The organism is Haemophilus sp. HMSC066A11 (assembly GCF_001811665.1).
Lineage (GTDB): Bacteria > Pseudomonadota > Gammaproteobacteria > Enterobacterales > Pasteurellaceae > Haemophilus > Haemophilus influenzae.
Window position 1 is genome coordinate 488956 of sequence record NZ_KV805866.1, and the last position, 55260, is coordinate 544215.

Genomic DNA, 55260 nt, shown 5'->3' on the forward strand with positions numbered 1-55260 from the left:
AACATTAAATTCGCTCGTCGGTTTTACAATAACGACCGCAGGCAATGGATTATCATCTAAAATTTCTAATTCTTCACCAAAGCCAGACCAGCTTTTAAATTCCTTTAAACTTTCTTGACGAGAAACATAATTCAGTGATTCTACGCCTTTTTGCTGGCGGATTTTTTCTACCACTAAATTCGCGTTTTCCTCACTTAAATTTTTATGAAGATAAATAGTCAATTCACTTTCAGGATAAAATTGAGTGGTGGCTAAATGCAAATTTTTCCACATTAAATAGCTCACAGTTGGGATCGTAAGCGAAACGGCAATCACTAAAATCGTGAGCAGCGTGCCAAATTTACGTTGCCATAAATCCGCCCATACTGCACGCAAAGTATAGGCTGTTTGAACAAAAACAGATGCATCCGTTGATCGGCTCATGATTATTCCTTAATAACGTAAATAACCTTGTTCAAGCACAAGACAAGGTTTTGGTTTTTGTTGAATTAAATTAATGTCGTGAGTAGCAATTAACACCGTCATTCCTAGACGATTAAATTCTTCAAACAAATTAAAAATCCCCACGGAAAGTTCATCGTCTAAATTACCCGTTGGTTCATCTGCCAATAAGAGTTGAGGTTTATGCACAATCGCACGCGCAATATCCACGCGTTGCTGTTCTCCGCCAGAAATTTGCGGTGGCAAATAGTGGGCTTTATTACGCAATCCTACACGATCTAAAGATGCCATTGCTCGAGTATTCGCATCTTTTGGATGCATACCTGCAATAATCAACGGCAATGCCACATTTTCCACTACAGTACGATCTGTTAATAAACGATAATCTTGATGAACCATACCAATTTGGCGACGCAGAAATGGAATTTCATATTTTGACAAGCGAGTAATATCATGCCCGTTAAACCAAATTTGACCCGCGTTGGCTTTTTCCATCCCCATAATAAGCTTGAGTAATGTACTTTTCCCTGCGCCTGAATGCCCAACCAAGTAAGTCATACTTCCCACCGGAAGATGAAAATTCAAGCCCTGTAACGCTGGCTGTGTTGCGCCATGATAGGCTTTAGAAACATTTGAGAACTTAATCACAATTTTTCCTTATTCTTTTTATTCTTCTTCATGAATGAATAATGCCTCAATAAATTCTTTCGCATTAAACTCACGTAAATCTTCAATTTTCTCGCCTACACCGATATAGCGAATAGGCAACTTAAACTGATCGGCTATGGCAAAAATCACACCACCTTTTGCCGTGCCATCTAATTTTGTTAGAGAGATTCCTGTTAAACCCACAGCTTCATTAAATAATTTCGCTTGGCTAATAGCATTTTGTCCCGTGCCAGCATCCAGCGTAAGCATAATTTCATGTGGTGCAGTTTCGTCATATTTTTTCATAACACGAACAATTTTTTTCAGTTCGTCCATTAAGTTATTTTTATTTTGTAAACGACCCGCCGTATCCGCAATAAGAATATCAATATTGCGTGCAGCCGCTGATTGCATCGCATCAAAAATCACAGACGCAGAATCAGACCCCGTGCTTTGCGCAACAACTGGAATATGATTGCGTTCTCCCCAAACTTGAAGCTGCTCAACAGCCGCTGCGCGGAAAGTATCACCTGCTGCGAGCATCACTGATTTTCCTTCAGCCTGAAATTTACGCGCCAGTTTGCCGATAGTAGTGGTTTTACCCACGCCATTCACACCCACCATCAAAATCACATAAGGTTTTTTCGTATTATCGATCACAAGCGGTTTCGCTACAGGCTCTAAAATATTTGCCATTTCTACTTTTAATTGTTGATATAAAAGCTCAGCATCTTGTAATTCTTTGCGACTTGCGTGTTCAGTCAAATTTTTGATGATTTTACTTGTTGTCGGCACGCCAATATCCGCAATCAACAGTTGTTCTTCTAATTCTTCAAACAACTCATCATCAATTTTCTTTCCTAAGAAAAAACCACGAAAACCCGCACCAATATTTTGTTTAGTTTTCAGTAACCCCTTAACTAAACGACTAAAAAAGCCCCCTTCACTTGGCTTTTCGCGAGTTTCAATTTCAACAACAGGCTGAAGGTCATCTTCTAACTTTTTCGCTTCGATGATTTCTTCGACTGGCTCAAGTGCGGTTGAAATTTCCTGTATTTTTTCTTCTTCGACTAAATCATGAGTTTCAAGTTTTTCAATAGACGACTCGATATCTTTTATCTTTTCTTCTTCAATTATTGGCTCAATTTTAGGTTCATCTTGCTTTTTATTACGCCCAAATAATGATGCCCAAAATCCGCCTTTTTTATTTTCTTCAGCCATAAAATGCTCTCTTAACTGTAATCCGATAAAAATGTTGTTTATTCTAGCAAAAAATCGTCTAAACTAAGCACAATTTTCAATAAAAATCGAATCTTTATGAAAAAAATACAAACGCCAAATGCAAAGGGCGAAGTTCGCATTATTGCTGGACTGTGGCGAGGGCGAAAACTTCCCGTATTAAATTCTGAAGGCTTACGCCCAACTGGCGATAGAGTGAAAGAAACGCTTTTTAATTGGTTAATGCCTTATATTCATCAGTCTGTATGTTTAGATGGCTTTGCGGGGAGTGGTTCATTAGGTTTTGAAGCACTTTCTCGCCAAGCGAAAAAAGTGACTTTTTTAGAACTAGATAAAACTGTCGCCAATCAATTAAAAAAGAATTTACAAACACTCAAATGCTCATCAGAACAGGCTGAAGTAATTAATCAAAGTAGTTTGGATTTTCTAAAACAGCCACAAAATCAACCGCACTTTGATGTGGTGTTTTTAGATCCACCCTTTCATTTTAATTTGGCAGAACAAGCAATTAGTTTGCTTTGTGAAAATAACTGGCTAAAACCCAATGCGTTAATTTACGTAGAAACAGAGAAAGATAAACCGCTTATTACTCCTGAAAACTGGACGTTATTGAAAGAAAAAACGACGGGAATGGTGAGCTATCGTTTATATCAGAATTAGAGAAAAATTATGTTAGATATTGTTTTATATGAACCAGAAATCCCACAAAATACGGGGAACATTATTCGCCTTTGTGCCAACACAGGATTTCGCTTGCACTTAATTGAACCGCTAGGGTTTACTTGGGATGATAAACGCTTACGCCGCTCAGGTTTGGATTATCACGAATTTGCGGAAATCAAACGCCACAAAACCTTTGAAGCCTTTTTAGAAAGCGAAAAACCCAAACGCCTTTTTGCACTTACAACAAAAGGCAGTCCAGCCCATAGCCAAGTGAAATTTGAACTTGGGGATTATTTAATGTTTGGCCCCGAAACTCGCGGCATTCCGATGTCAATTTTAAATGAAATGCCGATGGAACAAAAAATCCGCATTCCAATGACAGCCAATAGCCGCAGTATGAACTTGTCCAATTCTGTCGCAGTAACGGTTTATGAAGCGTGGCGACAATTAGGCTATAAAGGTGCGGTAAATTTACCAGAAGTAGAATAAACAAAAAAGTGCGGTTAAAATTCAATAAGATTTTTAACCGCACTTTTGTTATTTAAATGGAACTTGTTTTCCAAACATTTTTATTTTTACTCGTCCAAATTCATTTTTTATTTTTTCTAAAATAGAAAACTTGCGTTGATTTCCATGTACTCTATCTCTCCCTTCTTTTAAACTGCTTTCAAAAGGATTATCTGGATGTAACACAAAATCTTGAACGCAAATACCAGGAGAAAGTTGTACTATTTTATAATCTTTAAAATGTAAAAAATCCTCAAAAACAAGGGAGTCAACCGCCACATCAAGTGGTTTATTTTTTACTAATTCAAGCAAATATTTAGCCCCTTTTGCTGTAACAGTATATCCAGCAGTTCCAGATTGCTTTACCGTCATGGGATAAACATTTCTATCGCATTTTACAGATTTTGGTTGTTTAAAGAACATCTTGCCATTTGCTTCTAATTTTAAAACATGAATATCATCAGAAATATAATCAATTTCTAATAATTCTTTGGCATTTTCCCCCAAATGAATATCATCTTCAAAGATATTGATATAGTTTAAATTATTTTCTAATGCTAAATCCCATAAAACAATATGGCTTAATGCGCAACCAATTTCCCCATCCGACAACTTGGCTTTAGGAGAGCGATCTAATGTAATATTAAATTTTTTAGCGGTTTCTTCAATAATGTCGGGCGTAATAGCATCAAAAAATTCGAAAGGAATATTCTGCTTACCGAATTCGTCTGTAATATGTTTTCGGCGTTTTTGTTCAGTAGTTAAACTGATAACATAATTGTGCTGAGCTGCATTATGCATAATAAGTAACCCAAATAAATAAAAAGTTGGAACAGTATAATATAAAAAGTGCGGTAAAAAAATCATAGAAATTTTCACCGCACTTCTTCGTTTTAAATATTATGTGCTAAACGATATTCAACTAAATCTTCAATGGTTAGCACCGAATAACCAAATTTTTTCGCAAATTCTACAATCTCGGGGGTGCGCGCCATTGTGCCGTCGTCATTCGTGATTTCACAAATAACGCCTGCTTCTTTAAATCCTGCCAGACGCGCTAAATCAACGGAAGCTTCTGTGTGTCCGCGACGAGTAAGTACGCCACCATTTGCTGCACGAAGTGGGAACAGATGGCCTGGACGATGTAAATCTGTTGGAACTGCATTATCAGCAATAGCCGTTTGAATAGTGGTTACTCGGTCTGCGGCAGATACGCCTGTAGAAACACCTTTTGCGGCTTCAATCGTTACAGTAAAAGCCGTTTTGTTTACGCTATTATTGTGTTCTACCATTGGCGGTAAATTGAGTTGTTGGCAACGTTCATCAGTAATGCATAAACAAACAATGCCACTGCCATAACGAATTAATTTTGCCATTTGTTCTGGCGTGATTGTTTCTGCTGGGAAAATTAAATCGCCTTCATTTTCACGATCTTCATCATCTAAAACTAATACGCCAGTTCCATTTTTAAAGGCATTAATTGCATTAAGTACGCGTTCTTCAGCGGTGTTGCCGAATGGAGATAAAATTGACTGATTCATAGTAATTTCCTAATTTGAGATTTCAATTAAATACCAGAATCAGGGCTGAGAAATGCAAATAAAATAAACGATTTGGGAACCCAACTCGTTTTATTCTCTTTCATCCAGACTTTACTGTCGGCTTTGGAATTTCACCAAATCTGCTGACTTTAAAAGTGAAAATCAGGACAATTTCGCAGGAAAAATTTGCCAAAAATTGACCGCACTTTTAAACGCTCGTGGGCTTTACCACCGGTAGGGAATTTCACCCTGCCCTGAGAATGCGAGCTAAGTATAACGCAAAATACCTAGGCACTAAATCAGAACGTGAAAAATATTTTCATTTAGCCTACAATAAACACACTCAATTCTTACGCTATCAAGAGCAGATTATGTCAAAAACAAAAGAGAAAAAAGTCGGTGTCATTTTCGGGAAATTTTATCCTGTACACACAGGTCATATAAATATGATTTATGAAGCGTTCAGTAAAGTCGATGAACTACACGTTATCGTGTGTAGTGACACTGTGCGCGATTTGAAATTATTTTACGATAGTAAAATGAAACGCATGCCAACCGTGCAAGATCGTTTGCGTTGGATGCAGCAAATTTTCAAATATCAAAAAAATCAGATTTTTATTCATCATTTGATTGAAGACGGTATTCCAAGTTATCCAAACGGCTGGCAATCTTGGAGTGAAGCAGTTAAAACCCTATTTCATGAAAAACATTTTGAACCTTCAATCGTATTTAGTAGCGAGCCTCAAGATAAAGCGCCTTACGAGAAATACTTAGGTTTAGAAGTATCGTTAGTCGATCCTGACCGCACTTTCTTTAATGTGTCCGCAACCAAAATTCGCACCACTCCATTCCAATATTGGAAGTTTATTCCGAAAGAAGCTCGTCCTTTCTTTGCCAAAACGGTGGCGATTTTAGGGGGAGAAAGCAGTGGTAAAAGCGTGCTAGTTAATAAGTTAGCCGCCGTATTTAATACCACTTCTGCGTGGGAATACGGGCGTGAATTTGTATTTGAAAAGCTCGGTGGCGACGAGCAAGCGATGCAATATTCTGACTATCCGCAAATGGCGCTTGGTCATCAACGATACATTGATTATGCCGTGCGCCATTCTCATAAAATTGCATTTATTGATACAGATTTCATTACCACGCAAGCATTCTGCATTCAATATGAAGGAAAAGCCCATCCTTTTTTAGACTCAATGATTAAAGAATATCCCTTCGATGTCACTATTTTACTTAAAAACAATACTGAATGGGTGGATGATGGCTTGCGCAGCTTAGGCTCACAAAAACAACGCCAACAATTTCAACAACTACTCAAAAAACTGTTAGATAAATATAAAGTTCCTTATATAGAGATTGAATCACCAAGTTATCTTGATCGCTATAACCAAGTTAAAGCAGTCATTGAGAAAGTGTTAAATGAAGAGGAAATCAGTGAATTACAAAACACAACCTTTCCTATAAAAGGGACATCTCAATGATTTTATTTGCTGGTGATCCGCACGGAAGCTATGATCACATTTACCCTTTTATAAAAGAACAGGAAAATGTCGCACTGATAATTTTAGGCGATTTACAGCTCACGACAGCAGATGAGTTGGATAAACTCGCACAACATTGTGATATTTGGTTTATTCATGGAAATCATGATAGCAAAACTATTAGTGCTTTTAATGCAATTTGGGGTTCTAAGTGGCAATCACGCAATTTACACAATCGCGTAGTTGATATTCAAGGAACTCGCATTGCGGGATTAGGCGGTGTATTCCGCGGGCAAATTTGGATGCCACCAAATCGCCCCATGTTTTTTGATCCTATTCATTATTGCCAATATAGCCCACAGGAGAAGATTTGGCGAGGCGGTGTGCCTTTGCGTCATCGCACGTCAATTTTTCCATCAGATATTGAAATCTTAGAAAACCAACAAGCAGATGTGTTGATTTGTCACGAAGCCCCTAAACCACATCCGATGGGTTTCCAAGTAATTAATGATTTGGCAATGAAGATGGGGGTTAAGCTAGTATTCCACGGACATCATCACGAAAACTTTACTTATCGAACAAAGTATCCCTACAAAATCACGAATGTAGGTTTCCGCAGTCTTGCTGATGCAGAGGGAAATTATTTGCTACAAACGATCGACGATCGTGAAAAATAAATCTATTCCAAAATAAAAGCCGATTCATTTTTCTTCTTTAAGTTAAACGCAAGCGACTTAGGTCGCTTGCTAACATCAAAAATAAGAAGGCTCTCGCTCATTGATACGCCATTTTGAATTTTGATGCCTAGTTATAGTTACAAGACTAGAGAAGATTATATATTTTATATATAAGAAAGCAAAAAGCCGCTAAATCTCTTTAGCGGCCTTTCTAAATTTGGCTCCTCCTGCGGGACTCGAACCTGCGACATATGGATTAACAGTCCACCGTTCTACCGACTGAACTAAGGAGGAAATGGTGCCTCGAGGCGGAATCGAACCACCGACACGGGGATTTTCAATCCCCTGCTCTACCGACTGAGCTATCGAGGCGTTATCGTTATTGGCTACTGCCTGACAACGGGGCGTATTAAACTATTTTTTCGGTTTTCGGTCAATAACTAAATTCAAAAAAAATGGAAAAAACATTTCATTTGAATAGTTAATCATCAATATGTTTATTAAAACAACGAAATAATAAAAAACTATTTTAAAATTTGCCGCACTTTTTTAATAAAAAATGCTCAATGGTGTTAGCCAGCGAGCATTTTTGATTATCTGAAAAAATTCAATTATCGTCTAACACGGAATTTTTTCTGTGCCTTATCAACTTTCAACAAATAATTGCGTGCTTGTGATGATGGGTGAACTGTCGTTAGAATGCGATAAACTTGTTCTGGATACATTTGATTGATTTTGTAAATCGCCGTATCCTTATCATTATCAAAAACACGTAACACTGCACCTGCACCACTATTATACGCAGAAATCATGGCAAAACGTTTTGAGGTTGGATTCGTAATTCCATCTAAATATTGATTTTGCAAAATCCATAAATAAGACACACCAGCATCAATATTATTCGCAGGATCATATAAATAACGCGTTGATGGCTGTCCACCTTTGCCTTTCATTGCAAATACATCTCGACCTGCTGTATGAGGCACGACTTGCATTAATCCAATAGCATTTGCGTAGCTAATCGCATATGGGTTAAAACTTGATTCTGTTTGCATAATGCCCAAAATCAAACTTTCATCGATGCCATAACGTTGTGCAGCTTTACGAATTAATGGTAAATATTTTCGTGCACGCACTTCTACGTGGTTTGCAATCATAGGAACAGAGACAAATTGCACGGTATGCCCATTCTGTAACCGACGTGTTTGCAATTTATTTTGAATCAAATAAGTGGCGAAATTACTTGCGATAACTTGATTAGCAATTTGTTGCCCTTGATGATCTACAACCTGCCCCAAAAGAAATGGACGAGAGCTAATCGGCACATCACCAGATGCAAATAAATCAATACCTTTTGCATCCGCTCCCATTAACAAGGTATGAACAATAGCATTATGTAATCGATTTAAATCTTGCTGGGTTTCAATAACGATATTACCTTCATCAAAACTCACATGGCTACGCGTATAAAAAGAATCTGTATATTTCACATAATCTTTACGGCTTGCCACTAACAATTCATTTACGCCCCAAATTCGGTCAATATTATGCGAGAATTGCCCTGTGAGAATATCTAACCCTTGCGTGTCTTTAGCAAAGGCTTCATCATAGTTAATACCTTGATTCGATGAATTACTACAAGCATACAAAAAAGGCAATAATGCCAATAATAAATATTTTTTCATTGTAGGATAGATAACTAATTTGATGGTGGAACATAACCTTCAATATGAACATCTTTACCTTCAAACAAAAAATTAACCATTTCTTGTTCTAATAATTTACGGTGCTCTGCATTCATCATATTAAGTTTTTTTTCATTCACAAGCATCGTTTGTTTCTTAATCCATTCGCCCCAAGCCTGTTTACTTACTGAATCAAAAATACGCTTCCCCAACTCTCCTGGATAAAGTTGAAAATCTAAGCCTTCCGCTTCTTTTTTGAGATATTCACAAAATACTGTTCTTGCCATAATGATTCCTTACAAATTGTATTAAAAGATTTTTCACAGGCTGAGCCAGCCCGATCGGTTCAGGATTTTGTGGATCATACCAATATTTGACCGCACTTGATAGGTTTGATTGATATTCTTTTGTGCTTTCCATCACTTTTCGCCAGTCCAAATTAGCCTGCTCTACGCATAAAGTACTCTCCATTTCAGCATAAATTGGATGAATATCTAAATGAAAATGGCTAAATGTATGTCGAAAACTCGGCCATTCTTGATAATGCGTGACTTTTTCTTGGGCTAAAAAATGAAGCAACGAGGATTTATCTTCAAATTGTGGAAAACAAAATAATCCGCCCCATAATCCTGAGTTTTCTCGCTGTTCCAAACATACTTTGCCATTTTTCGACAAAATTAAAAAATAGGTAGTTTTTTCTGGCATCGCTTTTTTAGGTTTTTTAGCTGGAAATTTTTCCCAGTTTGTATTTTTATAAGCCAAACAATCTATATTTAACGGACAAAGATCGCATTTGGGCTTAGTTCGCGTGCAAACCATTGCACCAATGTCCATCATTGCTTGGTTAAAATCTGCCACACGCGTCGTAGGTGTAACTTGCTCCGTTAATGTCCACAAGCGATTTTCTACTTTTTTCTCGCCACTCCATCCCTCAATAGCAAAATAACGCGCCAACACACGTTTAACATTACCATCTAAAATTGGATAAGGCTGATTTAAAACAGAAGATAAAATGGCACCAGCAGTTGAACGTCCCACTCCAGATAACGCCCAAACTTGCTCAAAATTTGTCGGGAAATTTCCATTAAATTCATCCCGCACTTTTTGAGCGGCTTTATGTAAATTACGCGCTCGTGCATAATAGCCTAAGCCCGTCCATAAATGTAACACTTCATCTTGTGAAGCATTGGCAAGTGCGGTGATATTTGGAAATGTTTTGATAAACCGCTCAAAATAAGGAATTACCGTCGCAACTTGCGTTTGTTGCAACATCACTTCAGAAAGCCATACACCATAAAGCGTTTTATTTTGCTGCCAAGGTAAATGCTTGCGTCCAAACTTGTCGTACCAAGCTAAAACAGATTTGGCAAATGGCGCATTGATGGAAGATTTTGCTAACATAAAAAGAAAAGTGCGGTTAAAAATGCTGATGATTTTACACGAAAATAGAGCTTGTTTATCTGCATTTTTTCAGTATAATTCGCAACCTATTTGGTGCCAATTATGGCGTATTATTCACTCACGCGGTGTGGGGAGAAAGTTCCTATAGCGGCGTGGCTTCATTTTGAGGTTTTTCTATGAAACAAGGTATTCATCCAGAATATAAAGAAATTACTGCGACTTGTTCTTGCGGTAATGTGATCAAAACACGTTCAACTTTAGGCAAAGACATCAACCTTGATGTGTGCGGTAACTGCCACCCATTCTATACTGGTAAACAACGTGTTGTTGATACTGGTGGTCGTGTCGAGCGTTTCAACAGCCGTTTCAAAATTCCAAGCACAAAATAATTTGGACTTGTTTAAAAACCCCGCTAATTTGCGGGGTTTTGTTTTATACAGTTAGAACAACAATACGTTGAACTTAATTAAAGATAGTAATGTTCTACATAATTTAATTTATCATCAAGTTTTAAAACTAAAGGCTGACCTGTTGGAATTTCAAAATCCATAATTTCAGCATCAGAAATACCGATAATATGTTTTGCCAACGCACGAAGTGAATTACCGTGAGCAACTACTAAAACACGTTTGCCAGAAAGCATTGCTGGTGCAATTTGATCTTCCCAGAATGGTAATGCGCGTTCTAATGTTAATTTTAAATTTTCTGCGTTTGGCACAACATCAGATGGAATATTTGCGTAGCGACGGTCATTGTGTGCAGAATTTGGATCTTGTGGATCTAAATCTGGTGGAGAAATGTCGTAAGAACGACGCCAAATATGAACTTGTTCGTCACCGTATTGCTCCGCAGTCGCTTTTTTATCTAAACCTTGTAAAGCACCATAATGACGCTCATTTAAACGCCAGTTTTTTACTTGCGGAATCCATAATTGATGGGATTCTTCTAACACGATGTTACAAGTTTTGATTGCTCGAGTTAAAACAGAGGTAAATGCGATATCAAATTCATAACCTTTGTCTAACAGTTTTTTACCCGCAGCTTTTGCTTCTTCCACACCACGTTCAGTTAAATTCACATCACGCCAGCCTGTGAATAAGTTTTTCGCATTCCATTCACTAAAACCGTGACGGATAAATACTAATTCCATAAGAATCTCCTAATGTTTTCAAATAAAAAGAACGCGCATTTTATAGCAAAAAATCCTTAGCTTTAAAAGTTAAAAGGGATGATTTCCTGATCTTTAGCAAAAAATAACCATCAAACTTTTTCGCCTTTTAACAAATATGATAAGATTTGCGAGTTTTACGAATTTAGGATGAATTATGTTGCGTTTTGGCGTTAATCAAAAAACATCATTATTATTAACCGCACTTTTAAGCTGCGGTTTATTAATATTTTCGCCTGTCAGCCAATCTTCCGATCTCAATCAAATTCAAAAACAAATTAAGCAACAAGAATCTAAAATTGAGAAACAAAAGCTTCAGCAAACTAAGTTGCAAGCGAATTTAAAAAAACACGAGAGTAAAATTAACAGTGTTGCGAGTGAACTGCTTGAAACCGAAATAAGTTTAAAGGAAATTCGTAAGCAAATTGCCGATGCAGATAAGCAATTCAAACAATTAGAAAAACAGGAACGTGAGCAAAAAGCACGATTAGCCAAACAAATGGATATAATTTATCGTTCAGGCATTAATCCATCGCTGATTGAACGAATGTTTGCCAAAGATCCGACAAAAGCAGAGCGAATGAAAGTTTATTATCAGCATTTAAATCAAGTTCGGATTGAAATGATTGATAATTTAAAAGCAACGCAAGCACAAATTGCAGTACAAAAAAAGGCGATTCTCTCTCAACAAAAGAATCACCGAAATCAACTTTCCACACAAAAAAAACAACAACAAGCATTGCAAAAAGCACAGCAAGAGCATCAATCTACGCTGAATGAACTCAATAAAAATTTAGCCCTAGATCAAGATAAATTGAATGCACTAAAAGCAAACGAACAAGCACTTCGTCAAGAAATTCAACGAGCTGAACAAGCAGCCCGCGAACAAGAAAAACGTGAAAGAGAGGCACTTGCTCAACGCCAAAAAGCTGAAGAAAAACGAACATCAAAGCCTTATCAACCAACTGTGCAAGAACGCCAATTACTTAATAGTACAAGCGGTTTAGGGGCGGCAAAAAAACAATATTCCTTACCAGTTTCTGGTTCAATTTTGCATACTTTTGGTTCTATCCAAGCAGGCGAAGTACGTTGGAAAGGTATGGTAATTGGCGCATCAGCAGGCACGCCTGTTAAAGCAATTGCAGCTGGACGCGTCATTTTAGCGGGATATTTAAATGGTTATGGTTATATGGTTATTGTTAAACACGGCGAAACTGATTTAAGTTTATATGGCTTCAATCAAGCGGTATCAGTGAAAGTTGGTCAGCTTGTTTCAGCAGGGCAGGTTATTGCTCAAGTAGGAAATACAGGGGAAATATCACGTTCTGCGCTTTATTTTGGTATTAGCCGTAAAGGAACGCCAGTAAATCCTGCAGGGTGGGTTCGTTGATGAATATTCTGATAAAAAGTGCGGTAAAAAATTTCATTGTTTTTTCTACCGCACTTTATACCTCTTTTTCTTTTGCTCAAAGTAAACTTGCTATTGTGATTGATGATGTAGGCTATCATTCCAAAGAAGATGCGGCAATTTTTGCGATGCCGCGTGAAATTTCCGTAGCAATTATTCCTGCTGCGCCCTATGCTCGAGCACGTAATCAAGAAGCAAAATCTCAAGGTAGAGATATTTTAATCCATATGCCGATGCAACCAGTAAGTGCAGTGAAAATAGAAGACGGTGGGCTGCATTTAGGAATGTCTGCAGCACAAGTAAATGATCGCGTTAATACGGCTAAAAATATTGTGCGTGATGCCATCGGTATGAACAATCATATGGGGAGTGCAGCTACGGCAGATCCCCAATTAATGACTTATTTAATGACCGCACTTCAAGAAAAACATTTATTCTTTTTAGATAGTCGAACAATAGGAAAATCTGTAGCTGGGAAAATAGCAAAAGAACAAGGCGTGCGTTCATTAGATCGCCATATATTTTTAGATGATAGTAACGAATTCGCAGACGTTCAACGTCAATTTAAAGCAGCAATTCACTATGCCAGAAAACACGGCTCCGCCATTGCAATAGGTCATCCTCGTGCAAATACAATAGCGGTGTTACAAGCAGGTCTTAACAATTTACCAGAAGATATCCAACTTGTCGGAATGGGCAACTTATGGCGAAATGAAAAAGTTATTCCGCCCAAGCCATTTATTTTATTATTCAGCGAAGTGCCTGCGCCAACTTCTATAGAACCTTTTGAGCCTGTAGGAGTATTGCGTGGAATTCCAAAATAAAACAGTTGCTAATATTTAAAAATAAACATTAACAACTGCTTTGTCTACTATATCAATTTATCAATGGAATAAGTTATAAATACGTCTTTTAAGATTAGTTTTTAGATTAAACAACTCTCTCATAATCACTATTTTTAATGATCTCTGTTTCTTTTGTTTCTCATAAATAGTTGATTCTATCTCGCCATCATCTTCTAAGCAAAATGGTACTATTGCATAAGGTGGTACTTTATTCTCAAAAAAACGATCCATTGTCACATCCACGGTTAAATACCACTCCTTGCTTTGTGTTAAAAATTTCCTTGCTGCTTGGGGAGTTAAATAATAACCTGTAGCACCAGCAAATCCTTTACTAAATTGATATATCGAAAGATTACCGAAATTAGAGATCAATTTTCTTTTATTTTTCAAACGATCAGGTTGTAACCAGAAAAATTCAAACGTATTTTTATCGCTATTAATAAAATCAAGTACTTCTAAGAAATTATTTTTAAATTTAGCATCATCTTCTAATACAATAATAGGGTAATCTAATTCTACACATTTCTCCCACATAGAATAATGGCTCGCATAACAGCCTAATTGACCCAAGGTTAAAGGATACCCCTTTGCATTCAACCGCTTATTTTCATTGTAACGTTGAAACAATGGGTGATTCGGATTTGATTTTCCATAAATAGCATCAAAAAAGTGAATTTCTTGTATTAAATTATTCGAAAATAACTGTTCAAACTGTGCTTGCATATAAGCTTTTCGATCTGTAGATTTTTCTAGATTAATAATGAAGATAGGTGTAATAAACATAATCTCTCCATAGTTATTTAAATGGAACGATAAATTTCTGCTTATTTTGTGTAGCAGTAATTCTTTTATGTTTAGTAAACAATCTTATTATTTTTTCTAATATTGTTCTCTTTTCTTTTACCTTATTTATTTCTTGAAGAATAATTTGTTTGCTTTGTGATGTACTATTTAAGTCACTCTTTGCTTGCTTGCTTGCTTGCTTGCTTGCTTGCCAAGACTATCTAAAATTTCATTTCTTATTATCAAGTTATTATTAATATGTGTTAATGTGATTAACATAATTCCGCCTTCATAAAATATTTATTTATAAAAAGACAAATCGTAAACGATGTGATTTGTTTAGTTATGGTAGATAATTATACCCCTACCTATTCATTTTACAAATACGTAAATTCCGTTTTAAAAGTAACGCACACAGTGAAAATCTGCTAGATTTCCACCGCACTTTTTTAGCGTTCAAGTCCATTTATTTCTTTAAAATACCATTCTTGCATTTCTGAATAATCTCATCCACGCACCGTCTTCTGTCCAGTTTTCTGGGTGCCAAGAGTTACTCACAGCACGGAACACACGTTCAGGGTGTGGCATCATAATAGCAACTCGCCCATCAAGATTTGTAATTGCAGTAATGCCCTCCGCAGAACCATTCGGATTGGCTGGATATAGTTCAGTGGGGCTACCGTTGTTGTCAATATATTGTGCGGCAATGATGCCTTGTGCTTTTAAGCCTGCAAACTGTTCAACTGATTTAAACTTAACTTGTCCTTCCCCGTGAGAAACCGCAATGGGCATATGTGAGCCAGCCATTCCTGCAAACCAAACTGAATCCACTTCATTAATTTTCACTAAACTCACACGCGCTTCAAAGCGTTCAGATTTGTTGCGTACAAAATGCGGCCAGTTTTCTGTACCTGGGATAATTTCCGCCAAGTTAGAGATCATTTGACAACCGTTACATACGCCTAAGGTCAGTGTGTTTGGATTGATAAAAAACTGGCTGAATTGCTCGTGTAATTTCGGGTTAAATAAGATGGATTTTGCCCAACCGCCCCCTGCGCCAAGCACATCGCCGTAAGAGAAACCGCCACAAGCAACCATTGCATTGAATTCGGCTAAATTACGACGACCAATCATTAAATCAGACATATGCACGTCAATTGCATTAAAGCCTGCACGATCAAACGCTGCTGCCATTTCATAATGACTATTTACACCTTGTTCACGTAAAATTGCAATGGTTGGTTTTACACCTTTATTGATAAATGGCGCAGTAATATCTTCATTCACATCGTAAGTCAAAAATGCGGATAAGCCTTTGTCGTCAGGGTTTTTCTTAGCTTCAAACTCTTGCTCAGCACACTCTGGATTATCGCGTAAGCGTTGCATTTGGTAAGTTAATTCTGCCCAAATACTACGTAATTCAGAGCGTTTTTCGCTGAATAATTTATGGCTGCCGCGGCTGATCTCAAAGCGATCATCAGCAGTTACCGTACCTAATTGGTGAGTAATACCAAGCAAATTGTGAGCTTTCAACACCTCACGTACACTTTCTAATTGACTATCGGTAACTTGGATAACCGCTCCCAATTCTTCGTTAAATAATACCGCTAAATCATTGTCGCCTAAGGCTGAAATATCAACTTCTACCCCACAATGCCCTGCAAACGCCATTTCTGCAAGAGTTGTGATTAAACCGCCGTCCGAACGGTCGTGATAAGCCAACAATTTATCTTCTGCCACTAAAGTTTGCATTGCATTGTAAAAATCTTTTAAGCGTTGAACCTTTACCACATCGGCAGGCTTGTCTCCTAACTGTTTGTACACTTGAGCAAGTGCAGTCGCACCTAATCGATTATGCCCTTCGCCTAAATCAATTAGCAATAAACTCGATAAACCTTTGTCGGTACGAAGTTGTGGCGTAAGCGTTTTACGTACATCTTCTACACGAGCAAAAGCGGAAATTACTAATGAAAGTGGGGCGGTCACTGATTTTTGTTCGCCATTATCGATCCAAGTGGTTTTCATCGACATTGAGTCTTTACCCACAGGAATAGTTAAGCCTAACGCAGGACAAAGTTCTTCGCCCACAGCTTTTACTGCTTCATAAAGTCCAGCATCTTCGCCTGTGTGACCTGCTGCACTCATCCAGTTGGCAGAAAGTTTAATACGTTTCATCTCGCCAATGTGGGTGCCAGCAATGTTAGTAATCGCCTCCGCCACAGCTAAGCGTGCCGAAGCCGAGAAATTTAGCAAGGCAACTGGAGAGCGTTCGCCCATTGCCATTGCTTCGCCGTGGTAGCTATCCAGTGAAGCAGTAGTAACAGCCACATCAGACACGGGGATTTGCCAAGGACCCACCATTTGATCTCGTGCCACCATACCTGTTACAGAACGGTCGCCAATAGTAATTAAGAAAGTTTTTTCTGCAACAACGGGTAAACGTAATACACGATGGAATGCTTCTTTTAATTGAATACCTTCTGTTTTAAGTGATTGATTTTCTACTGTTTTTGACAAAACTTCATGCGTCATTTTCGGCGTTTTGCCTAATAACACATTCATTGGTAAATCAATTGGATTATTATCGAAATGACTATCGTGCAAGATTAAATGTTCTGCTTGTGTTGCTTCGCCAATCACTGCAAAAGGGGCACGTTCACGCTCACAAAGTGCGGTAAATAATTCGAGGTTTTCTGGCGCAACGGCTAATACATAACGTTCTTGCGATTCATTACACCAAATTTCCAATGGCGACATACCTTTTTCATCACAAAGAATAGAACGCAGATCGAATTTTCCTCCACGCTTGCCATCGTGTACCAATTCAGGCATTGCATTAGATAAACCACCCGCACCCACATCGTGAATAAACAGGATTGGATTTTCTTCGCCTAATTGCCAACAGCGGTCAATAACTTCTTGGCAGCGGCGTTCCATTTCCGGATTTTCACGTTGAACAGAAGCAAAATCTAAATCTTCTTTTGATTTACCACTGTCCATCGAAGAAGCAGCACCACCACCTAAACCAATGTTCATTGCTGCCCCACCCAAAACGATCAATTTAGCACCGACTGGAATTTCGCCTTTTTGAACCTGTTCGCCACGAATATTACCGATTCCTCCCGCTAACATAATCGGCTTGTGATAACCGCGCACTTCTTTTCCTGCAAAACTATTTACTTTTTCTTCATAAGTACGGAAATAACCTAATAATGCTGGGCGACCAAATTCATTATTAAATGCCGCACTACCTAAAGGCGCATCTATCATAATATCCAAGGCAGAAGCAATGCGATTTGGTTTAGACAATGGATTTTCCCAAGGTTGTTCAAAGTTTGGAATAACGAGGTTAGACACCGAGAAACCTGTTAAACCTGCTTTGGGTTTTGCCCCACGCCCCGTTGCCCCTTCATCACGAATCTCCCCGCCAGAGCCTGTTGCAGCACCAGGAAATGGCGAAATTGCTGTGGGATGGTTATGTGTTTCCACTTTCATTAAAATGTGAGCATCTTCTTGATGAACACGATATTGTCCATCAGGATCAGGAAACCAACGCCCGACTTTCGAACCTTCCATTACTGCAGCATTATCTTTATAAGCAGAAAGCACAAAATCAGGCGTTTTCTCAAAGGTATTTTTGATCATTTTAAACAGCGATTTATCCTGTTTTTTGCCATCAATAATCCAATCGGCATTAAAAATTTTATGGCGACAATGCTCTGAATTCGCTTGTGCAAACATATAAAGCTCCACATCCTGTGGATTACGCTTTAAGGCAGTAAAACTTTCCACTAAATAATCCATCTCATCATCTGCCAACGCTAAACCCAAGGCAATATTCGCCTGTTCTAATGCTTGACGGCCACCATTTAAAATATCAATGGTAGTTAATGCTTTGGGTTCTTGTTGAGTAAAAAGCAAGGCTGCTTCTGTTTCGTGATTTAACACGGTTTCTAACATACGGTCGTGTAATAAATCTTTCAGCGTAGCCAATTCTGCTTCGGTTAAATCACGCTCAATATTGAAGTAATAGGCTATACCACGTTCAATACGATTTACCTTCGACAAACCACAATTGTGAGCGATGTCCGTCGCTTTTGAAGACCAAGAGGAAATTGTCCCCACTCGTGGAGTCACAATTAAACAATATCCTGCAGGCTTGAGTTCAGAAAACATTGATCCATAATGCAATAATGCTTGTAATTTAACGATTTCATCTTCTACAAGCGATGTTTTTTGTTCAACAAAATGCAAATACTCTGCATAAACTGACGTAATAGGCAATTGATATTGCTGGCATTTTTGTTGAAGTTGAGTTAAACGAAATTCAGAAAGAGCAGGCGAGCCACGAAAGGTTTTGACAGTCATATTGCAGTTCCGTATAAAAGAAAAATAAAAAACAGACGTATTATAACGAACAAAGCAAACGTTTGCATTCACAAAATAAAACAATAAGATTTATGTTCAAACATACTCCCTATTTTCAAGTAATACAAAGCTTATACTCGCTCTACAACCGCTAAAAAATCAATCAATTTATCTATTGCTAATAAATTTTAAAACCTTATGAACAGCCAGCCAAAGATAACCCAATTGAAGTATTTTTGTTTGATAATGTGATATAACAGACGTAAAATTACACACTTTCATAAACTCGGAAATTTTTATACTTTTAATTAATTTAAGGACATAACAATGAGCTTATTTTCAGAACCATCTAAACGTCATTATGGCGTTGCAATTTTTTGCAGGTTTTATCTCTGCTTTCGTTAAATGGGGAGCGGAGCATCCTTTTCCACCGCGCAGAGCCCTATTGATTTCTTTGAAGCTGCGTGCAAAGTGGATATTACAGGTTTAACTCAAAATCAAATTTTTGAGGTGTGCTCACGTGCATTTTTAAATCCTCCACATGTTTTTTTACGTGATTATTTAGGAATCGATCCAACTCAAGCAGTATTTACCTTTGCTGTTCACGGATTTAACTGGATCGGGGTAACGCACATACTGTTTTCATTAGTCTTTGCTATTGGTTATTGTGTGGTGGCTGAAATTTTCCCGAAAATCAAATTCTGGATAGCTTTAATTGGTGGAAATAATTAGAAAGCGTGGTATAGTTTAAACACTTTTCACTTAATCTAAATAAAGAGGATTTTATGACAGTTACATTAGCAGGAAACCCTATTGAAGTTGGCGGACATTTCCCTCAAGTAGGCGAAATAGTAGAAAACTTTATTTTAGTCGGTAATGATTTAGCCGATGTTGCATTAAACGATTTTGCAGGTAAACTCAAGGTCCTAAATATTTTTCCAAGCATCGACACAGGTGTGTGTGCGACTTCAGTACGTAAATTTAACCAACAAGCGGCAAAATTAAGTAACACCGTAGTGCTTTGTATTTCAGCAGACTTGCCCTTTGCTCAAGCTCGTTTTTGTGGAGCAGAAGGAATTGAAAATGCCAAAACAGTTTCAACTTTTCGTAACCACGCATTACACTCACAATTAGGCGTAGATATTCAAACTGGCCCGTTGGCAGGTTTAACTTCTCGTGCGGTTATTGTGTTAGATGAACAAAACAATGTTTTACACAGCCAGTTAGTTGAAGAAATTAAAGAAGAGCCAAACTATGAAGCTGCATTGGCAGTGTTAGCGTAGTAGATAAAAGATTTAAAACAAGAACCGCCGAGAGGCGGTTTTTTATTATGCTAATAATCTATTTCTTTAAGTAAAAAATCTAGAGGTTGTATAAAAAATGCTTGTTCTGATTACTTAAAGTTATCAAACAGTTCAATAAAAATATATTTAGATACAAAATGTTTACGCTAATTTAAGAAAAACGCCTCACCTTTTTTAAGATAAATGGGGAAAAAATATTAAAGAGTTATAAACCCATCATAAATATGGGTCGCCTCGCCTGTCATATAAAGTGGATGACCAACACCATTCCATTCGATCATGAGCGAACCGCCCGGTAAATCTACTTGGACATTGTTGTTTAATAAGCCTTGCATAATTCCAACTGCAACAGCTGCACAAGCACCACTTCCACAGGCTTGAGTTTCGCCAGCACCACGTTCATAAACTCTAAGCTTAATATGTTCTTTGTTGATGATTTGCATAAAACCAGCATTGACACGCTCAGGAAAACGTTCGTGGTTTTCTAACAAAGAACCAAGCTGTTCAACATTTGCTGTTTGAATATCATCTACTTGTACAACACAATGAGGATTCCCCATTGAAACTGCACCACATAGTACGGTTTGAATATCTGTACGCAGAATATAATTTTTCTCAAATTTATTTGCGGTAAATGGAATTTTTGCTGGTTCCCAAATTGGTTCGCCCATATTCACACGAATTTGATTATCATCTTTTACCGTCAAAACCATATTACCCTTTTGTGTACTAACTGCAATGTCTTTCTTGTTAGTTAGCCCTTTTAATGTCACAAACCGAGCAAAACAACGAGCACCATTTCCGCATTGTGAAACTTCGCTTCCATCAGCATTAAAAATTCTATAATGAAAGTCGAGTTCGGGATCGTAAGGAGCTTCAACAATTAAAAGTTGATCAAACCCAATTCCACAATGGCGATTGGCTAAACGTCGGATCGTTTCTGGAGTAAAAAACACATTTTGAGTGACTCCATCAACCACAACAAAATCGTTACCTAATCCGTGCATTTTGGAAAACTGCATTTTTCCATCCTTTGTATAAATTCAAGATTTTTGCATTATAAAGAGCAGCAAAAATCATGGCAAATAAAGAACTCTAGTATAAGCAAAGTGCGGTAAAAATACCGTAAATTTTTACCGCACTTTATTCATTCTTGGCATCAGATTACATCCAAGCGTTATTGCGAATAATGCCTACTGCAATACCTTCAATTTCAAAATTTTTTTGTTCTTCAAGATTGACTACTATAGGATCAAATTCTTCATTTTCTGCGTGTAGATAAATGATAGAACCTTTTTTCTCAAGACGTTTTACTGTTACTTCATCTTCAATACGTGCAACCACAATTTGTCCGTTACGTACATCCTTAGTACTATGCACAGCTAGTAAATCACCATCTAAGATACCAACATTTTTCATTGATAGACCATAAACTTTAAGTAAGAAATCAGCCTGTGGTTTAAACATATCTGCATCTACTCGATATGTCGCTTCAATATGCTGCTCTGCAAGAATCGGTTCTCCAGCAGCCACGCGCCCTACAAGCGGTAAACCGTCAAATTCATCATTCGAACTATTGTCTAAAATACGAATACCACGAGATGCGCCGGGAATGATTTCGATTGCACCTTTACGTGAAAGTGCTTTCAAATGTTCTTCTGCGGCATTTGCAGATTTGAAACCTAATTCTCGAGATATTTCTGCTCGTGTTGGTGGCATACCTGTTGTTTCCAAATGGCGTTTTAATAAATCCAACACTTCTTGTTGGCGTGCGGTTAATGGTCTCATATACACTCCTGTTTTTAAATACAGATAACTGGCATTGTATACAGATTGTGTAAAGTTGCAACTGTTATTTTTTAAATCTGTGTATTAAGTCACATTTTGTCGCCAAATTTTCTAAATTAGTTGAGATCGGATATGTTAAAATATTTGAGTTTTTAGACGATAAAAACACCAAAGGGCTAAAAATAGTTCTATTCACAAACTGCTTTTAAACGTCTATAAGATCTACAAACTTATAACAAAGAGAAAATTTATTATGGCAAATTTTATAAATATGTATCGCCAATTATTGAGCTTGCCGCTGTCTGCATTGGTGAAAAATAATCCTATTCCCGCCAATCCAATAGAAGAGCTTTCACTTAATATTCATCAACCTATTGTTTATGTTTTGCCTTATACATCTCAAACTGATTTCGTTATTTTCCGCCGAAATTGCTTAGCGTTAGGCTTGCCCGATCCCGCAGAGAAAAATGAAATTAATGGCGTTAAGTTACCACGTTATGTATATTTAGACGAAGGTCGCCGAATTTTTAAATCAAAAGGTGCGAAAGACGAAACCACTACCATTTTCAATAAATATCTTGAATTACACCGCACTTCTGAAAGTTTAGATGTGCAACTTATTCCTGTTTCTGTTCTTTGGGGACGTTCTCCCGGACAAGAAGATAAATCAGATTTGCCTAATTTGCGTTTATTAAATGGTATACAAAAAACATTTGCAGCAATTTGGTTTGGACGTGATACTTTTGTGCGTTTTTCTCAAGCGGTTTCATTACGTTATATGGTAGTTGAGCATGGCTCAGATGAAAAAATTGCACAAAAGCTGGCTCGAGTTGCAAAAATGCACTTCGCAAAACAACGTATTTCAGCAACAGGTCCTCGTTTACCAAATCGTCAAGCAATGTTTAATAAATTATTGCAATCAGAAGCAATCCGACGAGCAATTGAAGATGAAGCAAAATCAAAAAATATCAGTATTGAAAAAGCACAAAAAGAAGCATATAAAATTTTGGATGAAATTGCAGCTGATGTCAGCCATTCAAGTTTACGTGCAGTAGATCGTTTTTTACGTTGGCTTTGGAATAAACTTTATTCAGGTATTGATGTACAAAATTCGAATCGTGTCCGTAAATTAGCGTTAGAAGGTCATGAAATTGTTTATGTGCCTTGCCACCGTAGTCATATCGATTACTTATTGCTTTCTTATGTGCTTTATCATCAAGGTCTTGTTCCGCCACATATCGCGGCAGGGATTAACTTAAATTTCTGGCCTATAGGTAGAATGTTTCGTAGTTGGGGGGCATTCTTTATTCGCCGCACTTTTAAGGGAAATCGACTATATTCTGCCATTTTTCGCGAATATTTATCAGAACTATTCCATCGAGGCTATTCCGTCGAATATTTTATTGAGGGCGGTCGTTCTCGTACAGGTCGTTTACTGGCACCAAAAACAGGTATGATGTCAATGACACTTCAGGCATTGCAACATAGTCAAACTCGCCCCATTTCGATTGTTCCTGTTTACGTTGGTTATGAACACGTATTAGAAGTAGACACTTATGCAAAGGAATTACGTGGTGCAGCGAAAGAAAAAGAAAATGCGGGTTTAGTACTTCGTGTAATTAAAAAATTACGTAATCTTGGTCAAGGTTTTGTAAATTTTGGTGAGCCAATTACGCTTTCAAACTATTTGAGCCAACATTTCCCTGATTGGAAAGAGCAAAATCACGAAGAAAAACCACAATGGTTTACACCTGCGGTAAATAATATTTCTAAACAAGTAATGATTAATATTAACAAAGCAGCGGCAGTTAATTCAATGAACCTTGTGGGTACAGCACTACTTTCATCTCGTCAGCGAGCACTTTCACGTGAGCAACTGTTAGAACAACTTAGTAGTTATCAACAATTGTTACAAAATGTCCCTTATTCTACGGACGTAGTGCTACCAAATGTGACACCGCAAGCAATGTTAGAACACGTATTAGCTTTAGATCGTATAGGTGTGTTAATTGAAAAAGATAATTTTGGCGAAATTGTACGCTTAGAACGTTCATCTGCTGTACTAATGACTTATTATCGTAATAATATTCAGCATCTATTCGTATTACCATCTTTAGTTGCGAGTATTATTTTGCATTACGAAGCGATCCAAAAAGATTTACTATTAGACGCGATTAGAAAAATTTACCCTTTCTTACAAGGCGAATTGTTCTTACATTTCAATGAAGATGAATTGAATGTACAAATCCATCAAATCATTAATGAATTTGCACGCCAAAGCGTTATTAATTCAAATGATAACTTCTTATCTATTAATAAATCAAAAGTACGAATTTTACAGCTTTGGTCTGCGGGAATGCAGGAAATCTTGCAACGTTATTACATTACTGTCACTATTTTACAAAAACAACCTGCTATTTCTCGAGCTGAACTTGAAAAAGAAAGCCAGCTTGTTGCTCAACGTTTATCAGTATTACACGGCATAAATGCACCAGAATTCTTTGATAAAGCGGTTTTTTCAAGCTTTATTGCAAACTTGAAAGAGCAACGTTACTTTGATGAATCTGGTTATACTGTTCTTGATAAAATAGAAGAGTTAGCTTCAACGCTTTCCCATTTGATTTCAACAGAAATTTGCTTAACGGTGAAAGGAACAATTGAAAAATCCGAAGATCTTTCTTCATAAAACAATACTGAGGGCATCATTGATGCCCTTTCTTTTATATAAATGATTTAGATCGCATTTAACGAAAAACTATACTTAATCAATGCAATTTTAATCTTGGTTTTAAATAACGATTCAATTTATCAACGAGAATAATCAAACCAATTTTAATACAACCGTGCAAAGCATGTTGGTGCATTCGATACAAAGATACATAAGCAAACTGCGCAAATTTACCTTGAACGGTAAGTGGATTTTTACCAAACTTATTGGTTAGACTACCAAGTGCGGTAAAATTTGACAGAGAAACTAAAGTACCTTTATCGTTATATTTAAAAGATTTCAGTGGTTTATTTTCAAACAATGCAAAAATATTTTTTGCACAAGCCTTTGCCATTTGATGTGCAGCTTGCGCTCTTGGCGGAACCAATTTACCATTTGATTGTATAAATGCAGCACAATCGCCAATCGCAAAAATACTATCATCAACGGTAGTTTGAAGTGTATCTTTAACCACTAATTGATTGATACGATTAATTTCTAATCCATCAAATTGCTGCGTTACTGTTGAGACGCGAACCCCTGCTGCCCAAACAATAAGATCAGCTTTAATCTCCCTGCCATCTTTGGTAATAAGTGTATTTGGCTGCGCCTCAGTAATCATTGTGTTTAATTGCACATTGGCACCCATTTCCTTTAATTCATCTAACACAGCAGCAGATAAATTTTCAGGTAATGCTGGCAATAAACGTGTTCCTGCTTCGACTAAAGTAACTTGTAAGCAAGAACTATCAATTTTACCATAACCGTAAGAAGACAAATCTTCAGCGGCATGATAAAGTTCTGCGGTTAATTCCACACCAGTTGCTCCACCTCCCACAATAGCAATATTTACTTTATTTTCATCCACTAACTTTTGTTTAAATTCTTCTTCGCCAATGTCATCTAATGCGCGGTTTTCTGAAAATTTTAAAAATAATTCCAACAGTTTATGTTGAAAACGTAAAGCCTGTTTTGAACTATCTAAAAAAATACAATTATCAGCCACCCCTTTTGTGTTGAAATCATTAGATTTACTGCCAATGGCAATCACTAAATAATCGTAAGGAATTCGACGAGCAATGACAAGCATATCGCCCTCTTGTCCATAAACAGGTGCAAGTTCAACATATTTTTGCTCGCGATTAATACGTATAATTGAACCTTGCTCAAAACTGAAAAAATGATTTTTACCGTGCGCACGATAACTTAAAGAATCAACGCCATCATCCATTACGCCTGTTGCAATTTCATGCAATAAGGGTTTCCATAAATGGGTGGCATTGCGATCAACCAGCGTTACTTTAGCTTGTTTTTGACGACCTAATTTATTACCCAAAAATGTTGCTAATTCAATACCGCCAGCACCTCCACCAACGATCACGACGTTTTTCATAAAGCTCTCCTAAAAGTTTAAATTGTTAAAAATGTTACATTAATGTAATGATAACATAACAACGAAACAGGGCGGAAAACTTTCATAAAAATAACCGCACTTATATATCAAAGTGCGGTTATTTTTTTGAGTTATTTTAAGTTGATATTAGAACAACAAAAACGGTGCTATTTCAGCACCGTTCTTTGTTATCGAATCACATTTTAAAGAATAACGTGAGAAAGACCTAAACCGATTAATAAGCAGAAAAGCATGCTCAATAAACCCGGAAGCATAAAGCTGTGGTTTAAAATGTATTTACCGATTTTGGTTGTACCCGTGGTATCAAAGTCAAGAGATGCAATGATTGGGCCGTAGTTAGGGATGAAGAAGTAACCATTTACAGCAACAAATACACCGATTAATACAGGTGCAGGGATACCTAATGCGATACCAAGAGGGAACAATGTCGCTACTGTTGCACCTTGGCTGTTTACTAATACAGAAAGTACAAATAGAGCGAAAGCAAATGCCCATGGTGCAGTTTCCACTAAGCCTTTCACCATTTCTTTTACTTCAGTAATGTGTGCCTGCATTAAAGTGTCACCTAACCAAGCAATACCGAAGATTGCGATTACTGCGCGCATACCTGCATGGAATACAGAACCTTTGGTAATCGCTGTGCCATCTGGTTTACAAGTTAAGATAATCAATGCACCAATAGAAAGCATAATAATTTCAATGGTATGTGCCATTCCCATTGGTTTTCCATCAAAAACAGGTCGAATAGAAGGAGCTGCACCCATTAACACGACAAGTAAAGCACCAAATAAGAATAAAGAAACGGAAATTTTAGCTGTTTTGCTCACTTCTACTTCTTTGACTGAAGTGGTAGAAGCAAAAATATCTGCATATTTTGGATCATTCAAACGACGTTGATATTCTGGATCATCTTTTAACTCTTTACCCATTTTATTAACAAATAAGCAAGCAAGGAAAAGTCCTAGAATAGTTGAAGGAATGGTTACCATTAAAACATCGCCAAGATGAATGCCTTGTGGCTCAAGGTAAGCAACCACAGCCACCACCGCTGCAGCGATTGGGCTTGCTACAATAGCAAATTGTGATGCAATTACCGCCATTGACATTGGGCGTTCAGGACGGATACCGTTTTGACGGCTCACTTCAGCGATAACTGGCAATACAGAATATGCCACGTGACCAGTACCCGCTAAGAGAGTGAATAACCAAGTTACTGCTGGTGCAATAAACGTAATGTGTTTAGGATTACGACGTAGGATTTTGGTTGCGATTTTGATCATGTAGTCTAAACCGCCAGCTGCTTGCATTGCTGCCGCGGCTGCCACTACAGCCATAATCATAAACATAACATCAATAGGTAAACCTGCTGGTTTCAAGCCAAAGCCAAAAGAAAGAATGGCAAGACCTAAACCACCAAATACACCTAAACCGATACCACCTACACGCGCACCCACAAAGATACACAATAATACGATGGCAAATTGTAGTAAAAACATTGCAGACATACTGCCCCCTAAGTTAATAAAAAAACACTTTGTTTTATTTGTTGAAACGGCGTGTAATATAGCAACAAATAGGTAGAGATTCCATAACTTGGATCAATAAATTATGGTCAAAAGTGCGGTTATTTCGAGCCGCACTACCGTTACTATTAATCTTAAAAGTCTTCGAAATATTGTTGAATTGCGTTTGGATCTTTAGTTTGAGTTAAAGCTAATTGTAAGAGAACTCGTGCTTTTTGTGGATTTAAAGTACCTGATGCTACAAAGCCATATTTACTATCATCAACTTCAGCGTCACGAGTTGTATAGCCAGTTGGTACACGAGAAGAACGAACTACAACGACGCCATCTTTCGCAGCTTTTTCTAAGCGATCTAAGTGTGCAGCATTAACATTTCCATTGCCAACTCCAGCTGATACAATCCCTTGATAGCCAGCATCTAGCAATGCGTTTAATGGTTCAACTGGTGCATTTGAATAAGCATAAATAATCCCCACTTTTGGTAGGTGGTCTAATTTTTCTATGTTAAATGGAGTGTTGATGGTATGTTTGCTTTCTGGGGAACGTTCATAGTCCACTTTGCTGTTATGAATATAGCCTAGAGAACCATAATTTGGCGAATGGAAAGTTTGCACTGCGGTAGTACTGGTTTTTGTTACATCGCGAGCACCTAGTACTTCATTATTCATTGCGACTAAAACACCACGACCACTCGATTTTTTGTCTGCCGCGACGACGACAGCATTGTAAAGATTTAATGGGCCATCAGCGCTTTTTTCTGTCGCAGGACGCATAGCCCCTACGAGAACAACCGGTTTTTCACATTTTACGGTTAAATCTAAGAAATAAGCCGTCTCTTCCATGGTATCTGTACCATGGGTAATGACAAATCCATCAGTACTTTTACATTGAGCATTGATGGCTTTTGCCAGTTTTAGCCAGACTTCGTCATTCATGTCTTGTGAACCTATTTTTACAATTTGCTCACCTTTAATGTTGGCAATATTTTTTATTTCTGGTACGGCTTCAATTAAAGTATCAATACTTAATTGTCCAGCTTTATACGCAGAATTTACTGAACTTTGCCCGCTTCCTGCAATGGTACCACCCGTTGCCAAGATTGTAATATTTGGCAAGTCTGCTGCATTTGCTATTGAAATACCTAGACCAAATAAAGTACATAAGGCTAATTTAGTTAATTTCATAGATTTCTCCTCAGATGAATAAAAATTCTCCAAAAAGTAATCTAACTAAATTAAGTTATTTATCAACAATGGAAAAACAAATTTATGATCTCGATCACATAATTTTTTGTTGATTGTATAACCTTTCTTTATGCAAGTACGGAATTTAAGCATAATTTTTTTGAAAGATAATCCAAGTGCGGTTATACTTGGGAACTATTTTTTTATACGGTATTAATAGAGAACACAATGCAAGAATTTATCTCAATGGCAACAGAGTTTGCTCAAAAACATACTCTTTTAGCAGTTTCTTGGTTTGCGATTTTCGTAATGGTAATTTATACATTCTACAAAGGCGCAACGAGTAAATTTAAAGTAATTACGCACAATGAAGTTATTCGGTTAATAAATTCCGATGAAGCCATTGTGGTAGATTTACGTAGTCTTGAAGAATTTCAACGTGGACATATCATTAATAGTATTAATGTGCTTCCAAGCGAAATTAAAAATCAAAACATCGGAAAATTGGAGACCCATAAAGAAAAAGCTCTTATATTAGTCGATACAAATGGTACTTCAGCCTCTGCTTCTGCAGTATTTTTAACCAAACAAGGTTTTAATTCTGTATTTGTGTTGAAAGAAGGCCTTTCCGCGTGGGTAGCAGCAAATTTACCTTTAGTTAAAAAACATAAATAATAAGGAATAGAAAATGTCAGAACAAAAACAAGACGTTGCAGCAACAGAAGAACAACAACCCGTTCTTCAAATTCAACGTATTTATGTGAAAGATGTGTCTTTTGAAGCACCAAATCTTCCGCATATTTTCCAACAAGAATGGAAACCAAAACTTGGTTTTGATTTAAGCACTGAAACGACTCAAGTTGGTGATGACTTATATGAAGTGGTATTAAACATTTCTGTTGAAACTACACTTGAAGATAGTGGCGATGTAGCATTTATTTGCGAAGTTAAACAAGCAGGCGTGTTCACTATTAGTGGTTTAGAAGATGTTCAAATGGCACATTGTTTAACCTCTCAATGCCCGAATATGCTTTTCCCTTATGCACGTGAATTAGTGTCTAACTTAGTAAATCGTGGTACGTTCCCTGCATTAAACTTATCTCCAGTAAACTTTGATGCATTGTTTGTTGAATATATGAATCGCCAACAAGCAGAAAATGCAGAAGAAAAACCTGAAGAAGAACAAACTAAACATTAATTAAATAGCAAAACAAAAGGCAAGCTAGAAATGATCTGCACCCCAAAAGCTGGACTAAATAACCAACTAACTAAGGTGCAGATTTTTTATGACCAAATACCACACTCTTTTCAAACAACAAATCAATGCACCGTTTGACGTATCCACATCCCATTGTGCAATTAAGCCTGCAAAGCCTTCATCTAATCCTGCTTGTACAAGTGCTACGGCATAATCCGCTGCAGCTTCAGCAAGTTCTGCACGAAGTGCGGATGAAATTTTTCCGTTTTCTGCTGAACCATAGAAAGCATTGTTTGCTAATGTAGCTGGAACTGATTCAGTGTAGTTTTCTGTATACCAACCATTACGTAATTCGCAAATCCTACAACACTGTTCCGCCACAAGTAGATTACACATTAACAGAATTTGGGAGAGAGGCATCTAATAAGATGTTTGAGTTGGTAGATTGGTTGGAAACGAATTTAGGGAAAATTTTAAAAAGCAAAAGTGCTTAAATGCAAAAACACCGCTTTTACAAGCGGTGTCTTTTCTTACTATTTTGCAATTAGCAGTCTTGTTTGCCATAAGCATCTTGGCGAAGAATGTGACGAACACCTTCATCAAATTCTGCTAATACGCGATCTGCATCTTTTGGATCTTTACCGCGTGCATCTAAGTAGAATTTAATTTTTGGTTCAGTACCTGAAGGACGAGCAATTAAGCGTCCGCCATTTTCCAAGTTAAATACAAGGATATCGCTTTGACGATCTGTTTTAATATGGTCGATAAATTGTGCCACTTTCACGCCAGCGATTTCTGCTGGTGGATTGTTACGAAGTGCGGTCATTAATTTTCCGATTTCTGAAAGATCGCTGACTCGAATAGAGATTTGTCCACTCACATAAGCACCAAATTCTTTGGTAAATTCATCAGCATAATCTGCTAAAGTTTTGCCTTGTTTTTTCAAGTTACGCACAAGATCTAAGAACACGATTGCTGCAGAAATACCGTCTTTATCGCGTACTTTGTCTGGATCCACTAAATAGCCCAATGCTTCTTCAAAACCAAACAATAAGCCAGATACTTTACCGATATATTTGAAACCAGTTAAGGTTTCTTCTGATTGGAAACCGTATTTTTTCGCAATTTCAGCAAGTGCTGGAGAAGAAACAAGTGAGCAAGCCAATGTGCCTTGTTTACCTTGATATTGTTTTGCTAAGTACCAACCTAAGAAACAGCCTACTACGTTGCCGTGTAGTGATTTCCAGTTGCCTTGTGCATCAGGCACAGCAACGGCTAAACGGTCTGCATCTGGGTCATTAGCAATGATAAATTCAGCATTCTTTTCTTTTGCCACTTTAATTGCTAAATCTAATGCGCCTTTTTCTTCTGGATTTGGAAAATTCACCGTTGGGAATGTGCCATCTGGCCAAACTTGATCTGCTACTACGTGGGGTTGTGGTAATCCTGCTTTTGCCAGCGTTTTACTTAAAACTTCATAGCCAACACCATGCATAGCGGTATAAACATAGTTAATGTCGCAAGCGGGCTCTTTAGCTAGTGATGCTGTTTTTGTAATGTACGCATCTACCACTTCATCATTTAACACCACATAATTATCGCTACGTGGTAAATCTTGGATATTGCCAGCCGCAACTTTATCAATTAATGCTGCGATGTCTTTATCTGCTGGTGAAACGATTTGACCGCCACCATTTGCTTTACCTAAATACACTTTGTAGCCATTATCTTCTGGTGGGTTATGGCTTGCTGTTACCATTACACCTGCAGTGGTATCAAAATATTGGATAGCATAGGCTAAAACTGGAGTCGGTAATTTGCGTGGTAATAAATAAGCTTTTACGCCTGCACCCGCCATAATTTCAGCGGTGTCACGGGCAAAAACATCGGAGTTTTTACGGCCATCGTAACCAATAACGATTGATGGTTCTTTATCGTAACCTTTTAAATATTCCGCTAAACCACCAGCAGCTTGAGAAACTAACACTCGGTTCATCCCCATTGAGCCAGCTTGTAAACGACCACGTAAACCTGCCGTACCAAATTGTAAACGACCATCAAAACGCGCATGTAATTCTGCTTCTGCCGCTTTATCTCCGCCTTTTGCTGCATCTAAAAGTGCGGTTAATTCTGCACGAGTTTCTGTGTCAGGATCTTGGTTTAACCAATGTTGTGCAACCTCAAAAAGTGTTGTCATAGCGTTATCCTTATTCGTTGAAATAAATAAAAAATCGCCGTTAGACTAGCGGAAATCTCACAAAATGAAAACGGCTAATTATCAATTTTTTGATCTACTTAACATTTTTTATTCACGCAATCGGTTATCCGAGCCAATTTGGGAACACTATTTGTAGCATAAGCATTTGTTTGAAAAATTCGCTATAATACCGCCTTAATATTTACGGCAAAATTTAACTGCACTTTAAGGATTTTCAATGTCATCCCAACCTCGCTTCGTCCATCTTCGCACACACACAGATTTTTCGATGATTGACAGTATCGTCAAAGTGAAACCTCTTGTGAAAGCTTGTGCTGCCAATGAAATGGTTGCTATGGGATTAACGGATTTTACTAATTTTTGTGGTGTGGTTCGTTTTTATGGCGAAATGCTTTCTTCGGGTATGAAGCCCATTATCGGGACAGATGTAAAAGTAAAAAGCCCATTATGTGGCGATGAATACTTTGATCTTACCTTGCTAGCTAAAAATAATGAAGGCTATAGAAATATTACTTTATTGTTATCAAAGGCTTATCAACGCGGTTATAACGATTTACCTTATATCGATCAAGATTGGTTAATTGAACATCGCGACGGCGTGATTATTTTATCAGGGGGAACGCAAGGCGATGTAGGTAAAAAATTGTTGAAAGAAAACGTAGCCGAAATTGAAAGTGCGGTCGATTTTTACCAAGAATTTTTTGCCGATCATTTTTATTTAGCATTAAGTCGTACAGGTCGCCCAAATGAAGAACGTTACATTCAAGCAGCGTTGAAATTAGCAGAACGTTGTGATTTACCATTGGTCGCAACTAATGATGTGATGTTTTTGAATGCAGAGGATTTTGAAGCCCACGAAATTCGTGTAGCGATTCACGATGGCTATACTTTAGACGATCCTAAACGTCCGAAATGTTATACCTCACAGCAATATTTTCGTAGTGAAGAAGATATGTGTAAGCTGTTTGCAGACATTCCTTCCGCTCTCGAAAATACCTTATTAATTGCGCAACGTTGTAGTGTGACTTTGCGCCTTGGTCAATATTTCTTACCTCAATTTCCAACTGGCGATTTAAGTACAGAAGATTTCTTAGTGCAAAAATCCAAAGAGGGCTTGGAAGAACGTTTAGCTTTTTTATTCCCTGATGAAAAAGTGCGGTTAGAAAAACGACCAAAATATGATGAACGCTTGCAAGTTGAGCTAGATGTAATTAACCAAATGGGGTTCCCAGGTTATTTCTTGATCGTAATGGAATTTATTCAATGGTCTAAGGATAACGATATTCCAGTAGGGCCAGGTCGTGGTTCTGGTGCGGGTTCATTGGTGGCTTACGCATTAAAAATCACTGATTTAGATCCGTTAGAGTTTGATTTGCTATTTGAACGTTTCTTAAATCCAGAACGTGTGTCTATGCCCGATTTCGACGTGGATTTTTGCATGGATGGTCGCGATCGCGTGATTGAACACGTTGCTGAAACCTATGGTCGTGGCGCGGTATCACAAATTATTACCTTTGGTACAATGGCGGCGAAAGCGGTTATTCGAGATGTAGGGCGAGTGCTGGGGCATCCGTATGGTTTCGTTGATCGTATTTCGAAATTGATTCCTCCCGATCCGGGTATGACCCTTGCGAAAGCATTTGAGGCCGAGCCGCAATTACAGACTGCCTACGATAGCGATGAAGAAGTGCGAGCATTGATTGACATGGCGCGCAAGCTGGAAGGTGTGACACGTAATGCAGGTAAACATGCAGGTGGCGTGGTCATTTCACCAACCTTAATTACTGATTTTGCACCGCTCTATTGTGATAATGAAGGCTTACATCCAGTTACTCACTTTGATAAAAATGATGTGGAATATGCAGGGCTTGTGAAATTTGACTTCCTAGGCTTGCGTACTCTCACTATCATTAAATGGGCATTGGATATGATTAATGTTCGTATGGTGCGTGAAGGCAAGCCTCGAGTAGATATTGCCGCCATTCCACTTGATGATCCTGAATCTTTTGAATTACTTAAACGTTCCGAAACCACCGCCGTGTTCCAGTTGGAATCACGAGGTATGAAAGATTTGATCAAACGCCTGCAACCTGACTGTTTTGAAGATATTATCGCATTGGTAGCATTGTTCCGTCCGGGTCCGTTACAATCGGGTATGGTAGATAACTTTATCGACCGTAAACACGGGAGAGAAGAAGTATCTTACCCTGACGCAGAATATCAACATGCAAGTTTGAAACCTATTCTTGAGCCGACTTACGGCATTATTTTGTATCAAGAACAAGTGATGCAAATTGCTCAAGTGCTTGCTGGCTATACGCTGGGTGGGGCTGACTTATTGCGTCGAGCAATGGGTAAAAAGAAACCAGAAGAAATGGCAAAACAGCGTTCTGTATTTAAAGAAGGTGCGGAGAAAAACGGCGTTGATGGCGAGCTATCTATGAAGATTTTCGACTTGGTGGAAAAATTTGCTGGCTATGGTTTTAATAAATCTCACTCCGCTGCTTATGCCTTGGTGTCTTACCAAACCCTTTGGCTTAAAACTCATTTCCCTGCAGAATTTATGGCTGCAGTGATGACATCTGAAATAGATAATACGGATAAAATCGTAGGTTTGTACGACGAATGTTTGCGTATGGGCTTAAAAGTGACGCCACCAGATATTAATATCGGAAAACACCATTTTAGTGTCAATGAACAAGGCGAAATTGTGTATGGGATTGGCGCGATTAAAGGCGTGGGGGAAGGCCCGATTGAAGCACTTGTGACGGCAAGAAATGAAGGGGGGATTTTCAAAGATTTATTCGATTTATGCGCTCGTGTAGATTTGAAAAAAATTAACCGCCGTACCTTTGAAAACCTAATTATGTCGGGTGCCTTTGATAAATTAGGGCCACATCGCGCCGCACTTTCTAAGAATTTGGAAGATGCACTTAGAGCTTCCGATCAGCATGCGAAAGATGAAGCAATAGGACAAACGGATATGTTCGGTGTGCTGACTGAAACCCATGAAGAAGTGGAAAATGCCTATGCTAATACACCACCTTACACTGAAAAACAAATTCTTGATGGCGAACGAGAAACCTTAGGTCTTTATTTAAGCAGTCATCCTGTTAGCCGTTATTTGAAAGAACTTTCCCATTACACATCGACGCGGTTGAAAGATCTCGCACCAAATCGCCGTGGACAAATTAGCACTGTGGCGGGATTATTGGTCGCATCACGAATTGCAATCACAAAAAAAGGCAATCGCTTAGGCATTGCCACATTAGATGACCGTTCAGGTCGCTTAGATTTAACATTATTTGGTGAAAGTCTAGAACAATTTGGTGAGAAATTACAAAAAGATACAGTGATTGTTGCTTCAGGGCAGGTGAGCTTTGATGATTTCTCTGGTGGCTTGAAAATGACGGTGCGCGAGTTAATGACCTTAGATGAGGCTCGTTCTCGTTATGTCAAATCCTTGGCTATTAGTCTTTCTGAGCATCAAATTACACCAAGTTTCATTAAACAACTTAAAGCATTACTTGAGCCAGTGAGTGGTGGAACGTTGCCGATTAATGTGTATTATCAAAGTCCGAAAGGTCGTGCGTTGTTACGTTTAGGCGTGCAATGGTCGATCATTCCAACAGATGAAATTCTGACGGAATTGGTGAATTTACTCGGCGAAAGTGCGGTGGAATTAGAGTTTGAATAAGACAAAGGCGTGAAAAATATCACGCCTTTTTTATAGGATTAACGTAAGAAATAACGATAAGATTTGCTTTCTGTTACATCTTCAAAAACATAATTGAGTTGGGCAAGTACCTGTTCAAATTCTGCTTGTTCGCGTTGTTCAATTTGGAACCCAGCAAGGATATTTCCATAGTCCGCGCCGTGGGCACGATAGTGAAATAATGAAATATTCCAACGATTTTGCAAGGTTTCCAAGAATTTTAATAAGGCACCTTTTTGCTCTGGGAATTCGAAGGTATATAAACGTTCGTTATCATTTGATGCGCGCCCCCCCATTAAATAGCGAACATGCGTTTTCGCAATATCATCATCAGACATATCCTCAACATCAAAACCATTTTTCGTGAGGTCTGCAATAATATCTGCTTTTTCTTGCTCATTTGTCGTTCTTACCCCAACAAACACACAAGCGCGTTTATCATCTGCATAACGATAACTGAATTCGGTTACAGCTCGGTTACCTAATACATAAGCAAATTTTAAGAAACTACCTGGTTGTTCAGGCATGGTTACGGCTAATAAAGCCTCTCGATTTTCACCAATTTCACAACGTTCAGATACATAACGTAATGTGTGGAAATTCAAGTTCGCGCCAGACAAAATTGCCGCCATATTTTTGCCTTCAATATGGTTTTGTTTTACATATTTTTTCAAACCAGCCAAACCTAATGCACCTGATGGTTCTGCAACAGCACGAACGTTCTCAAACAAATCTTTCATTGCTGCGCATACTTCGTCACTATCGACCAATACCATATCATCAAGATATTGCTGACATAGACGGAATGTTTCGTCACCAATGCGTTTTACGGCAACACCATCGGCAAATAATCCAACATGGGTTAAATCTGTTGGTTCGCCTTTATCAAGAGCCGCTTTTAAGCACGCAGAATCCTTTGATTCTACACCGATGATTTTAATTTCTGGCATAAATTGCTTAAGCAAAATTGCTACACCTGCAGCTAAGCCACCACCGCCGACTTGTACAAACACATAATCCAAATCTGCCACTTGTTGTAGCATTTCCATCGCTAACGTGCCTTGTCCAGCGATCACTAATGGATGATCGAATGGTGGAATAAATGTCATGTTTTTTTCTTTTGAAAGCTCGATGGCTTTTGCTTTGGCTTCATCGAAATTAGCACCGTGCAACAACACCTCGCCACCAAAACCACGCACTGCATCCACTTTAATGCTTGGGGTGTTTTGTGGCATGACGATCAATGCTTTTAAGCCTAATTGTTTCGCCGATAATGCCACGCCTTGTGCATGGTTACCTGCAGATGCCGCTATTACGCCTGCTGCTTTTTGTTCTGCTGAAAGGCTAGAAATCATTGCGTAAGCGCCGCGTAGTTTAAAGCTATTTACTGGCTGACGGTCTTCTCGTTTAATCCAGATATTATTGTGCAGTCGTTCAGAAAGTTTTCCCATTTTTTGTAAAGGGGTCACTTGTGCAGCTTCATATACGCGCGAACCAAGTTTAACAATGGCATTGATATAATCTGATTGAGAGGGTTGAGGATTGGTAAGTAAGTTTTTCATAGTGTTTGTTTTGATGATGAAGTGCGGTTAGTTTTTCCTTTGTTTTATCCCCCTCTTATGAAAGAGGGGAACCGTTAAATTATTTTAATAATGTTTTATCGCGTACCGCACCTTTGTCCGCTGAGGTCGCAAAGTGGCCGAATACTTTCAATGCGAAAGAGACTTCACGCTCACGGTGAGCTGGCTGCCAACCTTTTTGATCTTGTTCGGCTCTGCGTGCTGCGAGTTCATCATTACTCATTTCTAAGTTAATTGCACGATTTGGAATATCAATGTTGATAATATCGCCATCGCGTACTAAGCCAATTGCACCGCCAGAAGCAGCTTCTGGCGAGGCATGTCCAATAGACAAGCCTGATGTACCACCAGAGAAACGGCCGTCCGTTAATAAAGCACATTTTTTGCCCAAGCCCATCGATTTTAAGTAACTGGTTGGATACAACATTTCTTGCATACCTGGTCCGCCTTTAGGGCCTTCGTAGCGGATAACAACGACATGACCTTCTTTAACTTTGCCACCTAAAATGCCTGCAACCGCATCTTCTTGGCTTTCAAATACGATTGCCGTGCCAGTGAATTTCCAAATAGATTCATCTACACCAGCGGTTTTAACAATACATCCGTCTTCAGCGAGATTACCGAATAATACGGCTAAGCCACCTTCTTGCGAAATTGCATTTTCTTTATTGCGAATACAACCGTTTACACGATCATTATCGACGGTATCCCAGCGACAATCTTGTGAGAATGCTTGAGTTGTGCGGATACCTGCAGGACCTGCACGGAAGAATTTATGTAATTCTTCATCTTGATTGCGAATAATATCGTATTGGTCTAGTTGTTCTCCCATGCTCATTCCAAGCACGGTGTGTGTATTTTTATGAATTAATCCAGCGCGATCTAATTCACCCAACAATCCCATAATACCGCCTGCACGGTGTACGTCTTCCATATGATATTTATTGGTGTTTGGTGCAATTTTGCTTAAACAAGGCACTTTGCGCGATAAACGGTCAATATCTTCCATTTTAAAATCTACGCCTGCTTCTTGTGCTGCCGCTAATAAGTGTAAAACAGTGTTACTTGAACCACCCATTGCGATATCGAGGCTCATTGCATTTTCAAAGGCATCAAAAGTACCGATTGAACGAGGCAATACGCTTGCATCATCTTGTTCGTAATAACGTTTGCAAAGCTCGACAATTTGACGGCCTGCTTTTAAGAATAATTCTTTGCGGTCAGCATGAGTCGCCAACATAGAACCATTACCAGGTAAAGATAAACCTAAGGCTTCAGTAAGGCAATTCATAGAGTTTGCGGTAAACATACCTGAGCATGAACCACAAGTTGGACACGCACTGCGTTCGATGGCATCAATACGTTCATCTGACACATTCGGATCGGCTGCCTCAATCATCGCATCTACTAAATCTAAGCGGATTAATTGATCAGAAAGTTTAGTTTTACCTGCTTCCATCGGGCCGCCTGAAACGAAGATAGTTGGAATATTTAAACGCATTGCCGCCATCAACATTCCTGGAGTGATTTTGTCACAGTTGGAAATACACACCATCGCATCAGCACAGTGCGCATTGACCATATATTCTACGCTGTCTGCGATTAAATCACGGCTTGGTAAAGAATAAAGCATTCCACCGTGACCCATTGCGATACCATCATCCACCGCAATGGTGTTAAATTCTTTTGCTACGCCGCCCGCTTTTTCAATTTCTGCAGCAACAAGCTGTCCCATATCTTTTAAATGCACATGCCCTGGTACGAATTGCGTGAAAGAGTTCACCACCGCAATAATCGGTTTACCAAAGTCATTTTCTTTCATTCCTGTTGCACGCCATAAGGCACGTGCACCTGCCATATTACGACCTTGTGTGCTGGTCGCTGAACGTAGTTTTGGCATAAATAATCTCTCCGAGTAAAATTTAGGGTTCGTTTGCATGATTAATTAACCATTAAAACATCTGGCAATTTTGCCAACTGATTCACTAATAGATCTAAAGTGCGGTCAGATTTTACAGTGATTTTTAACCGCACTTGGGTTTCAATCAGTGTCATTTCCATTGTTGTAACGGTGAAACCGCGGTGGCGTGCTACGCGTAACATGTGTTGAGCTGACCACATTTTATGCTGCCCCACATCGGTACAAATTACGGCATTATTTGGTTTACGATTAGATAGGCTGTTGAGTAATGCCCAAGGATCAATCGGGCGATTGCCTTGATTTTCAACATAAGTGAAATCTAATTTTGCTTTGAAATTTCTGATTTGTTCACGCCAAGGTTCAATATCAATATCTTGTTTGAGTGCATTAAGTGCTTGGATTAAATCCCCTTGTAGTGCGACATCTGCACTTTGAACGATAAAGCTGTGTTTAGTACAAGCAAGGGAAAGTCCTAGAACATCGGCTTCTTGGAACGCATCTGTGCCGATTAATGGCGAGGAAACTTGACCGGTAATGGCGACAACTGGAATGGAGTCCATCATGGCATCGCCTAATCCAGTAACTAAATTGGTTGCGCCAGGGCCTGATGTTGCAATACAGACGCCCACTTTTCCCGTGGAGCGAGCATAGCCAATCGCAGCCATTGCAGCCCCTTGTTCATTACGACAAAGTAAGTAATCTAAGCCTGCGTCATAAAGGGCATCGTAGGTTGGCATAATTGCACCACCGGGATAACCGAAAAGAGTCGTGACATGGTGTGCTTTCAGGCACGCCATGATAAGTTGTGCACCTGTCATTGTGTTTGTTTCCTGTTATTTTTATTTTGGGATAAATTCAGCATTGTAGCGAAATTTCGAGTCATTGGTAGGGCTTGGCACGAAAAAAAACGAAAAAAGTGCGGTAAAAATTGGCTTGCTTTGAATGTTTATGTTCTTTTTATTAAAAAATTCGTGAATTTTTACCGCTCTTTTGGCTTATTTATTGACTGATGATTAGATTTCATTATATTGAAACTCTTTTCATTTTTTTACATAGGATAATTTATGGCGCACTCAGCCCCAAAAGCACAAAAGCGTGAGACTTTTTCTGGTCGTCGCGCATTTATTCTGGCAGCAATTGGTTCTGCCGTTGGTCTTGGTAATATTTGGCGTTTCCCTTATACCACTTATGAAAATGGTGGTGGCGCATTTATCATCCCTTACCTTATTGCATTATTAACCGCAGGGATTCCTCTTTTATTCTTAGATTATGCCATTGGGCACCGTCATCGTGGTGGCGCACCACTTTCTTATCGTCGTTTTAGCCCGCACTTTGAGGTGTTTGGCTGGTGGCAAATGATGGTAAATGTCATCATCGGATTATATTACGCTGTAGTATTAGGCTGGGCGGCAAGCTACACATATTTTTCTTTCACTGGCGCATGGGGCGATAAACCCATTGATTTCTTCATCGGTGAATTTTTAAAAATGGGCGATATTAAAAACGGTATCAGCTTTGAATTTGTTGGTATGGTAACCGCACCATTAATTGCGATGTGGATTGTTGCCTTAGGCGTACTTTCTATGGGTGTTCAAAAAGGAATTGCTAAGGTCTCTTCCGTATTAATGCCAGTGCTCGTCGTGATGTTTATGGTGCTTGTGATTTATTCCTTATTCTTACCAGGTGCGGCAAAAGGTTTAGATGCATTATTTACACCAGATTGGACAAAATTATCCAACCCGAGTGTGTGGATTGCCGCTTATGGACAAATCTTCTTCTCTCTTTCAATCGGATTTGGAATTATGGTGACTTACGCCTCTTATCTTAAAAAAGAATCCGATTTGACTGGTAGTGGCTTGGTTGTGGGTTTTGCTAACAGTAGCTTTGAAGTATTAGCAGGTATCGGCGTATTTGCAGCATTAGGCTTTATTGCAACAGCGCAAGGTCAAGAAGTCAGCGAAGTGGCAAAAGGCGGAATTGGTTTAGCATTTTTTGCGTTCCCAACCATCATCAATAAAGCACCATTTGGTGAAGTGCTAGGCATGTTATTCTTTGGTGCATTAACCTTTGCCGCATTGACTTCATTCATCTCAGTTATCGAAGTAATTATTTCCGCAATTCAGGATAAAATTCGCATTAGCCGTGGAAAAGTGACATTCATCGTGGGTGTACCAATGATGCTAGTTTCTGTCATCTTATTCGGCACAACAACTGGCTTACCGATGTTAGATGTGTTCGATAAATTTGTGAACTATTTCGGTATTGTTGCCGTAGCATTTGCGTCTTTAATTGCGATTGTAGCAAATGAAAAACTTGGTTTATTAGGTAATCACTTAAACGAAACGTCATCTTTCAAAGTGGGTTTCTTCTGGCGTTTATGCATTGTATTAACGAGTGGTGTTTTAGCATTTATGCTTTTCAGCGAAGGGGCAAAAGTCTTCTCTGAAGGTTACGAAGGTTATCCAAACTGGTTTGTAAATACCTTTGGTTGGGGAATGTCGATTAGCTTACTTGTCGTGGCATTTTTCCTTTCTCGCTTAAAATGGAAAAGCGAAACCAAATTAACGATTGATGAAACTAAAGGAGAATAAAATGACTACTGGCGCAATTATTATGATGATCATAGCCCTTACTTTATTGTGGGGAGGATTAATTTACGCGTTGCTTCGCTTACCGAAAGAAAACTAATCCTAAAATTAACCGCACTTTTATCTGTATCTAAAAGTTGGGCTTATCCACCAGCTTTTAGGTACGATTTTATGGATAAGTATTATTCTAGTATCATTAAGTAAAATAACGAGTTTTTGCTTTACCGCACTTCTAATCTTTAATAAAACCAAATTCTCCGCTTTCATCTATTTTTAAAATTGATGCGTAATTTTTTCGCCAATCCCCTAATACAATTCGGGTAAATCCTGCTTGTTGATGAATCGCCTCACGGTGTGTGTGTCCGTGAATTAATAAATTTACACCAAATTCTTGTACTTTTTCTGTCGTGAAGGCTTGATTTATATCCATGATTTCCTGTGTTTTGGCTTGTTTATCTTGATTACTCTTTGCCCGAATTTTCTCCGCAATTTTCAACCGCACTTTTAATGGCAAACACAAAAACAAACGCTGCAGCCATTTTTGATGCACTCTACGGCGAAATTGTTGGTAAGCCACGTCATCAATACAAAGCGTATCGCCATGACAAAGTAAGATTTTTTTATCATAAAGTGTAATCAATTGATAATCAGGAAAAAGCTGAACACCTGTATCTTTCGCAAAACGTTCGCCAATCAAGAAATCACGGTTGCCGTGCTGAAAATAACATTGCACACCTTGCTCGCTTACAGACTTAATTAAATCTTTAACTTGTTGAATCAATGTAGACTGCTCGTCATCACCAATCCAAAAATCAAAAAGATCACCTAAAATGTAAAGCCGTTCAGCCTGTGGGGCAAGATTCTGCATAAAATCGACAAAAAGTGCGGTCAATTCTGGCTGAGTTTCGCTTAAATGCAAATCAGAAATAAAATAGCTATGTTTCATAAAAATTCCACGATTTTTGTTTAGATTAGCACATATTGAGATTGAATTTGCTATACTTCAACGAAATTTTATATAGGACATCCTTATGTTAAAACTACTTCGAATTTTCCTCGTATTAATCTGCTGTATTCTAATTTGTGTACTGGGTACGATTTATTCTTTTATCCGCTTTAAAAATCCAAGCAACGTAGGCATTGTTGCACGTTGGTTTGGACGCTTATATCCACTTTTTGGCTTAAAGGTAGAACATCGTATTCCTCAAGATCAGAAGCAAATTAGCCGCGCCATTTATATCGGTAATCATCAAAATAATTATGATATGGTAACAATCTCTTATATGGTGCAACCTCGCACAGTAAGTGTGGGTAAAAAAAGCTTAATTTGGATACCCTTCTTCGGCATTTTATATTGGGTAACGGGTAATATTTTCTTAGATAGAGAAAACCGCACAAAAGCACACAGTACAATGTCGCAGCTTGCACGACGAATCAATGAAGATAATTTATCTATTTGGATGTTCCCAGAAGGCACTCGCAATCGCGGTCGCGGTTTATTACCCTTTAAAACGGGTGCATTCCATGCGGCGATTTCAGCAGGTGTACCAATTATTCCTGTGGTGTGTTCAACCACGCATAACAAAATTAATTTAAATCGTTGGGATAATGGCAAAGTGATTTGCGAAATAATGGATCCAATCGATGTTTCAGGCTATACCAAAGACAATGTTCGCGATCTTGCGGCTTATTGTCATGATCTAATGGAAAAACGCATTGCCGAACTTGATGAAGAGATAGCAAAAGGAAACTAAAATGCCACGCCTTTCCCGCCGTCAATTATTAAAAACAGCTGCGATTTCTACCGCACTTTCCACAGTGCCCGCACCATTGTTAGCGGCAAGCCGTGAAAAACTAGTTGTGCCGCCACTAATTGAAGTCCGTCGCGGTCGCCCTATTGTATTAACCATGCAGGAAACGAATTATCCGTTAGATGGCTCACACAATGTGACGGTATGGGGATTCAACGGCAATTATCTTGGCCCAACCATTAAAATCAAATCAGGCAGCTTTGCCAAACTTAATTATCATAACAATTTGCCACAATCAGTTGCTTTATCTATTCAAGGTTTACAAGCATCAGGCGAACTGTTTGGCGGGGCAGCTCGAGTTCTCAAAAAAGGCGAATCTTGGGCACCCATCGTGCCTATTGAACAACCCGCAGCAAGCTGTTGGTATCGTTCCGCAACATTAGCCAACTCAGCCTATCAAACCTATCGTGGCTTAGCTGGAATGTGGTTAATTGAAGATGAGCAAAGCCTAAAAGCGAATCTTCCCAATAAATACGGCGTAGATGATATTCCATTGATTTTACAAGATATGGAATTTAACAATGATGGTCTCCAATTATTCAAACAAAATCAACCGCACTTTGTAGGCAATCGCTTGTTGGTGAATGGTATTGAAGCACCATTTTTAGATGTTGCACGGGGTTGGATTCGTTTACGTTTGCTCAATGCCTCATTAGCGCGTGCTTATGATTTACGCTTGGATAATGATCAAGAAATGCTGCTTATTGCACAAGATTTAGGTTTCTTACCAAAAGCGAAATCAATCAAATCTTTGGTTCTCTCGCCAGGAGAACGTGCAGAAATACTGCTTAATATGAATGAAATTGACAACGTATCTCTCATTAGCGGAAGTAAACGTAGCTTGTACGAAAAAATAAAAAATATGTTGTTCTCAGGCGATGAACTCGCTAATAACACCGTCCTTGAATTGCGTGCTAAGGGACAACTATCCGCATTTAATAAACAACCGAATCTAACTTTCGAAACGGATGCACCAGCAATGTTACAACAAGCCGTTGCTCAAACTCGAGAATTTAATATTGATGTTACAAACGGCTTAATTAACCAAAGACGTTTTGACCCACGCAAGGTTGATGTTATGGCTCGTAAAGGCACCATTGAACGCTGGATTTTAAATGCAAGTTTACCTGTTGGATTTACTATTCAAGGTGCCAAATTTGTGGTGGAAAGCCAAGGAGAACATCAATTACAAGCTGAAGAATTAGCTTGGAAAGATACCGTTTGGGTAAAAAACAAAACTCAAATTTTAGTGAAATTTGATCAAGCATCTTCTGGTAACTACCCATTCTTATTTGGGGTATCGAATTTAATGTTAGAAGATATGGGCTGTCTTGGCGTATTGATGGTTCAATAGACAAAAAATTTAATCATAACCCAGTGGATATTCTATTAATCACTTCTTGAAAAATATTACTAGCCTTGCTCTTTTTCCAGTATAATCTGACCAATTTTCTGACAAATTAAAACAAGACGATGAATAAAAAACACACTTTAATTTCACTTGCTATTTTGACCGCACTTTATAGCCAACAAAGTTTGGCAGATTTGCATGAACAATGTTTAATGGGCGTGCCAAAATTTAGCGGTGAAGTCGTGACGGGTGATGTGAATTCTCTGCCTGTCTATATTGAAGCGGATAACGCAGAAATTAATCAGCCAAATGATGCGACCTATCAAGGTAATGTAGATTTGAAACAAGGCAATCGCCATTTGTTAGCACAATCCGTGCAGGTCAAACAATCTGGAAACCAATCAACACCTTTACGCATGGCTTATGTCCGCAATGGATTTGATTATAAAGATAATCAGATCAATATGTTGGGTAAAGATGCAGAGTTTAATTTAGATAGTCACGATGGTAATTTAACAAATTCAGAATATGAATTTGTCGGTCGTCAAGGACGTGGTAAAGCTGATAATATAACACTGCATAATGATTATCGTGTAATGAAGAATGCAACCTTTACGTCATGTTTGCACGGCGACAATGCTTGGGCAGTAGATGCGTCAGAAATTCGTCAATACGTGAAAGAAGAATATGCTGAAATGTGGCATGCTCGCTTTAAAATACACGGTGTTCCCGTCTTTTATACCCCTTACTTACAATTACCCATTGGAGATCGTCGTCGTTCTGGTTTATTGATTCCAAGCGCGGGAACATCTAACCGAGATGGTCTTTGGTATGCACAACCAATTTATTGGAATATCGCGCCTAATTATGATCTTACTTTCACCCCGAAATATATGTCTCGCCGTGGTTGGCAAGCAAATGGGGAATTTCGCTATTTAACCTCTATTGGTGAAGGTAAAGTGGCAGGAGAATATTTAGGTAAGGATCGTTACTCTGAATATGCTAGTGATAATCGAAAACGTCATTTGTTCTATTGGAATCACAATTCTAGCTTTTTACAAAATTGGCGTCTAAATATTAATTACACCCGAGTAAGCGATAAACGTTATTTCAACGACTTTGATTCTATTTATGGACGCAGTACCGATGGTTATGCGAACCAATATGCTCGCATAGCTTATTATCAACCCAATTATAATTTTTCTCTTTCTGCACATCAGTTCCAAATTTTTGATGATATTGTAAACATCGGCCCTTACCGTGCAGTACCACAATTAGATTTCAACTATCACAAATATGATTTAGCGAATGAATGGTTAAATTTCAAATTACATTCACAAGCAGTTCGTTTTGATAATGACAGTAAATTGATGCCAACTGCATGGCGTTTCCATGCAGAACCTAGCCTAAATTCTTTAATGTCAAATAAATACGGCAGTTTGAATATTGAAACGAAACTTTATGCGACTCGTTACGAGCAGAAAAAAGGTTCAGGAAAAAATGCAGAGGACGTGCAAAAAACGGTAAATCGAGTTATTCCACAATTTAAAGTTGATTTACAAAGTGTATTAGCACGCGATATAACGTTCTTAAAAGAGTATACACAAACCTTCGAACCGCACGTGCAGTATTTATATCGTCCTTACCGAAATCAAAGCAATATTGGTTCAACACTTAATAATGATTATTTGGGATTTGGTTACGATTCAGCATTAGTACAGCAAGATTACTATTCGCTATTCCGTGATCGCCGTTATAGTGGTTTAGATCGAATTTCATCGGCAAATCAAGTTACCTTGGGTGGCACAACGCATTTTTATGATATTGCTGGCGAAGAACGATTTAATTTATCTGCAGGTCAAATTTATTACTTAAGTAATTCTCGTATTGATGAAAACCCTGCGAATAAAACACCAACTTCATCATCTGCTTGGGCATTAGAATCTAATTGGAAAATAAGTAATAAATGGTATTGGCGTGGTAGCTATCAATTTGATACTCATACCAATTCAACATCATTAGCGAATACATCACTAGAATATAATCCTGAAAAAAATAATTTAATTCAGTTAAATTATCGATATGTGAACCAAGAATATATTGACCAAAACTTAGGTAAATCGGCTAACGCCTATCAACAAGATATCCAACAAGTGGGATTAGTTGTAGGCTGGGAAATTGCCAATAATTGGGCTGTAGTAGGACGCTATTATCAAGATCTCGCCTTACAAAAACCGGTAGAACAATATCTAGGCGTTCAATATAACAGTTGCTGTTGGGCTGCAAGTGTTGGTGTAAAACGCAATGTCACAAACCACCAAAACCAAACACGTAATGAAATTGTTTATGATAATAGCATTGGCATAACCTTAGAATTAAGGGGGTTAGGCAGCAATGACCATCAAAGCGGTATTCAAGAGATGTTAGAAAAAGGAAAACTACCTTATATTCGAGCATTTAGTTTGGATTAAACATTGTTCAATATAAACGTTAGATCAACAAAAAGAGCGGCTATTTTTAACCGCTCTTTTGTCACAATATACAAAATAAAATACTGATTAGCGATTACCTAACTTTTCGTTTAAAACGCTGAGCAACTGATCTTTACTAATCATTTCTTTTTCACCAGTACGGCGGTTCTTATATTCAATTTCACCGTTCTCTAGGTTTTTCTCACCGATTACCACCATATGCGGCACACCGATAAGTTCCATATCGGCGAACATCACGCCCGGGCGTTCTTTACGATCATCAAAAATCACATCTACGCCTTGTGATTGTAAAGTGCGGTAAAGTTCTTCAGCGTATTTTTGCACGGCTTCAGATTTGTGCATATTCATTGGCACAATCGCCACAGTGAATGGGGCGATTTCGTCTGATGGCCAGATGATACCGCGTTCATCATGGTGTTGCTCAATGGCTGAAGCCACCACACGAGTTACACCAATACCGTAGCAACCCATCGTCATCACAAGAGGTTTACCATCTTCGCCTTGAACGGTCGCTTTCATCGCTTCAGAGTATTTTTTACCCAGTTGGAAAATATGTCCCACTTCAATACCACGTTTGATTTGAAGCGTGCCTTTACCATCCGGACTTGGATCACCTTCCACTACGTTACGTAAATCAAATACTTCAGGCATTGCTACATCGCGTACCCAGTTCACATTGAAATAATGTTTTCCATCGATATTCGCACCACAACTAAAATCAGACATTAACGCCACAGTGCGGTCAATAATTGCAGGAATATTAAGATTTACCGCGCCTAACGATCCCACGCCCGCACCAATTTTCGCTTTGATTTCAGTTTCGTCCGCAAACTCAAGAGGATCTGCCACTAACGGGTGTTTTTGTGCTTTGATCTCGTTTAATTCATGGTCGCCCCGAATAATCAACGCAACAAGTGGTTGATTTTCGTCTGCACCTTTCACAATCAAAGTTTTTACGGTTTTCTCGATTGGTAAATTGAATTGCTCCACCAACTCCGCAATAGTTTTCGCATTTGGTGTATCAACTAAACACATTTCAGCGGTTGGAGCTTGGCGTTCGCCTATAGCAATTGCTTCTGCAAGCTCAATATTCGCGGCAAAATCCGATTCCGTTGAGAACACAACATCATCTTCCCCGCTTGAAGCTAACACTTGGAATTCGTGAGAAGCTGACCCCCCGATTGAACCTGTATCCGCTTGCACCGCACGGAAATCTAAGCCTAAACGGTTAAAAATGTTACTGTATACTTGATACATCACATCATAGGTTGCTTGTAAACTTTCTTGTGTCGTGTGGAAAGAATACGCATCTTTCATAATAAATTCACGCGAACGCATTACACCAAAACGAGGGCGCACTTCATCACGGAATTTCGTTTGAATTTGATATAAGTTAAGTGGGAGTTGTTTGTATGAAGAAACTTCACGGCGGACTAAATCTGTAATCACTTCCTCGTGAGTTGGCCCAAGTACAAAGTTACGGTTTCCACGGTCTTCAAAACGAAGCAATTCAGGGCCATATTGATCCCAACGACCAGACTCTTCCCATAATTCCGCAGGTTGCACAACTGGCATTAATACCTCAATGGCACCACCTTTGTTCATCTCTTCGCGAACAACTTTTTCCACTTTTTTCAATACGCGAATACCCGTCGGTAGCCAGTTATATAAACCTGATGCCATTGGGCGAATCATACCTGCACGCAACATTAATTGGTGGCTCACAACCTGAGCATCATTTGGCGTTTCTTTTAGGGTGGAAAATAAATATTGACTTGTACGCATTGTTTAACCTTAAATTCTAAGAACTGAAAAAATTGGCGCAAGTATAACAAAAAGTGCGGTCATTTTTAACCGCACTTTTAACACTTAGTCATTATTTTGCGCATTCGCCAAAATTGCCTTATGTTCTTGAATCAATGCCATAAACGGCTGCCCAAACCGCTCTAATTTGATAGAGCCCACGCCATTAATTTGCAGCATTTCAATATTGCTTGTTGGCATATATTGTGCCATTTCTTGCAACGTCGCATCATTAAAGACAATGTACGGCGGAATATTTTCTTTATCGGCAATTTGTTTGCGTAAGAAACGCAAGCGTGCAAATAAATCCTTATCGTAATTTGCAACACCTTGACGTTGTGGATTATGAGCAATTTTACTGATTGCAGAAATACGAGGCATTGCCAATTCTAACGGTTCTTCGCCTTTCAAAATCACTTTCGCACTTTCAGTAAGTTGCAACGTTGGATTTAATTCACTAATAACCTGTTGCACAAAACCCAAATGAATAAGCTGACGAATGACAGACTGCCAATGCTCTTTACTTTTATCTTTTCCAATGCCATACACTGAAAGTTTATGGTGTTGGCGTTCAATAATTTTCTGATTGTGCATGCCACGCAACACCGCAATCACATAATGTGCACCAAAACATTGTCCCACTCGATAAATAGTAGACATTACTTTTTGCGCATCGACTAAACCATCATATTTTTTAGGAGGATCAAGGCAAATATCACAGTTATTACATGGTGTTTGTCGATGCTCACCAAAATAATTGAGAAGAACTAAACGGCGACAAGTCTGGCTTTCCGCAAATTCCCCAATAGCTTCTAATTTATGCTGCTCAATCTGACGCTGTGGCGTTTCTGGTTTTTCGAAGAGAATTTTTTGTAACCAAGCGTAATCAGCTGGTTCATAAAACAAAACCGCCTCGGCAGGCAAATCATCACGTCCTGCTCGACCTGTTTCTTGATAGTAAGATTCAATGCTACGTGGTAAATCAAAATGGGCAACAAAGCGCACATTGGATTTATTAATCCCCATTCCAAAAGCAATGGTTGCGACTACTACTTGAACATTATCACGCTGAAAATCCTGTTGCACACGTTCACGAATTGCCGTTTCCATTCCTGCGTGGTAAGCAGCAGCAGAGACACCTTTATTGCGTAAACTTTCCGCAATTCGCTCAACCTTATTTCTGCTGTTGCAATAAATAATCCCACTTTTACCCTTTTGAGCCAACACAAAACGTGTCAGTTGCTCCATAGGTTTGTATTTTTCTTCCAAGGTATAACGAATATTTGGTCGATCAAAACTACCAATATATTTGTGCAGATTTTTCAGATTAAGATGCCGCAGAATATCTTGTTGAGTCGCATAATCTGCCGTTGCCGTAAGTGCCATAATCGGCGCATCAGGGAAACTGGCTTTTAAACCGCCAAGCTGGGTATATTCAGGGCGAAAGTCATGCCCCCATTGAGAAATACAATGAGCTTCATCAATCGCAATAAAGCAGACTTTGCTATAAGAAATAAGTTGAAAGAAACTGTTCGTCATCACTTTTTCTGGCGACACATAAAGTAGTTTAAGTTGCCCAGAAATAAGCTTATTTTGTACTTGTTGCTGCTGTGCTAAAGTCTGACTAGAATTAAGAAAATCCGCCTCAATTCCATTAGCTTGCAGCTGATCCACTTGATCTTTCATCAAGGAAATCAGCGGAGAAATCACTAAAGTTAAGCCATCAAAACAAAGTGCGGGAATTTGGTAACAAAGCGATTTACCATTCCCCGTTGCCATTACCACCAACGCATCTTGTCCATTTAAAGCAGCATTAATAACTTCTTCCTGCCCTTTACGGAAAGATTGATAACCAAAAACCGATTTCAAAACAGAAAGTGCGGTCGGTTTTTCTATTATTTTTGATGGTAAAGGAGAATCCAGCATTTTAGAACTGCACGTTCTCGCCATGTGCAGCACAGGCTTCAACGAAACAATCCCAAAAACGTTGTCCGTCATTAGAAACCCAGTCGCCATTTTTAAAAGCAAAATGGAAACCGCCTAATTTACTTGCAATCCAAAGCTCAAGTAATGGTTCTTGCTTGTTAATCACTATTTGTGTGCGATTATCAAAGGTGATTGTAAATACTGAACCTTGCGTTTCGCAATCCACATCTGCGCCTTGGTTTTCCAATTCTTCTTCAATTTTTTGCCAAACTTGTTCAATATTTTGGTGAAATTCTGCAATATTCATAAAATTTTCCTGTTTAAATCTGATAAAATGCGGCAAATTATAAAGCCTTTCTCAAGCTTGTGAAAGGCGGATTTACCGATAAGTGAGAGAGAGAAAAATGAAAAAACTACTATCAATTTTAGTGCTTAGTGCAATTTGCATTGTGACAACAGGATGCGGCGTAAAAGGTTCTTTATATTTTCCTGAAAAAGATCAAGCTCAACAAACTCAATAATCTATTATCTAATATCATTCCCAAAATAACTAAAACAGGCACACAACATGAATTTCTTCCAATATAAACATAACAAACTTTATGCTGAAGATATTCCGGTTCAACAACTTGCTGAACAATTCGGTACACCTCTTTATGTATATTCTCGCGCGACACTAGAACGTCATTGGCACGCTTTTGACTCAGCTTTCGGTAAGCGTCCTCACTTAATTTGCTTTGCCGTGAAATCTTGCTCAAATATTGGCGTGTTAAATATTATGGCAAAACTTGGTTCAGGTTTCGATATTGTCTCACAAGGCGAACTTGAGCGTGTACTGGCAGCAGGTGGCGATGCGTCAAAAGTAGTCTTTTCTGGCGTTGCGAAATCTCGAGAAGAAATTATGCGCGCATTAGAAGTTGGAATCCGTTGCTTTAATGTGGAATCAGTTTCTGAGCTCAAGCACATTAACCAAATCGCGGGAGAAATGGGTAAAATCGCACCTATTTCTTTACGTGTAAATCCAGATGTTGATGCACATACACACCCTTATATTTCAACAGGATTAAAAGAAAATAAATTTGGTGTAAGCGTAAATGAAGCTCGAGAGGTATATAAATTAGCCTCAACGCTACCAAACATAAAAATAACAGGGATGGATTGCCACATAGGCTCACAGCTCACTGAATTACAACCATTCTTAGATGCAGCAGATCGCTTAATTGTCCTAATGGAACAATTAAAAGAAGATGGAATTACATTAAAACATCTCGATCTGGGCGGTGGTTTAGGCGTGACTTATACGGATGAAACACCACCGCATCCAAGCGATTACGCAAATGCGTTATTAGAAAAACTAAAAAATTATCCCGAACTTGAAATTATTCTTGAACCTGGCAGAGCAATTTCTGCAAATGCAGGAATTCTAGTAGCAAAAGTACAATACTTAAAAAGTAATGAAAGCCGTAATTTCGCCATTACCGACACAGGAATGAACGATATGATCCGACCAGCATTGTATGAGGCTTACATGAACATCATCGAAATTGACCGCACTTTAGCAAGAGAAAAAGCCATTTATGATGTTGTGGGACCAGTTTGCGAAACGTCTGATTTCTTAGGCAAACAACGAGAACTTTCAATTGCCGAAGGGGATTATATTGCTCAATGTTCTGCTGGTGCCTATGGAGCAAGTATGTCATCAAACTATAACTCAAGACCCCGTACTGCAGAAGTTTTAGTAGATGGCGATCAATCCTATCTAATTCGTCGCCGAGAAACCTTACAGGAACTTTGGGTATTAGAATCGACCATTTAATATTTCTTATCTTAAAAAAGAGCGGTAAAAAATTATCTATTTTTCTACCGCACTTTTTCTATTTTTATCCATCAATAAACCTACCTCAAATAGTAAGTTTTTGAGATAAATCAAATTTTTTTCTATTCTAGATTGGCATAGAATTGAATTCTTTATAAAATGTTATGCTTTTTAAAGTGGACTTCTAACCACTAAAGGAGAAATTATGCAAGATAAGCTAAAAGTTTTATTGATTGACGACCATCCGTTAATGCGTCGTGGCATTAAACAACTTGTAGAATTAGACGATAACTTTGAAGTAGTGGCTGACGTAAGCAGCGGCACAGAAGGGATTTCTGTGGCATTACAAACATCACCTGATGTGATCATTTTAGATCTCAACATGAAAGGACTTTCTGGGTTAGATACGCTCAAAGGATTACGTGCAGAAGGCGTTGATGCGCGAATTTTAATTTTAACAGTGTCTGATGCAAAAAATGATATTTATACTCTAATTGATGCAGGTGCAGATGGTTATTTGTTAAAAGATACTGAACCTGATACATTGCTAGACCAAATCAAGCGCATAGCACAAGGCGAAGTCATTCTGAGTGATTCTATTAAAAATTTATTATTAGAACGCACTCACGAAGATAATCCGTTAGACAGCTTAACGGATCGTGAAATGGGCGTACTTCGTCAAATTGCAACTGGCTTATCAAACAAACAAATTGCAGCACAACTGTTTATTTCAGAAGAAACCGTAAAAGTACATATCCGTAATTTATTACGTAAATTAAATGTTCATTCTCGTGTTGCAGCAACGGTATTATTTTTTGAACAAAATCGTTAAAAATAATCATAAAAAATGCGCTAGGAGAGACTTAGCGCATTTTTCTTTAAAATTATAATATTTAAATTAACTCAATAGATTTAATATCTTCTAATAAAATATACAATTCTTGTTTAATATTTTTTTCAAACTGTGCTTCTGCACTTTCTCGAGCTAAATCCAGACGCATTCTTTCTCTTTTCTCAAGTAGTTTACGGTCATCATGTGTAGGCATATCACGCACCACTTCATATAAATTAGCCATCGCAGGATAAGATGATAAATTCTTACCAAAAGGCCTTAATAGCATTGTAAGACGAATTACGCCTTCAGAAAGATTACATTCTCCAGACTGCATTGCACGAGCAATAATATCAATGCTCTCTTTTAATCGTATAACCCGATTATTCTTAGCTTTAGCAATCAATTCCTTTTGAACTTTTAACTGCTTTAATAAACGGATTGCATATAGAGTCAATCCAGTTACCAAGAAAAGTGCGATGACAAAAAATATCCAAATCATAGATTACCTAAATTGATTAATATCCATACGCTCGAAAGTGCGGTATAAATCATCTTCGCTTTCATCTTCGTCTTCAATGCCAAGTTCTTCCATTAACTCAGAAATTCGATCTAAGCATTCATCTACAAATTGTTGATCTGATTTACTAATAGTTTTACCCGCATCTAAAGCATCCAATAATTCATTAAGAATTTCATTATTTTCCAGATTTTCAAGCTCTTTCATTGGATCTTGTTTTTTCACCTGTTTTATTACAGGAATTACTTGACCTTTTTCAGGCTTATTAACAAATTCAACAACCAACGGTATCTTTTTCTTACTACCAATTTTTGGATCTTTAATTTCATTTTGAAGTTTATTCGCTTTTTCTTCAACCGCACTATGACGAGATCCTGAAGCTAAACCTTTATGCTTACGTTTTTTCTTATCTTCACGAGCTTTAGCATCCAATTCATAACGAGTAAGCTTTTTACCAGAGCGTGCTTTTGTTATATCTATTTTTTTATCTGCTTTGCGAATTGGCATAATATCTGTAATTCGACGTGTTTTTTTCTTACGAGCCATAGGGTACCTTTCTTAAAATTTTGTGGATTGTATCACTAGTACGTATTTTTCTCACTAACAAACATAAACTTTATCTAAACTTATTTTGTTAAAGTATAAACTTCTAAAAAACAAAAACCCCATATCTTTCGACACGGGGTTCTTCTGTTTTTATTTAACTTAGAT

46 protein-coding genes, 2 tRNA genes, 3 pseudogenes and 1 riboswitch (1 of these 52 only partly in view) are annotated in these 55260 nt (G+C 38.3%); of the genes and pseudogenes, 22 read left to right on the plus strand and 29 right to left on the minus strand.

The features are described from left to right. The 3 genes in view from ftsX to ftsY are tightly spaced (at most 18 nt apart) and all read right to left on the minus strand, a layout consistent with a single transcriptional unit that may run on beyond the window. Positions 1–423, minus strand: the beginning of a protein-coding gene (gene ftsX, locus HMPREF2813_RS05405; protein ID WP_014551072.1) for a permease-like cell division protein FtsX. It extends 510 nt beyond the left edge of the window; only the first 423 of its 933 coding nucleotides appear in the window; the start codon lies at positions 421–423; the stop codon falls past the left edge of the window. Between the two features lie 9 nt (positions 424–432). Beyond that, positions 433–1089, minus strand: coding sequence for a cell division ATP-binding protein FtsE (ftsE, locus tag HMPREF2813_RS05410; protein WP_005648452.1), 657 nt, complete (start codon positions 1087–1089; stop codon positions 433–435). An 18-nt stretch (positions 1090–1107) separates the two neighbouring features. After that, on the minus strand, positions 1108–2310 hold the full coding sequence (gene ftsY, locus HMPREF2813_RS05415; protein WP_014551073.1) for a signal recognition particle-docking protein FtsY: 1203 nt from the start codon (positions 2308–2310) through the stop codon (positions 1108–1110). Between the two features lie 96 nt (positions 2311–2406). On the opposite strand from ftsY, the gene rsmD reads away from it, so the two are divergent. Beyond that, entirely contained in the window at positions 2407–2988 is a 582-nt protein-coding gene (gene rsmD, locus HMPREF2813_RS05420; RefSeq protein WP_014551074.1) for a 16S rRNA (guanine(966)-N(2))-methyltransferase RsmD, read from the plus strand. Positions 2989–2997: 9 nt separating this feature from the next. After that, a complete protein-coding gene (gene trmL / locus HMPREF2813_RS05425) occupies positions 2998–3480 on the plus strand; it encodes a tRNA (uridine(34)/cytosine(34)/5-carboxymethylaminomethyluridine(34)-2'-O)-methyltransferase TrmL (RefSeq protein WP_005666214.1) in 483 nt (160 codons plus the stop codon). A 48-nt stretch (positions 3481–3528) separates the two neighbouring features. On the opposite strand, the gene HMPREF2813_RS05430 is transcribed toward trmL, so the two are convergent. Both HMPREF2813_RS05430 and ribB read right to left on the minus strand, forming a co-directional pair. After that, positions 3529–4365: a glycosyltransferase family 25 protein gene (locus HMPREF2813_RS05430; protein WP_014551075.1), complete on the minus strand. Its 837-nt coding sequence runs from the start codon at positions 4363–4365 to the stop codon at positions 3529–3531. Positions 4366–4391: 26 nt separating this feature from the next. Further along, positions 4392–5039, minus strand: a complete 648-nt coding sequence (ribB, locus tag HMPREF2813_RS05435) for a 3,4-dihydroxy-2-butanone-4-phosphate synthase (protein WP_014551076.1) — start codon at positions 5037–5039, stop codon at positions 4392–4394. Between the two features lie 88 nt (positions 5040–5127). Then, positions 5128–5305: riboswitch (FMN riboswitch) on the minus strand. Here ribB and nadR point away from each other — a divergent pair. Continuing rightward, positions 5282–6523, plus strand: a pseudogene (gene nadR / locus HMPREF2813_RS05440) (multifunctional transcriptional regulator/nicotinamide-nucleotide adenylyltransferase/ribosylnicotinamide kinase NadR); the annotation flags it as partial. Its footprint overlaps the riboswitch before it by 24 nt. Continuing rightward, positions 6520–7200: a metallophosphoesterase family protein gene (locus HMPREF2813_RS05445; protein ID WP_005655549.1), complete on the plus strand. Its 681-nt coding sequence runs from the start codon at positions 6520–6522 to the stop codon at positions 7198–7200. The pseudogene nadR and the gene HMPREF2813_RS05445, both read left to right, overlap by 4 nt. A 218-nt stretch (positions 7201–7418) precedes the next feature. Here the strand turns inward: HMPREF2813_RS05445 and HMPREF2813_RS05450 are convergent. The 5 genes from HMPREF2813_RS05450 to mutY form a co-directional block, all read right to left on the minus strand. Next, a tRNA-Asn gene (locus HMPREF2813_RS05450) sits at positions 7419–7494 on the minus strand. A gap of 2 nt (positions 7495–7496) precedes the next feature. Then, positions 7497–7572 (minus strand) — tRNA-Phe (locus HMPREF2813_RS05455). A gap of 239 nt (positions 7573–7811) precedes the next feature. Continuing rightward, on the minus strand, positions 7812–8885 hold the full coding sequence (mltC, locus tag HMPREF2813_RS05460) for a membrane-bound lytic murein transglycosylase MltC (protein WP_005648474.1): 1074 nt from the start codon (positions 8883–8885) through the stop codon (positions 7812–7814). Between the two features lie 14 nt (positions 8886–8899). Beyond that, positions 8900–9172, minus strand: a complete 273-nt coding sequence (locus tag HMPREF2813_RS05465) for an oxidative damage protection protein (RefSeq protein ID WP_005648477.1) — start codon at positions 9170–9172, stop codon at positions 8900–8902. Beyond that, a complete protein-coding gene (gene mutY / locus HMPREF2813_RS05470) occupies positions 9150–10286 on the minus strand; it encodes an A/G-specific adenine glycosylase (RefSeq protein WP_005655543.1) in 1137 nt (378 codons plus the stop codon). The genes HMPREF2813_RS05465 and mutY overlap by 23 nt, the downstream gene beginning before the upstream one ends. A gap of 176 nt (positions 10287–10462) precedes the next feature. On the opposite strand from mutY, the gene rpmE reads away from it, so the two are divergent. After that, complete coding sequence (rpmE, locus tag HMPREF2813_RS05475) at positions 10463–10675, plus strand: 50S ribosomal protein L31 (protein WP_005625828.1); 213 nt, start codon at positions 10463–10465, stop codon at positions 10673–10675. A gap of 77 nt (positions 10676–10752) precedes the next feature. On the opposite strand, the gene HMPREF2813_RS05480 is transcribed toward rpmE, so the two are convergent. Then, the gene (locus HMPREF2813_RS05480; RefSeq protein WP_005652337.1) at positions 10753–11436 is read right to left on the minus strand and encodes a 2,3-diphosphoglycerate-dependent phosphoglycerate mutase; all 684 of its coding nucleotides are present in this window, start codon (positions 11434–11436) and stop codon (positions 10753–10755) included. Between the two features lie 175 nt (positions 11437–11611). Between HMPREF2813_RS05480 and envC the strand changes: the two genes are divergently transcribed. Then, on the plus strand, positions 11612–12844 hold the full coding sequence (gene envC / locus HMPREF2813_RS05485) for a murein hydrolase activator EnvC (RefSeq protein ID WP_005690341.1): 1233 nt from the start codon (positions 11612–11614) through the stop codon (positions 12842–12844). Next, entirely contained in the window at positions 12844–13686 is an 843-nt protein-coding gene (locus HMPREF2813_RS05490; RefSeq protein WP_005660162.1) for a divergent polysaccharide deacetylase family protein, read from the plus strand. Before envC ends, HMPREF2813_RS05490 begins: the two co-directional genes overlap by 1 nt. A 60-nt stretch (positions 13687–13746) precedes the next feature. Here HMPREF2813_RS05490 and HMPREF2813_RS05495 read toward each other — a convergent pair whose 3' ends face one another. Both HMPREF2813_RS05495 and purL read right to left on the minus strand, forming a co-directional pair. Beyond that, positions 13747–14490 carry a glycosyltransferase family 25 protein gene (locus HMPREF2813_RS05495; RefSeq protein ID WP_005660164.1) on the minus strand — a complete coding sequence of 248 codons (744 nt, stop codon included), beginning with the start codon at positions 14488–14490 and terminating at the stop codon, positions 13747–13749. A gap of 474 nt (positions 14491–14964) precedes the next feature. After that, positions 14965–18858, minus strand: a complete 3894-nt coding sequence (purL, locus tag HMPREF2813_RS05500; protein ID WP_014551077.1) for a phosphoribosylformylglycinamidine synthase — start codon at positions 18856–18858, stop codon at positions 14965–14967. A gap of 327 nt (positions 18859–19185) precedes the next feature. Here purL and HMPREF2813_RS05505 point away from each other — a divergent pair. Next, a pseudogene (locus tag HMPREF2813_RS05505) lies at positions 19186–19581 on the plus strand (DUF1440 domain-containing protein); the annotation flags it as partial. 62 nt (positions 19582–19643) lie between these two features. Then, positions 19644–20141 carry a thiol peroxidase gene (gene tpx, locus HMPREF2813_RS05510; protein ID WP_012054603.1) on the plus strand — a complete coding sequence of 166 codons (498 nt, stop codon included), beginning with the start codon at positions 19644–19646 and terminating at the stop codon, positions 20139–20141. Between the two features lie 218 nt (positions 20142–20359). Here the strand turns inward: tpx and dapF are convergent, their stop codons facing one another. Both dapF and lexA read right to left on the minus strand, forming a co-directional pair. Next, positions 20360–21184 carry a diaminopimelate epimerase gene (gene dapF / locus HMPREF2813_RS05515; protein ID WP_014551078.1) on the minus strand — a complete coding sequence of 275 codons (825 nt, stop codon included), beginning with the start codon at positions 21182–21184 and terminating at the stop codon, positions 20360–20362. A 142-nt stretch (positions 21185–21326) separates the two neighbouring features. Then, on the minus strand, positions 21327–21950 hold the full coding sequence (gene lexA / locus HMPREF2813_RS05520) for a transcriptional repressor LexA (RefSeq protein WP_005648504.1): 624 nt from the start codon (positions 21948–21950) through the stop codon (positions 21327–21329). Positions 21951–22203: 253 nt separating this feature from the next. On the opposite strand from lexA, the gene plsB reads away from it, so the two are divergent. Further along, positions 22204–24636: a glycerol-3-phosphate 1-O-acyltransferase PlsB gene (gene plsB / locus HMPREF2813_RS05525; RefSeq protein ID WP_014551079.1), complete on the plus strand. Its 2433-nt coding sequence runs from the start codon at positions 22204–22206 to the stop codon at positions 24634–24636. Positions 24637–24715: 79 nt separating this feature from the next. Here the strand turns inward: plsB and HMPREF2813_RS05530 are convergent, their stop codons facing one another. The 3 genes from HMPREF2813_RS05530 to ansB all read right to left on the minus strand — a co-directional run bounded on the left by HMPREF2813_RS05530 (position 24716) and on the right by ansB (position 28778). After that, positions 24716–26050 carry an NAD(P)/FAD-dependent oxidoreductase gene (locus HMPREF2813_RS05530; RefSeq protein WP_014551080.1) on the minus strand — a complete coding sequence of 445 codons (1335 nt, stop codon included), beginning with the start codon at positions 26048–26050 and terminating at the stop codon, positions 24716–24718. 203 nt (positions 26051–26253) lie between these two features. Further along, the gene (locus tag HMPREF2813_RS05535; protein WP_005663174.1) at positions 26254–27576 is read right to left on the minus strand and encodes an anaerobic C4-dicarboxylate transporter; all 1323 of its coding nucleotides are present in this window, start codon (positions 27574–27576) and stop codon (positions 26254–26256) included. Between the two features lie 152 nt (positions 27577–27728). After that, a complete protein-coding gene (gene ansB / locus HMPREF2813_RS05540) occupies positions 27729–28778 on the minus strand; it encodes an L-asparaginase 2 (protein ID WP_048946740.1) in 1050 nt (349 codons plus the stop codon). 228 nt (positions 28779–29006) lie between these two features. On the opposite strand from ansB, the gene HMPREF2813_RS05545 reads away from it, so the two are divergent. Beyond that, the gene (locus HMPREF2813_RS05545) at positions 29007–29453 is read left to right on the plus strand and encodes a rhodanese-like domain-containing protein (RefSeq protein ID WP_021034627.1); all 447 of its coding nucleotides are present in this window, start codon (positions 29007–29009) and stop codon (positions 29451–29453) included. A 13-nt stretch (positions 29454–29466) separates the two neighbouring features. Continuing rightward, the gene (secB, locus tag HMPREF2813_RS05550) at positions 29467–29976 is read left to right on the plus strand and encodes a protein-export chaperone SecB (RefSeq protein ID WP_048946741.1); all 510 of its coding nucleotides are present in this window, start codon (positions 29467–29469) and stop codon (positions 29974–29976) included. Between the two features lie 66 nt (positions 29977–30042). Here secB and HMPREF2813_RS05555 read toward each other — a convergent pair whose 3' ends face one another. Further along, entirely contained in the window at positions 30043–30372 is a 330-nt protein-coding gene (locus HMPREF2813_RS05555) for a hypothetical protein (protein ID WP_014551083.1), read from the minus strand. Between HMPREF2813_RS05555 and HMPREF2813_RS09580 the strand changes: the two are divergent. Then, positions 30324–30470 (plus strand): annotated as a pseudogene (locus HMPREF2813_RS09580) (winged helix-turn-helix transcriptional regulator); the annotation flags it as partial. The gene HMPREF2813_RS05555 and the pseudogene HMPREF2813_RS09580 overlap by 49 nt on opposite strands. A gap of 50 nt (positions 30471–30520) precedes the next feature. Here the strand turns inward: HMPREF2813_RS09580 and HMPREF2813_RS05560 are convergent. Next, positions 30521–32173, minus strand: a complete 1653-nt coding sequence (locus HMPREF2813_RS05560) for a phospho-sugar mutase (RefSeq protein ID WP_014551084.1) — start codon at positions 32171–32173, stop codon at positions 30521–30523. A 238-nt stretch (positions 32174–32411) separates the two neighbouring features. Here HMPREF2813_RS05560 and dnaE point away from each other — a divergent pair, with 238 nt between their 5' ends. Then, the gene (gene dnaE / locus HMPREF2813_RS05565; protein WP_014551085.1) at positions 32412–35891 is read left to right on the plus strand and encodes a DNA polymerase III subunit alpha; all 3480 of its coding nucleotides are present in this window, start codon (positions 32412–32414) and stop codon (positions 35889–35891) included. Between the two features lie 38 nt (positions 35892–35929). Here dnaE and ilvA read toward each other — a convergent pair whose 3' ends face one another. From ilvA to HMPREF2813_RS10105, 3 genes are all read right to left on the minus strand, one after another. Then, positions 35930–37471 (minus strand): threonine ammonia-lyase, biosynthetic, encoded by a 1542-nt coding sequence (ilvA, locus tag HMPREF2813_RS05570; RefSeq protein ID WP_014551086.1) that lies wholly within the window; start codon positions 37469–37471, stop codon positions 35930–35932. Between the two features lie 79 nt (positions 37472–37550). After that, positions 37551–39389, minus strand: coding sequence for a dihydroxy-acid dehydratase (ilvD, locus tag HMPREF2813_RS05575; protein WP_041174646.1), 1839 nt, complete (start codon positions 39387–39389; stop codon positions 37551–37553). Between the two features lie 41 nt (positions 39390–39430). Then, positions 39431–40228, minus strand: a complete 798-nt coding sequence (locus HMPREF2813_RS10105; RefSeq protein WP_005685913.1) for a thiamine pyrophosphate-binding protein — start codon at positions 40226–40228, stop codon at positions 39431–39433. Positions 40229–40474: 246 nt separating this feature from the next. Between HMPREF2813_RS10105 and HMPREF2813_RS05585 the strand changes: the two genes are divergently transcribed. Both HMPREF2813_RS05585 and HMPREF2813_RS09590 read left to right on the plus strand, forming a co-directional pair. Continuing rightward, complete coding sequence (locus HMPREF2813_RS05585; protein ID WP_005665053.1) at positions 40475–42001, plus strand: sodium-dependent transporter; 1527 nt, start codon at positions 40475–40477, stop codon at positions 41999–42001. A gap of 1 nt (position 42002) precedes the next feature. After that, positions 42003–42098 carry a methionine/alanine import family NSS transporter small subunit gene (locus HMPREF2813_RS09590; protein ID WP_005648534.1) on the plus strand — a complete coding sequence of 32 codons (96 nt, stop codon included), beginning with the start codon at positions 42003–42005 and terminating at the stop codon, positions 42096–42098. Between the two features lie 132 nt (positions 42099–42230). Here HMPREF2813_RS09590 and lpxH read toward each other — a convergent pair whose 3' ends face one another. Next, a complete protein-coding gene (gene lpxH, locus HMPREF2813_RS05590; protein ID WP_012054609.1) occupies positions 42231–42944 on the minus strand; it encodes a UDP-2,3-diacylglucosamine diphosphatase in 714 nt (237 codons plus the stop codon). 85 nt (positions 42945–43029) lie between these two features. On the opposite strand from lpxH, the gene HMPREF2813_RS05595 reads away from it, so the two are divergent. The 3 genes from HMPREF2813_RS05595 (at position 43030) to lptD (ending at position 47631) form a co-directional block, all read left to right on the plus strand. Beyond that, positions 43030–43752: a 1-acylglycerol-3-phosphate O-acyltransferase gene (locus HMPREF2813_RS05595; protein WP_014551088.1), complete on the plus strand. Its 723-nt coding sequence runs from the start codon at positions 43030–43032 to the stop codon at positions 43750–43752. Position 43753: 1 nt separating this feature from the next. After that, on the plus strand, positions 43754–45163 hold the full coding sequence (locus HMPREF2813_RS05600; RefSeq protein WP_014551089.1) for a multicopper oxidase domain-containing protein: 1410 nt from the start codon (positions 43754–43756) through the stop codon (positions 45161–45163). A gap of 119 nt (positions 45164–45282) precedes the next feature. Then, the gene (lptD, locus tag HMPREF2813_RS05605) at positions 45283–47631 is read left to right on the plus strand and encodes an LPS assembly protein LptD (protein WP_014551090.1); all 2349 of its coding nucleotides are present in this window, start codon (positions 45283–45285) and stop codon (positions 47629–47631) included. Between the two features lie 87 nt (positions 47632–47718). Here lptD and proS read toward each other — a convergent pair whose 3' ends face one another. The 3 genes from proS to cyaY form a co-directional block, all read right to left on the minus strand. Further along, complete coding sequence (gene proS / locus HMPREF2813_RS05610; RefSeq protein WP_005648541.1) at positions 47719–49437, minus strand: proline--tRNA ligase; 1719 nt, start codon at positions 49435–49437, stop codon at positions 47719–47721. Between the two features lie 84 nt (positions 49438–49521). Further along, complete coding sequence (gene recQ, locus HMPREF2813_RS05615; protein ID WP_005648542.1) at positions 49522–51381, minus strand: DNA helicase RecQ; 1860 nt, start codon at positions 51379–51381, stop codon at positions 49522–49524. 1 nt (position 51382) lies between these two features. Further along, the gene (gene cyaY, locus HMPREF2813_RS05620) at positions 51383–51688 is read right to left on the minus strand and encodes an iron donor protein CyaY (protein ID WP_005655473.1); all 306 of its coding nucleotides are present in this window, start codon (positions 51686–51688) and stop codon (positions 51383–51385) included. Between the two features lie 97 nt (positions 51689–51785). On the opposite strand from cyaY, the gene lptM reads away from it, so the two are divergent. The 3 genes from lptM (at position 51786) to HMPREF2813_RS05630 (ending at position 54029) form a co-directional block, all read left to right on the plus strand. After that, a complete protein-coding gene (lptM, locus tag HMPREF2813_RS09595; protein WP_005652274.1) occupies positions 51786–51902 on the plus strand; it encodes an LPS translocon maturation chaperone LptM in 117 nt (38 codons plus the stop codon). A gap of 47 nt (positions 51903–51949) precedes the next feature. Further along, positions 51950–53197 carry a diaminopimelate decarboxylase gene (lysA, locus tag HMPREF2813_RS05625; RefSeq protein ID WP_005666280.1) on the plus strand — a complete coding sequence of 416 codons (1248 nt, stop codon included), beginning with the start codon at positions 51950–51952 and terminating at the stop codon, positions 53195–53197. Positions 53198–53402: 205 nt separating this feature from the next. Next, a complete protein-coding gene (locus tag HMPREF2813_RS05630; protein ID WP_005648546.1) occupies positions 53403–54029 on the plus strand; it encodes a response regulator in 627 nt (208 codons plus the stop codon). A 61-nt stretch (positions 54030–54090) separates the two neighbouring features. Here HMPREF2813_RS05630 and HMPREF2813_RS05635 read toward each other — a convergent pair whose 3' ends face one another. Together HMPREF2813_RS05635 and yihI are read right to left on the minus strand one after the other, a co-directional pair. Then, positions 54091–54531: a DUF2489 domain-containing protein gene (locus tag HMPREF2813_RS05635; RefSeq protein WP_005648547.1), complete on the minus strand. Its 441-nt coding sequence runs from the start codon at positions 54529–54531 to the stop codon at positions 54091–54093. Positions 54532–54534: 3 nt separating this feature from the next. Further along, positions 54535–55095: a Der GTPase-activating protein YihI gene (gene yihI / locus HMPREF2813_RS05640; protein WP_005648548.1), complete on the minus strand. Its 561-nt coding sequence runs from the start codon at positions 55093–55095 to the stop codon at positions 54535–54537. Positions 55096–55260: the final 165 nt, after the last annotated feature.

Coding starts and splice junctions, on each gene's coding strand:
- dnaE (WP_014551085.1), top strand. CDS start 32,412: ATGTCATCCCAACCTCGCTTCGTCCATCTTCGCACACACACAGATTTT.
- ilvD (WP_041174646.1), bottom strand. CDS start 39,389: ATGCCAAAACTACGTTCAGCGACCAGCACACAAGGTCGTAATATGGCA.
- yihI (WP_005648548.1), bottom strand. CDS start 55,095: ATGGCTCGTAAGAAAAAAACACGTCGAATTACAGATATTATGCCAATT.
- cyaY (WP_005655473.1), bottom strand. CDS start 51,688: ATGAATATTGCAGAATTTCACCAAAATATTGAACAAGTTTGGCAAAAA.
- HMPREF2813_RS05480 (WP_005652337.1), bottom strand. CDS start 11,436: ATGGAATTAGTATTTATCCGTCACGGTTTTAGTGAATGGAATGCGAAA.
- ilvA (WP_014551086.1), bottom strand. CDS start 37,471: ATGAAAAACTTACTTACCAATCCTCAACCCTCTCAATCAGATTATATC.
- tpx (WP_012054603.1), top strand. CDS start 19,644: ATGACAGTTACATTAGCAGGAAACCCTATTGAAGTTGGCGGACATTTC.
- ftsY (WP_014551073.1), bottom strand. CDS start 2,310: ATGGCTGAAGAAAATAAAAAAGGCGGATTTTGGGCATCATTATTTGGG.
- HMPREF2813_RS05585 (WP_005665053.1), top strand. CDS start 40,475: ATGGCGCACTCAGCCCCAAAAGCACAAAAGCGTGAGACTTTTTCTGGT.
- lptM (WP_005652274.1), top strand. CDS start 51,786: ATGAAAAAACTACTATCAATTTTAGTGCTTAGTGCAATTTGCATTGTG.
- lptD (WP_014551090.1), top strand. CDS start 45,283: ATGAATAAAAAACACACTTTAATTTCACTTGCTATTTTGACCGCACTT.
- lpxH (WP_012054609.1), bottom strand. CDS start 42,944: ATGAAACATAGCTATTTTATTTCTGATTTGCATTTAAGCGAAACTCAG.
- proS (WP_005648541.1), bottom strand. CDS start 49,437: ATGCGTACAAGTCAATATTTATTTTCCACCCTAAAAGAAACGCCAAAT.
- HMPREF2813_RS05595 (WP_014551088.1), top strand. CDS start 43,030: ATGTTAAAACTACTTCGAATTTTCCTCGTATTAATCTGCTGTATTCTA.
- HMPREF2813_RS05555 (WP_014551083.1), bottom strand. CDS start 30,372: ATGTGTAATCTACTTGTGGCGGAACAGTGTTGTAGGATTTGCGAATTA.
- rpmE (WP_005625828.1), top strand. CDS start 10,463: ATGAAACAAGGTATTCATCCAGAATATAAAGAAATTACTGCGACTTGT.
- ribB (WP_014551076.1), bottom strand. CDS start 5,039: ATGAATCAGTCAATTTTATCTCCATTCGGCAACACCGCTGAAGAACGC.
- HMPREF2813_RS05495 (WP_005660164.1), bottom strand. CDS start 14,490: ATGTTTATTACACCTATCTTCATTATTAATCTAGAAAAATCTACAGAT.
- secB (WP_048946741.1), top strand. CDS start 29,467: ATGTCAGAACAAAAACAAGACGTTGCAGCAACAGAAGAACAACAACCC.
- recQ (WP_005648542.1), bottom strand. CDS start 51,381: ATGCTGGATTCTCCTTTACCATCAAAAATAATAGAAAAACCGACCGCA.
- HMPREF2813_RS09590 (WP_005648534.1), top strand. CDS start 42,003: ATGACTACTGGCGCAATTATTATGATGATCATAGCCCTTACTTTATTG.
- HMPREF2813_RS05465 (WP_005648477.1), bottom strand. CDS start 9,172: ATGGCAAGAACAGTATTTTGTGAATATCTCAAAAAAGAAGCGGAAGGC.
- HMPREF2813_RS05560 (WP_014551084.1), bottom strand. CDS start 32,173: ATGACAACACTTTTTGAGGTTGCACAACATTGGTTAAACCAAGATCCT.
- HMPREF2813_RS05445 (WP_005655549.1), top strand. CDS start 6,520: ATGATTTTATTTGCTGGTGATCCGCACGGAAGCTATGATCACATTTAC.
- HMPREF2813_RS10105 (WP_005685913.1), bottom strand. CDS start 40,228: ATGACAGGTGCACAACTTATCATGGCGTGCCTGAAAGCACACCATGTC.
- lysA (WP_005666280.1), top strand. CDS start 51,950: ATGAATTTCTTCCAATATAAACATAACAAACTTTATGCTGAAGATATT.
- HMPREF2813_RS05530 (WP_014551080.1), bottom strand. CDS start 26,050: ATGAAAAACGTCGTGATCGTTGGTGGAGGTGCTGGCGGTATTGAATTA.
- rsmD (WP_014551074.1), top strand. CDS start 2,407: ATGAAAAAAATACAAACGCCAAATGCAAAGGGCGAAGTTCGCATTATT.
- mltC (WP_005648474.1), bottom strand. CDS start 8,885: ATGAAAAAATATTTATTATTGGCATTATTGCCTTTTTTGTATGCTTGT.
- lexA (WP_005648504.1), bottom strand. CDS start 21,950: ATGAGACCATTAACCGCACGCCAACAAGAAGTGTTGGATTTATTAAAA.
- HMPREF2813_RS05430 (WP_014551075.1), bottom strand. CDS start 4,365: ATGATTTTTTTACCGCACTTTTTATATTATACTGTTCCAACTTTTTAT.
- ansB (WP_048946740.1), bottom strand. CDS start 28,778: ATGAAATTAACTAAATTAGCCTTATGTACTTTATTTGGTCTAGGTATT.
- mutY (WP_005655543.1), bottom strand. CDS start 10,286: ATGTTAGCAAAATCTTCCATCAATGCGCCATTTGCCAAATCTGTTTTA.
- plsB (WP_014551079.1), top strand. CDS start 22,204: ATGGCAAATTTTATAAATATGTATCGCCAATTATTGAGCTTGCCGCTG.
- HMPREF2813_RS05535 (WP_005663174.1), bottom strand. CDS start 27,576: ATGTCTGCAATGTTTTTACTACAATTTGCCATCGTATTATTGTGTATC.
- dapF (WP_014551078.1), bottom strand. CDS start 21,184: ATGCAGTTTTCCAAAATGCACGGATTAGGTAACGATTTTGTTGTGGTT.
- HMPREF2813_RS05490 (WP_005660162.1), top strand. CDS start 12,844: ATGAATATTCTGATAAAAAGTGCGGTAAAAAATTTCATTGTTTTTTCT.
- HMPREF2813_RS05600 (WP_014551089.1), top strand. CDS start 43,754: ATGCCACGCCTTTCCCGCCGTCAATTATTAAAAACAGCTGCGATTTCT.
- trmL (WP_005666214.1), top strand. CDS start 2,998: ATGTTAGATATTGTTTTATATGAACCAGAAATCCCACAAAATACGGGG.
- HMPREF2813_RS05545 (WP_021034627.1), top strand. CDS start 29,007: ATGCAAGAATTTATCTCAATGGCAACAGAGTTTGCTCAAAAACATACT.
- HMPREF2813_RS05635 (WP_005648547.1), bottom strand. CDS start 54,531: ATGATTTGGATATTTTTTGTCATCGCACTTTTCTTGGTAACTGGATTG.
- purL (WP_014551077.1), bottom strand. CDS start 18,858: ATGACTGTCAAAACCTTTCGTGGCTCGCCTGCTCTTTCTGAATTTCGT.
- envC (WP_005690341.1), top strand. CDS start 11,612: ATGTTGCGTTTTGGCGTTAATCAAAAAACATCATTATTATTAACCGCA.
- HMPREF2813_RS05630 (WP_005648546.1), top strand. CDS start 53,403: ATGCAAGATAAGCTAAAAGTTTTATTGATTGACGACCATCCGTTAATG.